Below are 57,518 nucleotides of genomic sequence, written 5' to 3'. Positions count from 1 at the left end.
GCCTGTGATGCTGGGCGCCTTGATCTCGTTGGCCGCCAGCGCTGCGGCCCAGGCCGATGCGACGCTGGACAAGATCGAGCAGCGCCATGCAGTGGCGGTGGGTGTACTGCTGTCGGGCGGTCCTTTTGGCGGGATTGATCCGGCGACGCAGAAACCACGCGGCTTGAATGTCGAACTGGCTCAGGAGCTGGGCCGCCAGTTGGGCGCCGAGGTCCAGCTGGTGCCGGTGTTGCCTGCCAACCGCGTGCAGTTTCTGCAGCAGGGCAAAGTCGACTTGCTGATTGCCAACATGGAGTGGACGGCGGAGCGGGGCGAGATTCTGGGGTTTGTGCCGACGCCGTTCTACCGGGTGGGCGGTACCGCCGCAGTGCTCAAGGACAGCAGGATCAACCGTTGGGAAGACCTCAAGGGGCAGCCGGTGTGCACCTCTCAGGGCAGCAGCTATGTGAAGCCGCTCACTGAGCTGGGCGCGCAGTTGAAGGCCTTCAAGAGCTCGTCCGAATCCTTGTTGGCGCTGCGTGGCAACAACTGCGTCGCCGCGGTACATGACGCCACGCTGATCAATCCATTGATCGCCGACAGTGCCGAGTGGAAGAACTATCGGGCGATCAGCCCGGAACTCAACCCGGCGCCTTCGGTGATCTGGACCCGTCGCGGTGAAAGCGACACCCAGGCCCGGCTCGATCCGATCGTCAAGGCACTGCACCGCAGCGGCTGGCTGATCGAAGCCCAGACCCGCAACCGCATCACGCCGGCGTCACCGGCACTGATCGAGCTGCAGAAGCAGTTTCAGGCCAATGGCGCATGAGCCATTGGCTGGAATCATTCGTCCAGTGGGCTGCCGGGTTCGGCCTGAACTACGGCTTTCTATTGGACGCCTACCAACGTGGCAGCCTGGAGCAGGGCGCGTTGACCACGGTGTGGCTGTGCCTGTTCACCAGCGTCGGCAGCCTGCTGGCCGGTGTGGGGCTGGCGGCAATGCTCACCTCGGGCAAGCCGTGGCTGGCGACGCCGGCACGGGTATTTGTCGAGGTGACCCGCAACACGCCGACGCTGGTGCAGCTGTATTGTGCGTTCCTGGTGTTGAACATGCTGTTGACCCAGGCCGTCGGTGCGGCCAATCCGCTGACCCCCTTTGCCTGGGTCGTGATCGTGATCTCGCTGCACAAGGGCGTGTTCCATGCCGAGGCCTTGCGTGCCGGCATCGAGGCCGTGCCGACGGTGACGCTGGAGGCGGCCGGTTCGCTGGCGTTCAGCAGCCGTCAGTTGCTGTGGCATGTGCAACTGCCGTTGGCCGTTCGTTTCGCCTTGCCGTCGCTGATCAACAACCTGATCGACCTGGTGAAGATGACCGCCGTGGCCTCGGCCATCGCCGTAGGCGACATCACCTACGCGGCGATCATGATCTGGACCCAGAGCGATAACGTGCTGGAGCTGATGATCCTGATCCTGAGCTTTTTCGGCCTGCTGAGTTTTATCGTCAATTGTGTGGGGCGCGCCCTTGAAGCGCGCCTGAGGATGCCCGGCTATGGCCATTGAATCGTCCGTCAGCGTGCCGCCGGCGTGGCCCCGGCGGCATGTCGGCAAGCTGTTGCTGTTACTGGGCACTGTGCTGTGGCTGGGCTATGTCGCCCCGCACAGCCCGGTACTGAAGGCACTGTGGCAGTGGTCGCCGGCCCTGGCCGCAGGGTTTGGCCAGAACATTCTGATCAGCCTGGTGGCTATTGGCTTGGGCTCGGTGCTGGGGCTGCTGGTAGGTGCCCTGGCGTTGTCGCCGCTGTGGCTGCTGCGTTTTCCCGCGAAGATCTGGGTACAGATTTTTCGCAACGCGCCGTGGCTGGTACTGATCTATTTCACCACCTACGTGTTCCCGTTCGAGGTCCGCATCGCCGGTGCCTATATCGCGTTCCCGGACTGGGTCAAGGTGACCATCGGCCTGGCCTTGCCGGCGAGCGCCAACGTGGCGGAAATCTTCCGTGGCGCCATCGGCTCGGTCCCCAGCACGCAATGGGAGGCCGCTCGGTCAATGGCCTTTACCCGTGGGCAGATTTTCCGCTCGATCATTCTGCCGCAGTGCTTCAAGCGCATGTTGCCGCCGTGGATGAACCTGTATGCGGTGATCACCATGGGCACTGCACTGGCGTCCCTGGTGGGTGTGCACGACGTGATCGACACCGCGCAGATCGCCAGCAACACGGTGAACATGACCGGCTTCACCGTGCTGATCTACCTGAGCCTGCTGGTGCTGTTCTTCGCCTATTGCTACCCCATTTCCCGACTCACCCAACACCTGGAGCGACGTTATGCCTTCTACTGAAACCGTCGCCGAGCCTTTGGTCAGCCTGCGAGATCTGCACCTCTCGTTCGCCAGCAATCCGGTGCTCAAGGGCATCGACCTCGACGTGCACCGTGGCCAGGCCGTGTCGATCATCGGCCCGTCGGGCTCTGGCAAGTCGACCATCCTGCGTTGCATCACCGGCCTGTTGCAGCCACAGCGCGGGCGCATTCGGGTGGGCACGACCGAGGTTCACACCCTGGCCCGGGAAGCCCAGCGCATCGAGTTGCGCAAGCGTGTGGGGTTTGTGTTCCAGCAGTACAACCTGTTCCCGCATCTGTCAGTGCTGGAGAACCTGGTGATTGCCCCGCGCAAGGTGTTGGGCCGCAGCCGCGCCGATGCCGAAAAGGAGGCGCGGGCGTTGCTGGCCAAGGTGCGCATGGAGCACAAGGTCGATGCCTACCCGGGGCAGTTGTCCGGCGGCCAGCAGCAACGGGTGGCGATCGCCCGGGCGCTGGCGATGCGCCCGGAACTGATCCTGTTCGATGAGGTGACCTCGGCGCTGGACCCGGAAACCGTCGGCGAAGTGCTGACGGTGATTCGCGAGCTTACCGAGGAAGGCATGACGTGCGTGCTGGTCACCCACGAGATGCGCTTCGCCGAAGAGATCAGCGACATCGTCTACTTCACCGAAAACGGCGTGATCGTGGAGCACGGCAGCGCCGAACAGATTTTCAAGCGCCCGACCAGCGAGCGTACCCGGCAATTCCTGCGCCATGCCCTGGGTGATGCGGGGCGTCGTCCCGCCGTTGCCAACGATCCGTATGTGCTGACCAACCTGGGGCGTTACAGCCTGTCCGTCTGATACCGAGGAGCCTGTCCATGAGTACCGAAAACCGTGCCGCCGTCATCGAGGACTTCCTGAAGAAAGTCCGTGTCATCAACCAGCGCGGCGTCGACCGCGCCGCGCTGGCGCAAATCGTTGCCCTGCTCGAAACCCTGGCCGAGCGCCGCGACCTGTTCAATTTCGACGTCTTCCCGGCACCGGTGCCGGGGCAGGGCAGCACCGCGTTTCGCTACCGCCTGAACGACGACGGCGATACGCCCACGCTGTACCTGAATTCACTGTTGCCGGGCAAAAGCACCATCGCGCACAACCACGAAACCTGGGCCATCATCAGCGCCGTTGAAGGTCAGGAAATCAACTATGTCTATCGCCGTGACGACGAAGGTCGCGAGCCTGGTTTCACCACCTTGCACCTGCAAAAGGAAGTGATCGTGCAACCCGGCACGTCGATCTCGTTCCTGGGTGAAGACCTGCACGGCATTCGCGTTGAGGGCGAGCAGGCGACGCTGCATTTCCATCTGTATGGCCTGCCGCTGGAGTCCCTCAACGGTCGCTACGGCGTCGAGGCCGACGGGCGCATTCTCAATTACAACGCCTCGCAAATGGCGCCATCGATCAAGGCTTACGCGTGATCGATCGTTGCTGCTAGCGGCGAATGAGCGCTTTGTGGCGCTTCAATGACTTTTTTTCCAGACGGGACTTCCATGAGCCAGACCGTAACCCCGGGGCAATTGCAGCAGTGGCTGTTCGACGGGCAGGAAATAGCCCTGTTCGATGTGCGCGAGCACGGCCAGTATGGCGAGGGCCATCTGTTTTTCGGGGTCAATTTGCCCTACAGCCGACTGGAGCTGGAGGTTCGGCGTCTGGCGCCCAACCCTCAGGTGCGGCTGGTGATCTATGACCAGCAGGGCGGTGATGTCGCCGCACGTTCCGCCCAGCGCCTGCAGGCATTGGGGTATGGCCAGGTGCACGTGCTCGAGGGCGGCGCCCAGGGTTGGCAGGCGGCCGGCTATCAGCTGTTTGCCGGTGTGCATGTGCCGTCCAAGGCCTTTGGTGAGTTGGTGGAGGAGGCCAGCCACACACCGCATCTCACCGCGCGACAACTGGCCGAATGGCAGGCGCGTGGCGAGCCGCTGGTGCTGCTGGACGGCCGGCCATTCGATGAATACCGCAAGATGACCCTACCCGGCTCGGTGTGCTGCCCGAACGGTGAACTGGGTTATCGGATTCATGATCTGGTGCCGGATGAAACTACGCCGATCGTGGTCAATTGTGCCGGCCGCACCCGCAGCATCATCGGCGCGCAAACGCTGATCAACCTGGGGTTGAAGAACCCGATCTACGCGTTGGAGAACGGCACCCAGGGCTGGTACCTGGAAGACTTTGAGCTGGAGCACGGCAGCAGCCGTCGCTATGCCGATGCCGTTTCAGAGGCGCCGTTGGCCGCACAGCGACTGGCCGCCGCGCGGTTGGCGCAGCGCGCCGGGGTAAGAACCGTTGCGGCCGAGCAGGTGGCTCAGTGGTCCGAAGAGGCCGGGCGCAGTCTGTTCCTGTGTGACGTGCGCACCGCCGAGGAGTTTGCCGCCGGCACGCTGGCCGGGGCGCAGCACACGCCGGGCGGGCAGTTGATTCAGTCCACCGACCTGTACGTGGGGGTGCGTCGGGCGCGGCTGGTGCTGATCGACAGCGACGGGGTACGCGCGCCGATTGTCGCCAGTTGGCTGCGCCAGCTGGGGCATGAAGCCTATGTGCTTGAAGGGGGCGTGAGCAGCGCTTTGGCGTTGCCTGTTGCCGAGGTCAACCTTGGTCAGGCATTGCCCCTGATCACGCCGTTGGCACTGGCCGATGCACTGAAGGATGATGCGGTTGCGCTGATCGATTTACGCCCCAGCATGGCCTTTCGCAAAGGCAGCATTGCTGGCTCGCGTTGGTCGATCCGCTCGCTGCTGGCCACCCACGTAGCTGGCGAGCGCCGGCCTCTGGTGTTGCTGGCCGATGATCCGTGGTTGGCCGAACTCGCGGCGCAGCAATTGCCCGAAACCCAGCGCGCGCACCTGCGCCTGCTGGACGGCGGCCTCGATGCCTGGTCTGCGGCCGGCCATGCCGTGGAGCAAAGCCCCCGTACGCCTGCCGATGATCAATGCATCGACTTTCTGTTCTTCACCCATGATCGCCACGCCGGCAACAAGGACGCCGCGCGACAGTACCTGGCCTGGGAAATCGGTTTGCTGGCGCAGATGAGCGACGACGAAATCGCCAGCCTCAACCCCCTGCAACCCGAGTCTGCCCAGGGCGCGCGAGTGCGTACCCGGCTGGCCCACGCCGGGCGCACCGAGCCAGGCAGTGGGGGGCGCTCGGTCAACGTGCCTGTCACCCGCTTGAGCACCGTGTTGTTCGACAACCTGGCACAGATGCGCGACGCCCGTGCGCGCCGTGACAGCGAGCGGGTGTTGAGTTACGGCGCCCGTGGCAACCCTACGGCCTTCGCCCTCGAAGACCTGGTCACCGAGCTTGAGGGGGGGCATCGCACACGCTTGTTCAGCACAGGGCTGGCGGCGGTCGCGCAGACGTTTCTGGCCTACCTGCGCCCCGGCGATCACGTGCTGATCACCGATGCCGTGTACGCCCCTGTACGACGCCTGGCTGAGGCATTTCTTCAGCCATTCGGTATCCAGGTCAGCTACTTCGCCCCCGACGGCAGCGACCTGCCGGCGCAACTGCAAGCCAACACGAAAATGGTCTACACCGAGGTGCCGGGTTCCTTGCTGTACGAGCTCAGCGACTTGCCGGCCATTGCCGCCCTGTGCAGGCCGCGGGGGATCCTGCTGGCCGTCGACAACACCTGGGGCTCGGGTTACCTGTACCGCCCGCTGACCCTGGGCGCGGACATCTCGATCATGGCACTGACCAAATACCTGTGCGGCCACAGCGATGTGGTCATGGGCAGCGTGTGTACCCGTGAGCACGCCTGGCCGCCACTGGCGGCCATGAGCGATACCTTGGGTGCCACGGTCAGCCCCGACGACGCCTACCTGGTGCTGCGCGGCGCACGGACCCTGGCGGCTCGCCTCGATGTTCACGAACGTCAGGCGCTGGAAGTCGCCCACTGGCTCCAGGCGCAACCCCAGGTGAAGCGGGTTTTCCACCCGGCATTGTCCGACCACACCGGCCACAGCCTGTGGCAGCGCGACTTCAAGGGCAGTAACGGTTTGCTCTCGTTCGAATTGCGCGACGCCGATGCGGGTTACCTCGAGCGCTTCATCGACGCGCTCCAGTTGTTTGGCTTGGGCGCTTCGTGGGGCGGTTATGAAAGCCTGGTCACTGTCGCTGACCTCAAGGGGCGTGACAGTGAAGCGGATCATTTGTTGAACCCTGTGCTGCGTCTGCACATTGGTCTGGAAGATGTCGAGGCGTTGATCGAGGACCTGGCGCGAGGGTTCGCCGTTGCCACTGTCAGTTCAGGTGGTATCAGTTGACGGCGCCATGCGATGGGTCGGCTGCTGGCGCAGCCGACCAACGATGGATCTCACCCGTCAAAACTTAAATGTGTACCGGAAAATCAAACGGTTTTCGTTGGCGCTATCGGCGTACGTCGAGCGATTGGTCGAGTTGCGCCACTGCGCTGACACATTTTTGAACGGCCCACTCTGGACGGTGTAAGTGATATCGGTCACACGCTCCCATTCCTTGCCGTCCTCTCCTGCGAGTCGTAAGCGGGCGGCCTGAGCTGAACCCAGCAACGTCGGGTCTACCTGCTGTCCTTTCGCATATTTCAAACCAAGGGTGAGTCCAGGCAACCCCGCGGCGGCAAAATCAAAATCGTAACGTGCAATCCACACCCGTTCCTGAGGCGCCGTAAAGGTGCTGACCAACGACTCGCCGAACAGATAGGTGTCAGCGCCATTGATCATGGCGAACGTCGTATCCCCCCAGGCTTGCTGGAAGCCGGCACCCAGGGTGTGGCCGTTCTGGCGAAAGGCAAGCATCGTGCTGAGTGTTCGGTTGTCCACTTTGCCGATACCCTGATCACCTGTATCGCCGGCAGAAAAGTAGCGAACGTCAGACAGCACGGTGCCGCCGCCCAGCGCGTGTTCAAACTTCAGGCCAAAGAAATTCGAGCGGTAAAGGTCTGCCAGCTCGGCCACATGGTAGCTGAGTGAGAGTTGGGGCGTCGGTTTGTAATCAAGCGCCAGGTAGGAGAAATGATCGGACTTTACCGGCGTGTAGCCGAACGCCGACAAGCGTTCGAAATCTGTGGAGTTGCGTTGTTTTACCGCGTTGATACGGATCGCACTGAAGGTCAGCGCTTCCAACTCCTTGGATACCAGCATCCCACCCCGGAACACTTGTGGCAGCAGCCGGCTGTTATTGCTCGACAGCAGCGGGAGTACCGGGTTGAGCCCGCCGACGCGCAGCTCACTGCGGCTCAGGCGCGCTTTTGCGGTGGGTATGAATTTGCCGTACTCATCTTCTACATTACGCTGCGAGTCATAGGCCAGCAGACCTGAACCCGTACGGTCAGGGCTGGAGTCGAGTTTCACACCCAGCAGACCGAGTGCGTCGACGCCAAGACCCAACGGGCCCTCGGTGAATCCAGACTGCAGATTCAGGATGAAGCCCTGAGCCCACTCGTCGCGTTTGGATTGGCTGGCCCCTTCGTTGCGAAAGTCCCGGTTGTAGTAAAAGTTGCGTAACTCCAGGGCGGCCTGTGTATCACCGATAAAATCTGCAAAGGCGTTTGGCGCCCCACAGGAAAACAGCAGAATCGTCACCGACGCCTTAGGTTTGCGTGTCATCTCGAATGCACCTTTTTTTGTTGTTTTTGGTGTTTGCGGCGCGCACGACGCCTCAGAGGGCGACGCGTGCGCGTTGCGCATGCAGACAGTCTTGAGGTTCAGTAGAAAGGGTGAGGTATCAGCCGGTTGAGGCCAGACGTACGATTGCCTCTTGGCTCCCGGCTTGTTGGCGCAGGATGAACTTCTGGATTTTCCCCGTGGCGGTTTTCGGCAGCTCCATGAAGATCACGCGGCTCGGGCACTTGTAGCGGGCCAGGCGCGCCTGGCAATACGCGATCAGTTCAGCTTCGGTGGGGGGCTGAGCCTGGCTTCTGAGCTCGATGAAGGCGCAGGGCACTTCCCCCCATTTGTTGTCTGGCTGCGCCACCACGGCGGCGTGCAATACCGATGCGTGGCCATGAAGAATGTCTTCGATCTCCACGGATGAAATGTTTTCACCGCCGGAGATGATCACGTCTTTTGTGCGGTCGGTAATCTGCACGTAACCGTCGGGATGAACCACGGCGACATCACCGGTATGGAACCAGCCACCTTCAAACGCTTTTTGCGTTGCGCACGGGTTTTTCAGATAACCCATCATGACGGTATTGCCGCGCAACAACAGTTCACCGGTGGTCTGGCCATCATGCGGGACGGGTTCGAGTGTCTGTGCATCGGCAACCAGCAAGCCTTCGAAAGCTGCCGCCCGCGCGCCCTGTCTTACGCGCATCCTGGCCTTGTCGGGGGCACTGAGGTCATCCCAGGCGTCCTGCCAGGCACAACTGACAGGCGTACCCGCGACTTCGGTGATGCCGTACACGTGATCCACCTGAAAACCCATAGAAACCACCGCATCCAGGACGGTGGCCGGGGGAGGGGAACCGGCCGTCAGTACACGCACCGGGTGGGGGAGGTCGAGCGGGGTTGGGGTATTGGCAAGCATGGCCATCACCGTCGGTGCTGCACAGAAGTGATCGGCTTTATGGGCGGCAATGGCCTCGAAGACCGCGTCCGCCGTCACCTTGCGCAGGCAGATATGGGTGCCTGCCGCAGCGGTGATCGCCCAGGTGAAGCACCAGCCGTTGGCGTGGAACATGGGCAGTGTCCATAAATACCGTGGCGCCTGGGCAAGTGGCCAATTGGTCATCTGCAGCAAACTCATCAGGTAGGTGCCCCGATGGCTGACCACGACGCCCTTGGGGTCGCCGGTGGTACCGGAGGTATAGTTCAGCGCAATCGGCTGCCACTCTGTGCTGGGCCATACGCCCTGGAAGCTCGGGTCGCCTTCGGCGAGCAGGGTTTCATAGTCGGTAACGTCACTATCGCTGCTTGTCGGGGCCAGGTGATCGCGGATCATCACGATTGCCGGGGGGCGTTCGAGTTTCTCCAGTGCGGCGCAGGCCACGGTCATGAGCTCGCAATCAACCAGCAGCAAGGTGCACTCACTGTGACGCAGAATGAATGCAATTCCCTCGGCATCCAGGCGATGGTTGATGGTGTTGAGGATGGCGCCGGACAAGGGTATGGCGAAGTGGGCCTCGATCATGGCCGGGGTGTTCGGCGACAGGATCGAAACAGTCTCGCCCTGTTGCACGCCCCTGCCGGCCAGCGCTGATGCCAGTCGGTAACAGCGCTCGCGTGTCTGTGCCCAGGTGCGCTGCAGTTCTCCGTGGATAATCGCCACCCGCTCAGGATGCACCAGCGCTGCGCGGTCCAGAAATCCCAAGGGTGTCAACGGCACGTGGTTTGCCGGGTTTTGATCAAGTCCACTTGCGTATGCGCCACTGATCATGGGCAGGTCTCCTTATTATTATGATGAAAAACGGTGAAAGCGCTGACAGGCTCCCGGCCTGTGATCAGGGTGTTTTCAATGGCCTTCGGGTCGGCGTAACCAAGGCTCATGCCACACACCAGCATCTGATCGGTGGGGATGTTCAACATCGTTGAGATGACGCGGTGGTATTTGAGAAAGGCGGCCTGCGGGCAGGTATGCAGACCCCGCCCACGTGCCGCCAGCATGATGCTTTGCAGAAACATGCCGTAGTCCAGCAGGCTGCCCTGCTCCAGGACGTTGTCCACGGTGAACAGCAGGCCCACCGGTGCATCGAAGAAACGATAATTGCGTCCATGCTGCTGGTGCATGTGCTGCTTTTCACCCTTGGCGATGCCGAGCAATCCGTAGAGGTCCCAACCCACTTTGCGTCGGCGATCGATGTAAGGGGTGACCCATTCGTTCGGGTAGTAGGTGTAGGGATCCTGCAGGTCGCTGCTGAGCTGAGGGTCGTTATCTATCGCGCTGATGGCCATCGACAGACGCTCTTTCGCCTCACCGGTTACAACGTGCACCTGCCAGGGCTGCATGTTCACACCCGAGGCACTGAAGCGTGCGACATTCAGAATCGCTTCGATTTCCTCGTGCGCTACGGCGGTCGGCAAAAAGGCCCTGACGCTGCGCCGTGACATGATTGCCCAGTCGACAGCGTTCTGGGTTTCTTGCGCAGACAGCGGCGGTGGTGACAAGCGATTCAAGATACGCCTCCTTTTAGCGGGTTTGGTTCAGGGTGAGCCGTCAGCGGGACAAGGCCGGTAATTTGCAGTCTTGATGGGAGTCAGCCCGTGACTGATTGACGAACGTGACCGCCAGTGCGCCGATCAGGCCTGCCAGCGCGATCACCATGAAATTCTGCTCCAGCGGCAAAGCCAGTGAAACGAGCCAGCCGATCAACACCGGCGCGATGATTGCGCCGATCCGACCCACTCCGGAGGCGAAGCCCACACCGGTGGAGCGGATGGGCGTGGGGTAGAAGTCCCCGGCATAGGCGTAGGCGATCAACTGGGTGCCCAGCGTCGAGGCGCCGACGATGAACACCACGACAAACAACAACTCGGTTGAGCGTGTGAAGGCCATCGCGGTGAGTGCCAATGCCCCCACGATGTAGAACGCAATCAGCACATATTTGATATTGAACTTGTCGCTCAACCATCCCCCGCCGATCGCACCTGCAATCGCGCCCACGTTGAACACGATGACAAAGTTCAGTGCCGATCCGAGGCTATGACCTGACATCGCCATCAACTTGGTCAACCAGGAATTAAGCGCATAGACCATGAAAAGCCCCGTCATGAAGGCCAACCAGATCATCACCGTGCTGAACCCGCGACCTTCGCTGAAGAGACCCTTGATCGGGCTGTCGAGTGCGGCCTTGGTCTCGGTTGGGTTGCCTACCAATACCGCGTCATCGCTCAGTCGGAGATTGGGGCTGATCCTCTGAACGATAGTGCGTAGTTCAGCCTGGCGGCCTTGTTTGAGCAAATACGCCATGGACTCCGGCATGGTTTTCAATATCAGAGGGATCAGCAGCACAGGCAGCCCTGCGACAAAGAACACCGACTGCCAGCCATGGCTCTCGATCAGGTGTTTGCCGGTCAACGCAACGAGAATGCCGCCCACGGAGTAGCCCGCGAACACCAGAGTGACTAACCGCGTACGCAACTTGGCCGGCGAAAACTCGCCCATCTGCGCGGTGACTATCGGCAGTACGCCGCCGATGCCGAGGCCGGCGATAAAGCGCGAAATGCTGAAGCTGACGGGGTCACTGGTAAGCCCGGCGGCAGCGGTAAACAGGCTGAACAGCGCAACGCAGATGGCGATCATTTTCGGACGGCCGATGCGGTCAGCCAGTGTCCCGAGGAAAATCGCCCCGAGCATTGTTCCCAGCAGGGCCGACCCCGCCATCACGCCGGCACTGGTTGCGTCGATGCCCATGTCCTGCATGATGGCGGGCAGGGCTGCGCCGACCACGGCAAGGTCATAACCATCAATGATCAGGATAAGTACGCACCAGAACAGAATCAGCCGGTGAAACCGGTTGAATGTGGATTCGCCCGCGAGCGTGTATACGTTCACTGATTGCATGACGTGTCTCCTTCAATCTTATTGTTGTTGGTGAAGTGCACTTCGCGACATTCTAGGAAGGCGATCAGGTGCCGCCCATGTCGGGTGGCACCAATTTGTGTGAGCTGTTTGGGCATGCGTGCAACGCAGTGCGCTGAACGGCGTTGGGGCGGGGGCGCAGCAGCGGGGTGGCTTACTCCTCCTGGCGTCCGCGTCGATAGGCGCCGGGGCTGACGCCGGTCCATTTCTTGAAGGCCCGATGAAACGCACTGGTTTCCTGAAAGCCGGTGGCGGCCGCAACCTGTGTCACCGTCATGTCGCCACGCGCCAGCAGGTCAATCGCCATGTCGCGGCGCAGGTCGTCCCTGAGGTTCTGATAATGCGTGCCCTCTGCTTGTAGGCGGCGTTGCAGCGTCGAGTTTGACATGTGAAATACCACCGCCAGGTCATCGCGCTCGGGCCATTTTTCCGGGCTGGAGCCACGCAAGTAGCGTCTTATCTGCGCGCTGAGGCTGTCGTCGTTACGGTATTTCACCAGAAGGCTGCCGGGGGATTCCTTGAGAAAGGTCGCCAACGTGGCCGGCGACTGCGCAATTTTCATGTCGAGGAATCTTTTGTCGAAACTGAGCTGGGTCGCGGGTGCGTCGTATTCGATGTCCTCACAGAAGCGCATGCGGTAGTCGCTCTGATCCTCAGGCCGGGGTGCCCGGAAACTGAGCTTGTGCAGGGGAATGCGCTGGTTGACCAGCCAGCATGACAGCCCGTGTACGAGGATGAACCAGGTGCCATAGGCAAACAGGCGGCGCAGGATACCCTGGTCGTGTACCACGATGAACGCCTGATCGCCCTCGACCTGCAATTGGCCATGAATGTCGTCCAGAACCAGCCGCAGGAACGACAGCATTCTCTGCAGTGCCTGGCCCAAGGTGCTGCAGTCCATGAGTGCATGGCACATCAGCTTGAAGCTGCCGCGGCGCATGGGATGGGTGTCGATGCCAAAAAATTCGTCGTCCAGCAGGTCGGCTGTCTCCACCCACAGGCGGGCAAAAGAGGCCGCTGAGACCCGCGCTTTTGGGGCGTTGAGCAACTGAGGGTCAATGTCGGCATTGGCCAATGCAATCGTCAGGTCCAGGCCCCGCTCTCTGGCGCTGTGCAACGCCTCATGCACCAGGGCGATGGAGGTGGTGCCTTTGTCCTGAGTGGGCGTCATGGAGGTTCCGGGCAGGTGTGGTTGGGCCTAATGTAGGGCTAATGCGCATCTGCCGCCAGCGCCGGAAATGGGTGATCGGCAGGCATCCTACGCCTTGGGTGACGTACTGATCGCCTGCCTTGTCTCGCGCACGTCGCGTGCCGGCGATGCACCGAATTGCCGCACGTACTCGCGGCTGAACTGCGATGCGCTTTCGTAGCCCACTGCGAACGCCACGTCAGAGGCGCGATGCTCGCCGGCAAGCAAAAGCTGGCGGGCTTCCTGCAATCGAAGCTGCTTCTGATACTGGAGGGGGCTGAGGCCGGTCATCGACAGGAAATGCCGATGCAGGCTTGCCCGGCTCATGCCGGTTGCCTTGCACAATGCATCGATGCGAAGTCGGACATTGTAATTGTCCCGGATCCAGGCCACCGCCTGCCGGATGCTGCCCAGTGCGCCGTCGGGTTGGGCAATCTGGCGCAGCAACCGCCCCTGAGGCCCCTGAAGCAGACGATAGAGCAATTCCCGTTCGACCATGGGGCCCAGAACAGGGATATCGGCAGGTGTATCGAGCAATGACAACAAGCGCAGCAACGTGTCGCGCAGCGAAGCGCTCATCGGGTTGATCGTGATACCAATGCCTTTGGGTTCGCTCTCGCGAACCGGCGCCATGGTCGCCGCCAGTTCTGCCAGTATGGCCGGGGCCAGCACAAGGGAGACCGCAACGTAGGGCTGGCCCCCTTCAGCATCAATGATCTGCCCGATCAGCGGCAGGTCCAGGGCGCTGATGAGGTAGTGCTCACTGTCGTAGCTCAGAAGATGGTCGTTGATCGCCACGCGCTTCGACCCTTGCAGGATAAAGCAGATCATCGAGCGATACAGGCATGGCGCCGTCTCTGTAGAGCCTTGCCCGACACACAGGTCCACACGCGGGATCGGTGTACGGGTCAGGCCCGCTGGCGCATGGCGCAGGGCAATATCCAGATGCGGTGCAAGATCGTTGTTCATGAGCCGATTATGCCTGCGCCCCGGTACCGCGCAATGCGATTGATACAATCAGGCAATCAATTGAGCTTATCGGGCGTGGGTTGCAACGCTGTCATTGCCTATCTTGAGCGGGTCAAGCAAGCGCCACAAGGCGCGCCAAACCCAGCAGGCAGAGACCGTCCATGACCCACCAGATCGCACTCATCACCGGCGCCAGCCGCGGCCTAGGCCGCAGTATGGCGCTTCACCTCGCCAAGCGCGGCGTCCACATCATCGGCACCTATCGCAGTGACGTGGCACAAGCCCGATCGCTGATGCGGGACATTGAAGCGCAGGGCGCCAAGGTCGCCATGTTGCCACTCGATATCACCGATACGGCCAGCTATCAGGCTTTTTCGAGCACCGTGGCGGATATCCTCAAGGCCGACTTCGGCTGCGAGCGTTTCGATTTCCTGGTCAACAATGCCGGCAATGGCCTGTTTTCGAACTTCATTGACGCGACCGAGGACCAGTTCGGCTCACTGATCGCCACGCACCTTCGTGGTCCGGTTTTTCTCACCCAGCAGTTGCTGCCGCTCATGCAGGATGGCGGTCGTATCCTGAACGTTTCGTCTGGCTTCGTGCGCTTCACCTTGCCGGGGTACAGCATTTACGCGGCGGTCAAGGCCGCAGTCGAGGTGCTCACCCGTTACATGGCTGTAGAGTTGGGGCCGCGCCGAATTCGGGTGAATGCGATTGCCCCAGGCGCCATCGCAACCGATTTTGGCGGTGGTGTGGTGCGCGACAATACGCAGGTGAACGCCTATGTGGCGCAGGGCATTGCACTGGGGCGCGTCGGCCTGCCGGATGATATAGGCCGTGCGGTGGCTGCCATCCTGTCCGATGACATGGCCTGGGCTAACGGGACGACGTTTGACATCTCGGGCGGGCAGTTGCTGTAGCTTCAGCTGCTGGCTTGATAGCCTATCGCAAGAGTGAGCAAAAACTGTCGTCATGGATGTGGGTCCGTTGGCTCTTTTATTTTCAAGGGCGTTCAGGTTCAAACGTGCGCCCGAAAAATTAGTCCTCTGCTGTGTGATCCGCGTCGTCGCCAAGGCACTCGATGCAGGTATCCAGAAGGTCGTGCAATGCGGCGATGCGCTCGATGCCCAACAGCTCGTTGAGTGCCGTTTGCGCGATCTTCCAGGCGCGCTGAGCTTCAGCTCGCTTCGCGCGCCCAAGCTCAGTCGCGTCGACAAGTCGGCTGCGCGAATCATCGCCTGCACCGACCTTCAGCAAGCCTTGGGCCGCCAAAGGCTGAAGGTTCCTGGTCAATGTCGACGCATCCATCTGCATGCGCTTTGCCAGATCACCTGGACGAATTGGCCCCAGTTTGACGACATGCGACAGCAGCGCGTACTGCGTGTTTTTCAACCCGGTCTCTGCGACATAGTGGTCGTAGTGACGCGTCACCATGCGTGTGAGCTGGCGAAGCTTGAGGTTGGTGCATCCTTGTGGCTTGATCGGTTTCTTCATGGGGTATAGTGTATCTGCAACTATTGCATATACAAGTATTTGAGGGGCCACTGATGGATGTCGATCAGGTTGTTGCGCAATGGATCGAGGAGGAGCAGACCGTCCGAGCTCGCCTTCAGGCAGCTGATGCGATGCCCAGAGGGCAGGCTTTCAGCCTCACGGGGATGGAAGTCTTCGAGGCGATCTTTGCCGGGGAGTTGCCCCCTCCACCTATCGGAGACACCCTGGACTTTTTGCCGATGTACATGGAACCCGGCGTCGCTGTCTTTCAAGGTCGGCCCGGGCGCAGGCATTACAACCCTATGGGCACCGTACACGGTGGCTGGTTCGCAACGCTACTGGACTCGGCGGTGGGCTGCGCCGTGCATACAACGCTGGCGGTAGGCAAAGGCTATACCACGCTTGAACTGAAGCTCAATGTGGTGCGTGCCTTGACCGATGCGGTGCCGTTGGTGCGTGCCGAGGGCAAGGTGATTCATGTCGGGAGCCAGGTCGCCACGGCCGAGGGGCGGATCGTCGGCCCTGATGGAAGGCTGTACGCGCACGCCACCACGACATGCCTGATCTTCGACCACCCCACGGCCACTTCGAAGAGCGCCGATGGCCGAGACTGACATCGTTGTCTGTACCACGGCCGCACGCCGGTCGGTACCTGCTGCGGCGCCCTGAAAGGCACCTGATGTGATTAACGGAGGAACCATGAAATACCTATCATTCGGCAAGACGGGCTTGCAGGTTTCGCAGGTAGCGCTGGGTACGGGTAACTTCGGTACCGGCTGGGGCCATGGCGCCGATCAGGCTACCAGCAAGGCGATTTTCAACGCATACGCCGAAGCGGGCGGCAACTTTATCGATGGCGCAGACATTTACCAGTTTGGGCAGTCAGAAGAACTGCTCGGCACCCTGCTGGAGGGGCGGCGCGAGCATTTCGTACTCGCGACCAAATACACCAGGGGGGCACAGCCAGACGCCAACCGGCTTGTCACCGGCAACAGTCGCAAGGCGATGGTGGCCTCGGTGGAGGCAAGCTTGAAACGTCTGCGCACTGATCGCATAGACCTTTATTGGGCACATTGGCCGGATAATGTCACACCCGCCGAAGAAATCGTTCGAGGGTTCGAGGATCTCGCGCGCGCGGGCAAGATTCTTTACGCAGGCCTCTCCAACTTCCCTGCTTGGCGGCTATCGCGGGCAGTCACCCTCGCCGAACTCACCCATGCGGTGCCGATCGCCGCAGCACAGTTCGAGCACAGCCTGGTTCGGCGTGAGCCTGAGGTTGATTTGTTTCCAGCCTCTCATGCGCTGGGGCTCGGGATCGTCACCTGGTCCCCACTGGGCGGGGGCATGCTGACTGGCAAGTATCGCAAAGGTGAGAAGGGGCGTGCTGAGGCGTTTGGCGGCAAGGTGTTTCAGCCGGAGAACAGCGAGCACCGTACTAAGGTGCTCGACACCGTGATCGCGGTCGCTGACGAACTTGGCGTCAACCCAGGACAGGTCGCCATCGCCTGGGCGGGTACACATGGCTCGGTTCCCATCATAGGCCCCCGGTCCGTTACCCAGCTCACCGACAACCTCGGTGCACTGTCGGTCGAACTTTCGGCGCAGCAGGTGAGTCGCCTTGACGCCGTTAGCAGTCCGCTTGCTTTGACGACGCCAAGGACGCCCATTCCCTGGGCTATGGGCAATACAAGTCAGGCCGTTGCCTGATGCGAATGTGCCTCCACCACCGCCGAGCCGGCTACAAAATCTTCTTTGCGTAGCGCCGTCAGGGCAATCAACGACATCACGCCGGTGCCAATGTAGAAATACCACGGTGAGGTGATGTCGCCGGTTTGCTGGATCAACCACGTTGAAATAAACGGCGCGCTGCCGCCGAATACGGCCACCGGAACGTTGTAGGCCACCGCGATGCCGGTCGAGCGGATACGCGTTGGCAACAGTTCGCTCATGGTTGCGTAGGTGGAGGAGGCGTACAGCCCGAAGGTAATCGCCACCGCCATCAACGGAAGGAAAAACGTCGCAGGCGTCGCGTTCGGCGCGGACTTGAAGAACCAGTACATTGCCAGCGTCGCCAACCCACCTACGACCATCAGGAACGGTTTACGCCCGTATTTGTCGGTGAATGCGCCACCCAGCGGCATCACGAGGGCCGCCGACAGGCTGGCGATGAACACGTAAAACAATGTGGTGCCGCTGTCGAATTTCAGGATGCGCGACATGTAGGTCGAGGCGAACGTCAGCACCAGGTAGAAGATCGAACTGTGCAAGGTGATGATGAAAAACACCAAGGCAATTGCCCGCTTCCATTGCCAGACTTCACGCAAGGGCGCCTTCGAGGTTTCCCCGGCCTTTTGCAGCGCCAGAAATTCCGGGCTGTCTTCCAGCTTGAGGCGGATGTACATCGAAATCAGGCCCATGGGGCCTGCGATCAGAAACGGAATGCGCCAGCCTCCGGCCTGCATCGTTTCGGCGCCCAGCACCCAGGTCATGCCGTTGGCCACAGCGCCGCCCAACACCAGCCCCAGCACGGCCGTCACCATCAGCCAGCAGGTGGAGAACCCACGTCGACCAGGGCCGGCGTACTCGGAAATGAAGCTGGTGATGGTGCCGATCTCGCCTCCGGCCGAGAAACCCTGTACGCAGCGGATCAGCACCAGCAGGATAGGGGCTGCGATGCCGATGGACGCGTAAGTGGGCAGCAAACCCAGCAAACAGGTCGAGCCAGACATCATGACCAGCACGGTAATCAGGGTTTTGCGACGGCCGATCTTGTCGGCCAGCGGGCCGAAAAACAGGCCGCCCAACGGCCGAATGAAGAAGCTCAACGCGAACGCGGCAAAGCTGCTGAGCAAACTGGTGGCGGGGTCGTCCGACACGAAAAACGCCTGGCCGATGTACACCGCCAGAAAACCATATACGCCGTAGTCATACCATTCGATGAGGTGCCCGGACGTCGCACCGATAAACGCGCGGCGGCGCTGCCGGGCGGGATTGTGTTGTTGAGTAGCCATCGTCGTATTCCTGTCTTGTTTTTATTGATGGAAATTTCTATTGATGGAAAACAGGCGCCTCACTGGGATGTGGCAACGCTCGCGGCCTCCTTGAGCCATTGGCGCAGGTCGGTTTTGAGGATTTTTCCGTAGCTGTTTTTGGGCAGCTCGGTGCGAAACAGGTATTTCTTCGGCTTCTTGAACGACGCCATGCGTTCGGTAAACCAGTGGTTGAGCTGACCTTCGTTCAGGCTGCTCTGGCCCCGTGCGACCACGAACGCCACCACCGACTCGCCCCATTGCGCGTCCGGCTCGCCCACCACGCACACTTCGAATACGTCCGGATGCGACGCCAGCACCTCTTCCACCTCACGCGGATACACGTTGCTGCCGCCGGTGATGATCACGTCCTTGGAACGGTCGGTCAGGGTCAGATAACCCTGCGCGTCGAGGTAGCCGATGTCGCCGGTGAACAGCCAGCCATCCACCAGGACCTCACGCGTCGAGGCTTCGTTGCGCCAGTAACCGTGCATCACCGTTGCCCCGCGCACCGCGATTTCTCCGGGCTGCCCGGTGCCAAGGGGGGCGTGCGTAGCGCTGACAATGCGAATCTCGATGCACGATTGCGCCCGTCCCACTGACGATGCCAGGCGTGCCCAATCCTTATGGTCGCGATCAGCGATCAGTTCCCGCGCCAGAGCGCTGACCGTCATAGGGGTTTCACCCTGGCCATAGATCTGCACCAGCCGAGGGCCAAAGGTGTCCACCGCATCGTGCAAGTCCGCCAGATACATCGGCGCGCCACCATAGACGATGGTTTTCAGGCCTTCACCGGCATAGCCTTGTTGGCGCGCCTGCTCGACCATGCGCTTGACCATGGTAGGCGCGGCGAACAGCGTCACATTGCCAAGTGAGGTGGCCAGTTCAAACAACTCGCCCGCTTTGAACCCGCGAGACACAGGCACCACATGCCGTGCGCCGCAACGCACATGGATGAAGTTGTACAGCCCGGCGCCGTGGGACATGGGGGCGGCGTACACCACCGAATCACCTGCGCTCACCGGGTCGACATCGATCGGGTAACACAGCGACATCGCCATCAAGTTACCGTGGGATAACATCACGCCCTTCGAGCGCCCGGTGGTCCCCGAGGTGTAGAACAACCAGGCCAGATCATCGGCATGCCGTGGGGCCGGAGTGTTGGCGGGCAGTAACTCAAGCGAGGATTCGATCATGTCGTTCAACCCCACACACTCCTGGCACCCTTCAGGCAACTGTGCCGGGTCGAACAGCGTGCCGTCGTCGGTGAAGATCAGCCGCGCTTGCGCGTTGTCGGCGATCCAACCGGCTTCGTTGCGATGCAGTTTGCAGTTGATCGGCACCGCGACCGCGCCGACCCACCAGGTGGCGTAAAGCAGTTCCAGGTACTGACAGCAGTTTTTCATGAAGAGGGCGACGCGGTCGCCGGGCTGGACACCGTGTTGCTCGCTCAGCACGATGGCTCGCTGCTGCACGTTTCTGGAGAACTGCTGGTAATCGGCCACTTGTCGATCACCTTCGAACAATGCGGGCCGCAACGGCCAGCGATGGGCGGCGTCATTCAACCAATTGGCAATGTTCATGTCTATGCTCTGCGCGCCTGAAGCACCGAGGCGTAGTTGGCCACCGCCATTCCGCCCATGTTGAACAGCAGCCCGAATTCGGCGTCGGGTACAGCGATACCGATGGCCTGTCCGGTCAGTTGCCGGAAGGCCATGGCGTGCATCGACACGCCCGTGGCGCCGACGGGGTGACCCTTGGCCTTGAGCCCGCCGGACAGGTTGACCGGAAGTCGCCCGCCGGCCTGCACGATGCCGTCATCCAGTGCGCGATGGCCTTCGCCACGTGGCGCCAGCCCCATGGCCTCGTAGATCAACAATTCGGCAATGGTGAAACAGTCGTGGACCTCGGCGAAATTGATGTCGGTCAACGTCACATCCGCGTTGCGCAACGCGCTCTGAATGGCTCGCTGTGGGCCTTCGAAGGCCAACAGATCGCGCTGTGCGATGGGCAGGAAATCGTTGACCTGGGACGTCGCGCGAATCAGCACTTCGCGACGAAACTGCTTGGCGCGCTTGGCCGAGGCCAGCACGATGGCTGCGGCACCATCGCTGATCAGCGAGCAGTCGGTCAGGCGCAGCGGCTCGGCGATGTACGGGTTGCTTTCGGACACGGTGTTGCAGTGCTCGACACTCATGGCCTTATGCATCTGTGCCAAGGGATTGCCCAAGGCGTTGGCATGGTTCTTTGCGGCAATCTTCGCCATCGACTCCAGCGGGCTGTGGTAGCGCTGTTGATAGTGCTGCGCCGCCAGGCCAAACAACTGAGGAAAGCTCAAGACGGCTTGCGCAGGATCATTCTGATAGCCCGCGCCGGCCAGGGCCTTGGTCACCTGCGCGGTACTGTTGGCGGTCATCTTTTCTGCGCCAACCACCAGCACCAAGTCTGCCGAGCCCGAGAGAATCGCGTTGATTGCGGCCTGAATGGCCGCTGAGCCTGAAGCGCAGGCGTTTTCGCACCGGGTGGCGGGCTTGAAGCGAAGCGCTGGGTCCGCTTGCAGTACCAATGAGGCCGCAAAGCCGTCAGGGACCATGCCCGAATTGAAGTGCCCGAGAAAGATGGCGTCGATCTCAGATGCATCGATGGCCGCGTCGGTGAGCGCTTCGCGGGTGACTTGCACGATCAGCTCTTCGAGGGTCAGATCATTCAGCCGACCGAAACGGCTGTGGCCGGCGGCGACGATGGAAACGGTGTCGTTAGCCATTGTTATTTTTCCTTTGCGATTGCAGGCGTTCCCTACAATGGCCCACAGCAAAGTCTGATCGCTACTTCGTGCAACTACGTATAGGAGCGAGTAGCCGAACTGACCGATACTGGGCTCATACCCATAAAAAGCAGCAGGACTGCACGATGAACGATCCACTGGAAGACCTTGAACGGCTGGCGTTTCAAGTGTCGCCGGCTCCCCAGGTGATCACTGGCAACCGCAGCATGCTTGATCTCAACGTGGCCTTTGTTGAATTGTTCGGGTTCCAGCGCGACGAGCTGATCGGCGAGTTGATCCTCAAGCTGTATCCCTCTCAAGCCGACTATAAAGCCATAGGCGAACGCAGCCTGAGCTGGCTGCAGCACAGCAAGAACGGCTGCTATTGCGATGAGCGCTTCATGCAGCATCGCAGTGGTGAAGTGTTCTGGGCCAGGGCCAATGGCTACACGCTGACGCCGGATGATCCGTTCCAGTTGATGGTCTGGCATTTCGAGCGTATGGACCGCGTGTTTCATGCGACGGTCAAGTTGACGTCACGAGAACGGGAAGTCTCCGCGCACATTGTCAACGGCCTGACCTGCAAGGAAATCGGCCGCAAGTTGAACATTTCCCACCGCACTGTCGAAGTTCATCGGGCCCGGCTGATGAAAAAGCTGCAGGCCAAGAACAGCGCGGAGTTGGTGTCAAAGATCATTGTGTTGAATTGATGACGATGGATGTTCCGATCAAGGTGCTGCACGGTGGCGGCAAGTCGAAATTGTCCCGGCATTCATCGCGATCCACCGATTCGACAGCGCGAGCAGCGTGGTCAGCTGAGCCGTGCTTCGGTAATCAGCATGCAGGGCGCGGAACGGATTCAGGTCTATCACCACATCCATGGCACTTGCTTCGGCTGAATCGACCTTCAAGTCCCCGAGTAATAATGTGGGTTCGAATGCTTTCGAGAGCCTTTAGCGTCGTCGTATGTTCATCTCGAAATGCATGAGCAAGCCCGACCCACTTGGCGCTCCACTTTTGCCTGACGGCGAAAGCAAAGCAAAGCGCCAGCGTGGGCTCAGGCAGCGGGTGCGGGCAAACACAGCCAAGCAGGGCGCGCAGGAAACAATCGCCGAAGCCATGTAGCTCCCTGGGGGCCAGCAAAAAACGCCAGCAGATCCGTGGTGGGATTCTCGTAATAGCCGCGGCCACCGAGGGCGAAAATGCTCGGCACGTAGGCCGGTTGTTGAGGGTGCCGAGCTTTGCTCAACACGGTGTGGGCCTGCACCAGATCCATGGCTTTTTCCCCCTGTTCGGCCTGACGAAGCAGCCGCAGGGAAGCTTCGATTGATCGGAATTTCAGCAATTCTGCCTGGCAGCAAATTGATGTCACTATGACTTTACTCTCCAGCAAGCAACGCTGAACTGGTTGCGCGGTACAAAAAACACGCACGCAGCGACACAGAATGTCGCAGCCTTGATTCAGGATGGCCTGCGTCCCATCCAGCTCAAGGAACCTACCCATGAAGGAACTGACCTGCTTCGCCATCGGCCTGGTCGTTGGCGTGTTGCTGATGAAAAAAAGCCAGACAGTCGACGACCTCAAGCGCGAGCTGGAACGCGAGCGCGGGCGCAGCACTGCATAACCCGGCGCCGCACAGTGGGATGTATGGCTTTTTGCTACTGGCGGTAAATTCCGGATAGTGCTAAAAAGCCATCAATGGACGATTCGCCGGGTATATGACGCCCGCGAACTATCATCAAGGTTGATTGAGCACGGTTGCATGTCAGATCCCAAAGACAGGCTGTTCAGGCACTTGGCCTTGCTGCGGCTGATCCCCCGCGAGCCGAAAAGCATCACGACGAGCGAATTGTTCGAGCGCCTCAAGCGTGAGCGTTTCGACTTCGACCCCCGCACGCTGCAACGTGACCTGACAGGGCGTTTGGCGCTGGACTTCCCGTTGCTTTGCGATGAAAGCCGCAAGCCCTACCGCTGGAGCTTCCCCAGCAACACCCCGTATTTCGACTACCCGGCGCTGGACACGCCCACAGCGCTGGCGTTCGTCTTGGCCCAGAACCATCTGGGCAAATTGATTCCGCCCAGTGTGATGAAGCTGTTGATGCCGCACTTCGACCTGGCGCACCGCCAGCTCAAGGCGTTGCAGCATAACCACCTTGCGCAGTGGACCGATTGCGTGCGCGTGGTGCCCAACGGCAAGGCACTGCAGCCTGCCGAAGTGGACCCCGCCATCTGGTCGCACGTCGCCGACGCGCTGCTCGACAGGCGCCAACTGCACGTGCAGTACCTCAGTCGCAGCAAGGGCCAGGTGAAGACGCTGTGCCTGCACCCGGTGGGTATCGTCGCGCGTCACTCCATCAGCTACCTGATTGCCGTGGTCGACGGTTACAGCGACGCACGTCAGTTCGCGCTGCATCGCATCCGGCAGGTCACGTGCCTGGACGCTGCGGCTCAATCGGCACATGGCTTCGATATCGACGATTACGTCCAAGGTGGCGGGTTCAACAGCCCAGGGCCGGTCGCGCGCGTCGCGTTGATCGCCGACATTTCCCCGCAGATCGCCTGGCTGTTGAGCGAAACGCCGCTGGCTCCCGACCAACGCCTGGAGCCGCTGCAGGGCACCGAGTGGCAGCGCGTGAGCGCCACCGTACCTGACGACCAGGAGACGCTGTGGTGGTTGTATGGGCTGGGCGAAAACGTTCGCCTGCAGGCGCCGCACTGCTGGGCCCAGTCCATCCGCACCCGGCTTGCGCAGGCGCAGGCGCTGTATGCGCAGCCGTTGGCCGAACCTTCTTCTATTGTCAACCACACCCTCGGCTGCCAGGAAATCCAACCATGAAACTTGATGTGCCCAAGCCGTCCACTGCGCATGAATCGAACAACCTTGACGAGATCCAGCGCGACATCATTCAGAGCGTGACGGCGCTTTCCACCAGCGAAACCGTCAGCCGCTTCGGCAGTGCCAACGCCGAGTACATCAAAGGCTTCACCGGCGTCGATAACGAAACCGGGCAGCGCTTTGCCAAGGGCCTGGCCGACATCGCAAAGCACAAAGTCAACGCTGACCCGCTGTACGCCAAGCAGAACATCAAGCAACAAGCCGGCTACTCGGCGGAGGTGGCCACCACCAGTCGTGACAACGCCGATGCCATCATCAGCGGCTCGAAAGTGCGTACCTCGCGCAGTGACGACCTAGCCCAGTACGGCAGGAACCATAACGTGGTGGACCGTGTGCAGATCCTCGATGGGCAGATCATCGAAGGCACGCAGTCGCAGATGAAGTTCGTGGGCAACCGTGACCAGTTGCTCGACGACATCGCCAGCGAGAACAGCAAGTTCGCCCGCTACCGCGGGGGCAAGCTCGAGCTGCCGTCTGAGCAGTTCGAAGGTGCAGCGGCCCATTGCCATGAAAAGGCCCTGGCGCTGCGCGAGCAGGCCGCCAAGGTCGACGCGGCAGGCAAGCCCGAGGTGGCGGCCAAGCTGCGCCGTGACGCCGACAACTACGAGCAGTTGGCCGACAACGTCAAGGACAGCGGGCTGACCACCAAGGAGGCCATTTTCTACCGTGAGCACCCCGAGCTGGCCACGGCCATGGACATCGCCCGCACCAGCCACCGCGCGGGTGTTGAAGGTGCCAAGTATGGTGCGATGGTCGGCGCCAGTATTTCTGCCCTGCACAATATGTTCGCCGTGGCCCAGGGCAAGCAGGACGTCGCCGATGCCGCATTGGCACTGGCCACCGACACCGCCAAGGCCGGCGCGCTCGGCTATGGCACTGCGTTTGTGGGTTCGGCGCTCAAGGGCGGCATGCAGCAGTCGGGCAACGTGACCCTGCGCAACCTGGCCAACACCAACGCACCGGCCATGGCGGTGAGCGTCTGCCTGTCGCTGGGCAGCTCGATCACACGCTATGTCACGGGCGAAATCAGCGAAGCGCAGTTGCTTGCCGAAGTCGGCGAAAAAAGGCTCGGGCATGCTTGCCAGCAGCATGATGGCGACCGTCGGCCAGATTGCCATTCCCATCCCCTTCGTCGGCGCCGCCGTGGGCGGCATGATCGGCTACACCCTGTCTTCGCTGTTTTACCAGGCTGCCCTGGACGCTGCCCGCGGTGTGGAACTTTCCCGTGCCCAGTTGGAGCGCACCCGTGCGATCCAGGGCGCTGCCCGCGAGCGCATTGCTGCAGAGCAGGCGGCGCTGGATGACTTCACCCGCAGCGAAATCCCACAACTGCAGAAAGAAACACAGCAGCTGTTCTCCATGGTCAACGCAATCGGCAGCGTCAGTGCTGACGATGTCGCCGCGGCAATCAACACGTATGCCACGCTGCTGGGCAAAAAGCTGCAGTTCCAGACCCAGGACGAGTTTGACAGCTTCATGGACAGCGACAGCGCGCTGGTCCTGTAAACCGATTGCTTACCTGAACAATTCCTCCAAGGAACAAGGACACCCCGTTGATGCTGATCAAGCTCCTGTCCACACCGGACAAAAAACACCTGATCGACCTGGCAAAGCTGCTGGCGCTTTCCGACAAACCGCTGCTGTGGGATGGCAAGACCTCCGCCGAGCTCACCTCCGACACCGATCTCAAAGAACTGACGATCGAGGAGGGCGAGCACGAGCGCGAGCTGATCGCAGACCTGGAACAGGCTGCCGGCATTTCATCTTCGGTATCGCCGGCGCTGCGCATGTTCCTGGCCACCGGTGACATCGGTACACGCCTTGTCGAGGTGACCAAGACGTTCCCGATCACCCAGGTAGAGCGCCCGGAATCCCGTGCTCAGGCGGCCAAGACCGTGCTCAAGGAATTGCTCAAGGACAAGAAGGCCGAGCAACCCTCCGTGCCGAAAGTGATGCTGTTCGAACTGCTGCTGGTGGCCCTGCGTGACGGCAATATTTCCAGCATCGAATGGGCGCTGCTCAAAGAGTTTCAACAACACCACAAGCTTGAAGACTTCATTTTCGACGACCTCCTGGAACGCGCAGAAGTACTGAACAAGGAAGTCAACAAAACCCTCTCCATCGTGCTTGAGTAAGGACCACATCATGCCACTTCCCCTGCTTATCGGTGCCGCCGCCATTGCCGGTATCTACGGTGCAGTCAAAGGCGTCAGCGGCGCCATCGACCACAGCAATGCCAGTGACCTCAACGAAGACGCTCGCACCCTTGTCAACACGGCCAACGAGGAAATTGAAGAGCAGCGCAAGACCACCAACAGCACTCTGGAAGACTACGGCCAGCGCAAGCTGCGCGCATTCAACGGGGTGGTCGCCGATTTCATCACCACCTTCGAGCGCATCAAGAACGTCGAACTGTCGCAAAGCCCTGAGCTGGACAAGCTCAATGCGGGTGACTTCACCAGCAAGACCCTGACCGGCCTGCGCCAGGACTACAAAGCGCTGCAGGACGCCGGGCTGGGCCTGGGCGCAGGCCTGAGCGGTGGCGCGGCGCTGGCCTTCGGTGCCTATAACGGCACCATGCTGCTGGCCACCGCCAGCACCGGCACGGCGATTTCTTCGCTGGGTGGCGTGGCTGCGACCAACGCCACGCTGGCCTGGCTGGGCGGCGGCTCGCTGGCTGCCGGCGGCTACGGCATGGCAGGCGGCATGATGGTGCTCGGTGGCATCGTTGCCGGCCCTGCGCTGGCCATCTTCGGCCATGTGCTGGGCAACAAGGGCGAAGAGGCGCTGAACACGGCGCGCAGCAACATGGAGCAGGCCCGCACCATCCGCGACGAAGCCAAGCTGCTGACCGACAAGCTGCACGCCATCGACCAGGTCACCACGCTGGCCAACAAAACCTTCTCCAACGTCAGTTCGCAACTGCGCCGCGCAGTGAGCGAGCTGAAAACCGTCATCGAGCAGCAGGGTGTCGACTACCGTGCCTACGCGGACCACAGCAAGAGCGTGGTATTCGGTTCGGTCAAGTTCGCGCAACTGCTCAAGGCCATGATCGATACCCCGATCCTGGATACCGATGGCAACCTGGTGCTGGCCACCGAAAAACGCATCAAGGACGTCAGCCAGGTCGCCAACGGCAAGAAAGCCGGCCTGGATGCGCCTGTCGCTTGATTGCGCTCAGGCGCTGATCCGCGCCTGAAGTAGCCATGCCCACGCCTGGCGTGGGCACTTTTTTTGCCAACCCGGTCGCTTCAAGGCGCTGCAAGGTCTGCATGTCCACGATGGTTTCACAGCGTTCCCTGTTCCCCTGCAACCAATGCGGCTTGTGCTGCCAGCGTGTTGACCAGTCTGTCGAAACCCGCGGCCTGGATCGTGGCGATGGCACGTGCAAGCATTACGATGCCGTGCAGAAGGGGTGCAGCATTTACGAAGAGCGCCCTGACATCTGCCGAGTGGATCGTCTATACGCGCAGCGTTTTGCCCAGCATTACAGCTGGGACGAGTTCGTGACCCTCAACGTGGCGGTGTGCACTGCGCTGAAGCATGAAGCCAGCCTTTGTGAGTAATCACTCATCCGCATTTGCCTGACAGGCGCGGTCGTTGGGCGTTAAGTATCCAATACCACCCTAAGTCGCACTTTTCGTCGGCCCGTACCGAAAAAGAAGAAGCATTGCCGTTGCACTGGCAAGCCCACAGGCGAGCATCGCGACATGGACCCCATGCTCCATCGCCGGCACGTAAAGCGCCGAGATTGCAGGTGAGCTGCTCGATTCAACGCCAGCGACAGCAATGGTCGTTTTGCGCAGGTTTCCACCCCCAGGAACAGCACAGGCCCGAGCAGCGAAAGCGCAAGCGCAGCCCGTGCTGCCACCCCGTTCAAACCCTGCTCGCCAACTGCAATCAGCCCGTAGGTCAGCGTGGCAAGGCAGAACAGGGTGCCTCTGGAGGATCTGTCCTTTAAACTGGTTTTATTTGCCCAAATGTGTGAACGAGCCGATGAAAGTTAAAGCACCCGCCAACGCGTTGCCGGCCAAGATGGCTGCCCGTCCCAGGACAAAGCCTGCCGAGGTACGCCTTGACGAGTTGATGGCCGCGGCCGAGACGCTGTTCCTTGCACAAGGGGTCGAGGCTACGACGATCAACGAAATCGTCGAAGCCGCGCAGGTTGCCAAGGGCACCTTCTACCATTACTTCGCCTCCAAGAACGAAATGCTCGAAGCGCTTGGCAGGCGCTACACCGAGCAGTTCATGCTCAGCCTGGAAAAGGCAATGGCGCAGTGCGCGCCGGATGACTGGGCTGAGCGGCTGCGCGTGTGGATTCACGCCAATGTCGAAACCTATGTGGCAACTTTTCGCACGCACGATATCGTCTACACCAATCACCACCATCACGATCGAGCCAATCAGGCGAAAAACGCCATCCTCGATCAACTGCTGGAGATCATCGACGGCGGCAAGGCGGCCGGTGTATGGGCGCCGGAACACCCCAGGGTCGTGGCATTGCTGATCTACTCAGGTGTGCATGGCGCGACCGATGACATCATCGCCACCCAGGCGAAGGATTGCGCCCCCTTTGCACAAGCGGTAGCGCAGGCTTGCCTGCGCATGTTGTCGCCCGCCGTCACCGCCCGTTGATCTCACCGCGCCCGATGGCGTGAGTAGCCTGGCTGGGGCGTTTTCAGCCCCAGGTGCTCGCGCAACGTGGCGCCGCTGTAGTGTTGCCTGAGCAGCTTGCGCCGTTGCAACTCGGGAACCACCTGCTCAACGAACGCGGTGGCCCCGCCAGGCAGGTGGGAGAACATGACGTTGAAGCCATCCGCTGCGCGATTGTCCAGCCACAGTTGCATCTGGTCTGCGACCATTGCTGCGGTACCGACCATTTCCAGGCCCTGGTAGCCGCACACACGCCGAGCCAGTGCAAGAATGCTCAACTGCTCTCGCCGTGCCAGTTCGACCAGCCTGTCCCGGCCACTCTTGCTGGCGTTGCTCGCAGGCATCGGCGGTAGCGGGCCGTTCCTGTCGTAGGGGGTTATGTCGTGCCCCAACGCAATCGACAAGGTTGCCAGGCTGCTCTGGTCGTCGACCAGGTCGTCCAGCAGCTGTCTTTTCTCCTGCGCCTGCGCGAGGCTGTCCCCGAGCACCACAAAAACCGCAGGGATGATCTTCAAGTCCGCCGTACGCTTGGCTGCAGCCGCCCTGGATTGCATGTTCGCATAGAAGTGTTGCGCCGAGGGCAGGTCGGTCTGGTAGGTGAAGACCACTTCTGCCGTTTGAGCGGCGATCGCTCGCCCTGCCTCGGATGCGCCGGCCTGCACGATGACCGGTCGTGCCTGGATGGGCCGGGCAACGTTGAGCGGGCCACGGACCGAGAAGCTGGCGCCCTGATGGTCGAGTACGTGCAGCTTTTGCGGGTCGAAATAGAGACCGCTTTGTGCATCCCGGCAAAAGGCATCCTCATCCCAGCTTTCCCATAGCCCATCCATCACGTCGCAGAATTCCCGTGCCCGCAGGTACCGGTCGGCATGGGCCATGTGTGGGTCCTTGCCGAAATTGGCGGCCTCGTTAGGGTTGCTTGAGGTCACCAGGTTCCAGCCGCATCGCCCCGCGCTGATCAGGTCAAGCGAAGCCAGCCGGCGCGCCAGCATGTACGGCTCGTTGTAGGTGGTGCTGGCCGTTGCTATCAAGCCGATATACCGGGTTACCGCCGCCAGCGCGGGAAGCAGGGTCAGGGGGTCGAGCGTGGCAACGCTGTGGCTGCGCATCAGTGATTCGACAGGTGCGTCGCGCAGGGCCAGCGAGTCGGGCAGGAACAGGCCGTCGAAGCAACCTTGCTCCAGGGTTTGCGCGAACCCTTTCATGTGCTCGAAGCTCGACTGAAAGCCTGGCTGTGCACCCGGATAGCGCCAGGCGCCGGCATGCACGCTTGGCATCGCAAGCAGGATGAGTTGGCGTTGCGATTCAGTCATCAGGTAGCCCTCTGTTCAGCGATTGTCGTGTCGAGCGGTCCACCACCAGAAAGGGCTGCCCCTGCGAGCAGCGCTCCAGCCGCGCCTGCACGCCATACACTGTCTTGAGCAGGGCAGGGGTCAATATCTCCAGCGGTGGGCCGCTTGCATGCACCTTTGCCTGGTGGATCACCACCACATGGTCGGTAAAGCGCAACGCGTGGTTGATGTCATGGATGGCCATCACCACGCACATGGATCGCTCCAGCGCCAGCCGGCGCAGCAGGTCAAGCACCTCGAACTGGTTTTGCAGGTCCAGGGCGCTGGTGGGCTCGTCCAGCAACAGCACGCGAGGCTGGCGTATCAGCGCCTGGGCAATGGACACCAGCTGGCGTTGCCCTCCACTGAGCGCCGCCAGCTCCCGGTCTGCCAGCGCATTGATTTCCAGGGTCTGCAGCATGTGGGTCACAGCGTCCATCTCCTGGCCCTCGACCGACCAGCCACTGCCTTGCTTGCTGGCCAGCAGTACTGCCTCGAACACCCGCAGCGAGGAGCCTGCCGAAATGTCCTGTGGCACGTGGGCCGGCCGGTTGCGGTGATGCACAGGCCAGGCCTCGACAGCTTTTGCGGCTATCTCCACCGTCCCGCCGCCCTGCAGTTCGCCGGCCATTCGGCGCAGCAACGTGGACTTGCCGGCGGCGTTGGACCCCAGCAGCGCCGTGACGCTGCCCGTACGCAACGGGCCGAAGTTGACACCCTGCAGCACCTTGCGTGTACCGAACGCGGCCGATACATCGCGAACATTCAGTAAATCCGTCACCGTTGTCGGGCCCGTAGAATCAGCGTGAAGAACAGCGGTACGCCGACCAAGGAGGTGACGATACCAATCGGAAGGGTTTGCCCCGCCACCAGGGATTTGCTCAGGACCGAGGCCGCAGACAACATCAATGCCCCGCAAAGGGCGCTGGCCGGCAGCAGGAAGCGTTGGTCTTCGCCCACCAGCATGCGCGCGATATGCGGGCCTACCAGGCCCACGAAGCCGATGGTGCCGACGAACGAAACACACACCGAGGCCAGCAGGCTGGCGAGCAGGATGCCGCGCAGCCGCAGGCGGGCCACGGGAACACCCAGGCTGGTGGCGCGGGCTTCACCCAGGCGCAGGGCGGTCAATGCCCAGGCCTGGCGAGCGAACGCCACGGCCACGGCTAGCAGCACCACACTCATGATGCCCAGCTTGAGCCAGTTGCTTCGCGAAAGGCTGCCCATGGTCCAGAACACCACGGCCGACAGGGCCTGATCGGGTGCCACGTACTGCAGGGCTTCCAGCAGCGCTGTGAACGTGAACACCAGGGTCGTGCCCAGCAGCACGATCATTTCGGTGGTGATACCGCGCTTGCGGCTCAAATGGTGGATGAACAGCGCGGTAGCCATCGAGAGCAGAAACGCATTGACCGGGACCGCGAAGGCAACCGCCGATGCCGGCAGCACGCTGACGCCCAGGATCAAGCCAAGCGCCGCGCCGAAACTGGCTGCCGCCGACAGGCCCAGGGTAAACGGGCTCGCCAGGGGGTTGCCGAGCACGGTCTGCATCTGCACGCCTGCCAGCGCCAGGCTGGCGCCGACCACCAGGGCCGTCAGTGCTACCGGTAGCCGGATTTCCCACACGATCACGCGAATCGCCAAGGCTGCATCGTTGTCCCACAAGGCGTGCATCACCTGCAACGCACTGAAGCGTGCCTGGCCTATCGAAAGGTCGAGCAGGAAACACATCACCGTCAGTACAGCGATACCGACCAGCAGGGTCAGGCGTCGCCTGGCCAGGCGCTGATACACAAGGCGGCCCTCGGCGAGTGCCGCGGTGGGTGAGCGGGTTATCGATTCAGTCATGCACAGGCTCCATCCAGGCTGAGCCAATAGCCAGGTTGATAGGGAACGGGAAGGAAACGCGCATGCAACTCGCGAAAGGTTGCATCCGGGTCGAGTGAGGCGAACAGCTCCGGGTGCAGCCACTTGGCGATCCGCTGCAAGGCGATGAAGTAATAGGGGTTGTCGTAGAACGGGTGCCAGATCGCATGCACCTGCCGCGTCGTGACCGCCCGCAGTGCTCGATAGGCGGGCCGACGCATCAGGCGGCCCAGGCGGGCCTGCCCCTCGGCAGGGGCTGCACCGGGCCCCAGGTTGACCCAGTCGCCGGCGGGCGAGTACAGGGACCAGTTGGCACCCGTGACAATCACCACGTCCGGGTCCGACGCAATCACTTGTTCGGGGTGCAAGGTGCCAAACGTGCCATGCAGAAAAGAGCTGCCCAGGTTGTCGCCACCTGCGGCGGCCACCAGCTCTCCGAAGTTGCCGTCCCCGTAGGTCAGGCAGCAATCGTCGTACAGGCCTGCCGCGCGTTCGATCATCACGCTCGGCCTGGAGCGCACCGACGCCAATGGCTGCGTTACCCGTTCGATCTGCTGCTGTCGGAAGGCCAGGAACGCCGCTGCGCGGTCCGGCCGCCCGAGCAGCGCCCCGAATATTTCGATACTGCGAGTAGTGTTGCCGAACATCCGGGTTCGGAAGTCGACAAATACAACGGGAATCCCCACCTGGGCCAGTCGCGCCATCAGTCCAGAAGACTCGGCTGCGGGCTTGGAGCTCAGGTTCATCACCAGCACGTCAGGCTCCAGCGAGATGGCCAGCTCGCTGCCGATCGAGTCCAGCGTGGTACTGGGAAAGGAGGGGATGCGGGCAATTTCGGGAAACCTGCGCAGGTACGCCCGGTAGCCATCCAGGTCGGCGGCGCGAAAGTTGTCGCCCCAGCCCACGACATTGCTGAAAGGATCATTCGGGCGCAGCAATGCCACCACGTAGGCCAGGGGCCCATCACCCAGCAGGATACGGCGAACCGGGGTGTCGACGCGCACGCTGCGCCCGGCGATGTCCTCGATGACCTGGGCGGATCGGCTGGCCGCCGCCGGGCCGCAGGTGGCAAATACAACACCGGCGCCCAGGAGGCCACGCAGCACCTCGCGCCGGGAACTGAGACCGTTGTGCACGCCGCTCACCACCGGTAGTTCAGGGAGGCAGTGACGGTGCGATCCTGCCCGATGAAGCAGTACATCTGCGAACTGCAACTGGCCACGTATTGTGTGTTGGCAAGGTTGCTCACATTGAGCGCCACCGTCGAACCTTTCCATTCGCCAAGCAGGCGCCCCAGGTCGTAGTTCAGTGCCATGTCCACCAGCGTGGCGTCAGGCACCTTGAACGTGTTGGAGGGGTCGCCATAGGTTTCACCCAGGTAGCGAACCCCGCCGCCCAGCTGGAGACCGGCGAGCGGGCCACTGTCAATCAGGTAGTCCAGCCACACCGCGGCGCTGTGCTCAGGTGTCTGCACCAGTTGCTTGCCCTGGTAGCGGCTGTCCTTGATCAGCGCATTGTCGAGGTAGGTGTAGCTGGCGATCAGGTGGGTGTTTTCAGCGATTTCGGTTGTGGCCTGAAGGTCCAGGCCACGGGTACGCACCTCGCCCGCCTGGTTGCTGAAGCCAAGGTGGTCGGCGTCACTGGTCTTGACGTTGGTCTGGTTGAGCTGGAAAACCGCTGCACTCAGCAGCGTCTTCGAGTTTTGCGGATGGTACTTGATGCCCAGTTCGGTCTGCCTGGACTCTACGGGAATGAACGTATCACCCTTGTAGTCGCTGCCCAGCAGCGGATCGAAGGAGGTGGAGTAGCTGATATAGGGCGCAAGGCCCCCATCGAACTGATAACTCAGCCCTGCACGGCCGCTCCACTTCTTGTCGTACTGGTGGGTGGTGCGCGATGTTGCGGAATAGCTGTTGGTCTGGTCATCGGTTTTTGACCAGTCGTGCCGCGCGCTGAGTGTCAGGCGCCAGTGGTCGTAGGCAATCTGGTCCTGAAGGTAGATTCCTTCTCGGGTGAGGGCTTGTTTGACGCGCCATGGCGCCGCACGGCTTGCGGTGAAATCGGGGGTAATGTTGGGTCGATAGTGGGAGCCGTAAGGGTCGAACAGCACAGGACCAACGCTGTACAGGTCGTTCTTTACAGTCCCTTTCGAATAGTCGACCCCGACCAGCACGGTATGCGTCGTGGGGCCAAGTTCAATATCGCCGCGCAGGTTGTTGTCCAGGGACAGGGTGTTCACCTTTGCCGATGTCTGCTCATACGTGCCCTTGAGCTGCGGCCTGCCATCCACTGCCTGATACCCGTAGACAATGCCTCGCTGCAGGTCCGAGTCGATGTACATGTAGCGGGCATTGCTGGTGAAGGTCCAGCCGTCGGCAAGCTCATGTTCAAACAGGGAACTCAGCGAATTCTGCCGGCGTGAAGAGCCTTCGAAATTCATGTCGGTGAAGTTCCTGCGACGCTTGATCTGCGGGTAGGGGCTGTTGTTCAACCCCAGTACGGCTGCCGGGAGACTGTTGTAGTTGGGCAGGTCCGGCTCACGGGCATGGGTCGCCATCAGCGTCCATGAGGTGCGCCCGTTCGGCAACCAGGTCAACGAGGGCGCCAGGTACAGCCGCTCGTGGTGCACGTCTTCGACCTGGCCATTGCTGTCCAGCCCGCTTGCGGTAAAACGGTAGAGCAGGGTGTGGTCTTCGTTGACCGGCCCAGTGGTGTCGAAGCCGATATGTTTGCGGTCAAAACTGCCGTATTGGATGTTCAGTTCATGCGAAGCCTCGACTTGAGGTTTGCGGCTGACCTGATTGACGATGCCACCGCCAGTGCCCTGGCCATAGATCGACGCGGAGGGGCCGCGCAGCACTTCCACACGCTCCAGGGTGTAGGGATCGATTTGCGGCAACCAGCTGCCCGCGTTGCTGATGATTCGCAGCCCATCCAGGTAGTAGTCCGCATCCACCCCGCGAATTCGCGTCAGGTCGATGTAGTCGCCAAACCCGCCAAATTTCTCACTCGTAGCACCTGCGGTGTAACGCAACGCCGCACTGGTGCTGGCTGGCTGTTGCAGATCCATCTGCTGGCGGGTCACCACCGAGATCGATTGCGGCGTCTCCAGGATCGGCGTGTCGGTTTTGGTACCCACCCGCGAGGCCTCGGCAACATAACCGTTAACCGCGCCATAGTGCTCCGTTGCAGGGCTATCCCCTGTGACGTTGAGCGCCGGCAGGGTGTAGACGACCTCGGGTTCGTTCGAACTCGCATCGCCTTGCTGGGCACCCGGCTGCGCGTGCTCTGCATGGGCGCCACCCGCGCCGATTGCCAGCACGGTTGTCGCGATCACCGTGTAGCGCTGAACAGTAGCGCGCAGCTTGCACTGTGATGCGCATGAGTTTGAAGCCAGATGGAGGGAGCAGTTCATTGCAGCCTTCGGGTCGGGAGGAAATGAGGGCGCAACTATAGGGTTCGACTGACCGTCGGTCAATATGAATGATTGCTATTCAGTTATCGCTTGTTGGTCGTTTGGATTTTCAATCTGTGGGGTAGAAGGGCCCTCGCGGGCTTTTGAACACCGGCGTGATCATGGGCCAACGGTTGTCGGTGTCACGCCACTGGCCGAGTTCGCCGCCACCGTCGGCGACTGGCTCGACAGCCTGCGCCAGGGCGCCCACGACCTGCTGCTGACAGCCCTCGAGTCGCTGTTGCAGCGCCTGCACCCAATGTAGCGATCCTCTGGAAGTGGATGGATCTCCATGGCCTATGAAAAGCCAGAAATGATCAGCCGAACAGCCTGCCAGGCGACGCCTAAAGACTCTCAGGGTCGCCAAAAAACATTCTGACTAGGCTCTAGGACAGTAGTTTCAGCTTGAAAAAATAGAATGGCGCTGTTCGCCAGAGTGATCAATCCACGTGTCCATCGGAAGTTGAGGCGCAATGCCAGGCGTCTAGATACGCAATCGGCGTTAAAAGTGCGGGGTAAAGTTGAACATCGTGCTTGTGGTCGTGGATCTCGATAGTCCAGTCGGGCCTAGAACCTCGTGCTTCAACTGGCTGTCGAGTCGGCTGGCAGCGTTGGGGGGAGGTTGTGATCTAGAGGGAGCGTCTCACCTTCGTTGTTCCTGGCCAGTCATGTCTGTGTTCCTGGATCGCTGATCAGTCATCAGGCAAGTGCAACTGCACTTCCATGGCGTCATGAAGAAGTCGGACAACCTCGATCAGATCGTCGTTAACCATACGATAGAAGACGATATGGCGTGGGCTTTTGACCGTCCCACGGGGATGCTTGGCCTGCTGGCGTGAATAGGTGAGATGATAGCTGCGAAGGCCCGGTGCAAGCTCATCGCGGTCGTGGCTGCCAATGCGATAAGGCGTGCTGGCAAGCGCTTGCAACGCCGTGAGGATCAGCGCCTGGTAGCGCTGGCGTGCTTGATCGCCGAACTGTGTCTGGTAGCGCCTGAGGATGTCGACTATGTCGGCGCGCGCTGCGTTGGAAATCCGATACTGCGGCATGCTCAGTGTTTATCGCTCGCGAGGGTGGTGGCCTCCAGGCTCAAGTCCTGTAGGTAGTGCTCCAGATTACCTTCGTCCAGCTGAGTAAAGCGCCCGTGTTCAAGATCCATGATGCCGACAGAGGTTGCCTGACGCAGCGCCTCAATTTTGGCAGTGTCTTCGGCAACGCGCTGCTCCAGTAAACGCAAACCTTCTCGCATCACTTCGCTGGCATTCTGATAACGGCCAGACTGCACCAGGTCATGAATAACCTGTTCCTGGTGAGGGGTGAGCACAACGTTTCTAGTTGCCATAATGAGCTCCAGCTTTCGGTAAACAGTTTCTTCCGGCCGTTGGCATATTATGCCATTTTGTTTACGAGCACATTCTTTGGAATTTTAATCTGACGGACTGCGTCATACGGGGCATTCTTTGCGTTGAACCGCGTAAATGCGTGGCCAGCCAGGCAATGACGATAGCCACGCATTATGGGAAGGGAACTGATTAACGTAGCGAGGTGCAGAAGGTCCGGATCGCCTCGCACGCCCGGCGCAATGAAGCGTCATCCAGAGCGTAGGCGATGCGAATGTAAGGGCCAAGACCAAAAGCGCTACCATGCACTACGGCCACATCCGCTTCGTCGAGCAGTGCATGCGCGACATCTTCGTCGGTGTGCAGTACCCGGCCACCCGCTGAGGTACGCCCGATCAATCCGGCACAGGAAGCGAACGCGTAGAACGCCCCGGCTGGACTGACGCATTCAAGACCTGGGGTGTCGTTCAGCAGCGCCACCATCAAATCGCGACGACTCTGGAATGCTACCCGGCTTTCACGGATGAAATCCTTGGGACCTTCCAGCGCGGCGAGTGCGGCCTGTTGCGACACAGCGCTGGCGCCAGAGGTTTGCTGACCTTGCAGCTTTTCCATGGCCTCCAGCAGCCAGCGCGGCCCTGTGGCGAAACCGATTCGCCAGCCGGTCATGGCATAGGCCTTGGACACACCGTTCATGGTCAGGGTGCGAGGTACAAGTCGTGGTTCAACCTGAGCCAGGGTGTAGAACGCTTGATCATCAAAAATCAGATGCTCATAGATGTCATCGGCCAGAATCAGCACGTGAGGGTGAGCCAACAACACCTCAGCCAGGGCGTGCAGTTCTTCCTGGCTGTACACCGCGCCGGTCGGGTTGGATGGCGAATTGAGGATCAACCAGCGGGTCTGCGGTGTGATCGCGGCGGCCAGCGCCGAGGGCGTCAGTTTGAAGCCAGTGTCGGCCTCGCAGGTAACGATTCGGGCTTCACCACCACACAATTGAACCATCTCCGGGTAACTGACCCAGTACGGCGCCGGCACGATGACTTCGTCACCCTCATTGAGGGTCGCGGCCAAGGCGTTGTAGATCACCTGTTTGCCACCGTTGCACACAAGGGTGTCTTGCCAGGCAACGTCCAGACCGTTCTCACGACGGAACTTGGCGGCCACTGCTTCTCGCAGTGAACGTACACCGGCGACCTGGGTGTAGCGGGTGTGGCCGTGTTCAATGGCATGAATGGCCGCTTCACGCACATGCCTGGGCGTATCGAAATCCGGCTCGCCGGCACACAACGAAATAATTTTCGCGCCTTGCGCCCGGCGCTCTGCCACCCGATCCATGATTCGGTAAGTCGCGGACGGCTGCGCATTGGCTAGACGCTGATTCAGACGCTGGATATCGTCGCTCATGCGCGAGTTCTCCACTCAGTCAGGTTCATCAGTTCCAGGGTCGAACGGCCCTCGGTCAACGCCTGCATCATCTGCGCTTCCTTGTCCGCCCGCGCTTCACCTTCTGCCAGGGTCCGTGCGGCATCCGCTTTGGGAATGATGATCACACCATCATCGTCGGCCACCACCCAGTCGCCCTGTGTCACGAAGGCACCATTGAAATTGAACGGCTGCCCCACCGAAGGCGCACTGGCCTTGACTGTGCCTTTGAGCGAAATGCCGCGGGCGAACACCGGGAACTGGCGTCTTTTCAGGGCCGCAATATCGCGTACGCCACCATCGATCACCAGCCCGACCACGCCAGCCGCTTCGGCCGCCACGGTCAGCACTTCGCCCCAATAACCGGCGATGAAGCTGCCCGTGCCCACGACCAGCACGCTGCCACGGGGCACACGTTCCATGGCCAGGTGCAGGGCGAGGTTGTCGCCGGGCGAGCATTCCAGAGGGAAAGCGGGGGCGGAGATAAAGGCGCCGTCCCAGATCGGGCGGATCGCGCTGTCGACCGCGCAAGGCAGATGAGATGCTTCATACAGCGTCGAACTGCCCAGCACTTTTGCCCGTGCGTAAGCATCCCGGGGGAGGGGGAGCATCGTCATCAGACTTTCCTCTGCAGGCTGTGGTAACCCAGTGCGGCCCGGGCTTCTTTAAGGGTTTTGCCCTGAGCGATCAGGGCGCGAATGTCGGCTTCGATCAATTCGATCTGACGGGCACACGCCGCCACTTCAGCGGCACGAGCGCGGGGGACGATCACCGCGCCGTTGGCGTCGGCGACGACGATGTCGCGGGCACATACTCGAGTGGCGCCGATGGACACTGGCTGATTGACCGACTGAACCTGTACGCGGTCTTTGCCGGTGCGCATAAAGCGGCCTTTGCTGAAGATCGGGTAGCCATCGCCCAGTGCTTTGTTTACGTCACGGCAAACACCATCGATGACTGTGGCAGCGATCTGCCGAGTACCGGCGTACTGGGTCATGATGTCGCCCCAGACGGTGCAGTCAGTACGGCCGCCGTTGTCGATGACCACCACGTCGCCGGGCGCGACGTCGTCGATGAAATCGCCCACGGTGCCGGGCGGTACGCTGGCCGTCACGTACTGCACAGTGAAAGCGGGACCGACGATGACTCTGCTGTAGTTGTCCAGTGGCGCCACACCGAGGCATTGGCCGGGCAGGCCGAGTTTGTCCAGCGCATCGGAAACACCCGGGGTGTCCAGGCCTTCAAACAAGGCGACCAGTTCTGTGTCTTCAATGTTCATCAGGCGTGCTCCACGTGGATCGCTTCGAATTGGGTGTCATGCATCACTTCGGCTACCGAGCGACCGCTGCGAACAGCCTCGACCATACCGTCCTGGCGGCGTGCAATACGCTCGCCAAGGTCGAGCACTTTCTCGATATAGGCTGAGGGCACGAACACGGTGCCGCAGGTATCGGCGATGACATAGTCGTTCTCGCTGACGTCGACGTCGGCCACGTTGATGGTGACGGCGGCATCGATCTGAACCACCCGATTGCGGGCACTGATCATGGTCACCCCGCGACCATAAACCGGGTAGCCAATTGACTCGCTGCCGTCGATGTCGCGGCTGAAACCGTCAATTACGGTGCCGCGTACTTTCTTGCTGGCCGCTGCATTGGCGAGGATATCGCCCCAGCAGGAGATGCCTTCGATTCCACCGGCGATCACCAGCACACGATCATCGCTATCGATCTGCTCCACCACGGGGGTAATGAGGTGCACAGTGGGGGCGTTGTCGGCCTTAGGAGCCAGCAGCACGGTGCTGGCGCGGCCGACAATCTTTGGGCAGTTCCACAGGGGGCGCAGCCCAACAGTGGCACCCGGCAGGCCGAGGAAGTCGAGCGCATCGGAGACCGTATTGGTATCCAGCGCCGCCAAGCGATCCAGCAAACTCTTATTGATCATGGGAAAGCCCCAGTGGTGACAGAGGCGCCCAGTGTCAGTGAGATAATTTGATAGGTATATTACTAATCACAGATACATTAAATACGTTAAGCCTATGGGTTAAACATGATCAATTTTCGACTGATTCGTCATCTCTGGTTGTTCCTGGCGGTGGCCGAAGAACAGAATTTCGGGCGCGCGGCCAAGCGTTTGGGTATGTCTCAGCCACCGCTGAGTGAGCAGATTCAGGCGCTGGAGCAGGCGCTCAAGGTCAAGCTGTTCGACCGTTCACGACGCGGTGCGAAGCTGACTCCAGTGGGGGTGGCGATTCTGCCGGCGGTGCGTAAATTCGCCGACCAACTGGAACGTCTGGAACTTGCCGTGGAGGAGGCGGTGGCGGGACAGTCGGGGATGTTGACCATTGGTGCGATTTCCACAGCCATGTTTGATGTCTTGCCGGGGCTGATCGAGCAACTGAAGGGCGACTACCCGCACCTCACTGTCTCAGTGCGGGAGATCGACAGCGTCGAAGCCGTCCCGGCGCTGGAGGCCGGCGACATCGACCTGGCCTTCGCTCGGCTGGACGGTGATCTTGGGGCTTCGATCAACTCACTGCCGCTACTGGAAGATCGCCTGGTGGTGGCACTGCCCAGTGACCACCCCTTGGCTTCGCGTACTCGGATCAGTCTGTCTGGTCTTTCCAATGAACCCCTGGTGATGTTTTCCCGAAAGGTCAGCCCGGTGTATTTCGACAATCTGATCGCGACCTGCCGGGCCAGCGGCTTTTCTCCTCGGGTGCTGCATGAAGTGCGTTCCGTCGCTTCGCAAATTGCCTTTGTCAGCTATGGCCAAGGCATCGCACTGGTGCCGGCATCCTTGAAAAAACTGGCGCCGGACAACGTGGTGTTTCGGGCGCTGAGCCAGAAACTCAATGTCGTGACGACCGCGGTGGCCTGGAATGTAGATCGGCCCAATCCGGTCGTGGAGGATGTCGTGGCTCGGTTCCGGGCCAAGGTGTAAGTTGACCAAGGATTGTGCGCGAGCTTCGGTTGATAGGTTTGACGTATGAAAGACTTCCCGTATTAGGAATTTACAGATAGCTCGATTCCTTTGAAATTACGTGCCTGGCTGCCTGCAACCCAGGCTCGGCCCAACCTTTTCGCTCAAGGAGTCAATAACGTGCCCTCACCCGAAACGTTCACTCACGTGCAACTCCCGGTGACCGTGGATGACGTCCAACTGAACGTGGCTGCCATCCATCGTGCCGGCGTCCTTGCGCCAATCGTGTTCCTGCATGGATTTGGTTCGACCAAGGAGGACTATGCCGACATCGTGCAGCAGCCCGCATTCGCCGGTCATCCTTTCGTTGCTTACGACGCACCGGGTTGTGGTGAAAGCCAGTGCGATGACCTTTCCAGGATTTCCATTCCCTTTCTGCTGCAGGCAGCATTGCGGGTGCTGGAGCATTTCGGCATCGAGCGCTTTCATCTGGTTGGACACTCCATGGGAGGTTTGACCGCATTGATGCTGGCGCATCAGTTTCCGGACCGAGTGCTCAGCTTCGTCGATATTGAGGGCAATATCGCCCCGGAAGACTGCTTTCTCAGCCGGGAGATCGTTGACTATCCGAGCAGCGATGCCGAGGCGTTTTTTGCGGCCTTCATCGAACGTGCCCGGCACGCCCCGGCCTATGCCAGCGCGCTATATTCCGCGAGCTTGCGGCACAAGGTGCGTGCCGGTGCGGTGCGGGGGATTTTTCAGTCGATGGTCGATCTCTCCGATAACGCCGATCTGATGGGCAAGTTCCTCGGGTTGAAATGCCCAAGGATGTTCATGTACGGCGAACAGAACGCTTCATTGTCCTATCTTTCGCATATCCAGGCCGAGGGTGTCCGGCTAGCGCCCATTCCTGATTGCGGGCATTTCCCGATGTATTCCAACCCCATCGCGATGTGGCAACAGATCGCCGATTTCCAGGCGAGCAGCCTTACCGGGTAAGTCCGGTCTTACTGAGGGCTTCCTGATTTTTTCATGGAGGCCCAGTCAGGCCACAACGTTGAACTTCAAGAACAGGTCCAGTCACTTCTGCTGCCTTCGGGCGGCGATGTGTGCAGACGCTTGCGTGCCTGAAATCCGTGTACCTATAACAACAAGAGGTTCGACCCATGCTTGATGTCATTAATGATTTTCTCTCCGGCAAGCTTCTGATCGTGCTCATCGTAGGCCTGGGCGGCTACTTCACGGTGCGCTCGCGCTTTGTGCAGTTTCGCCATTTTTTGCATATGTTCGGCGCTTTCCGCGATAGCGTGCAAAAGAGTGCCGGGCAGATCAGCTCCTTCCAGGCCTTGATGCTTAGCCTGGCGGGGCGCGTAGGTGCGGGCAATATCGCCGGTGTTGGGTTGGCGGTAACGTTGGGCGGGCCGGGCGCGGTGTTCTGGATGTGGGTGACGGCGCTGGTGGGTATGTCCACCAGCTTCTTTGAATGCAGCCTTGGGCAGTTGTACAAACGGTGTGATGCGAACGGGCAGTTTCGTGGCGGGCCGTCGTACTACATCCAGTACGGACTGAAACAACCCTGGCTGGGCAAGGTCATGGCGTTACTGCTATTGGTGACCTTTGGTTTCGCCTTCAACGGACTGCAATCCCATGCCGTGACTCACTCGCTGAATAATGCGTTCGGTTTCTCCACGACCTACTCTGGCATTACGATTGCCATATTGCTTGGCGTGGTGTTCATGGGCGGCATCAAGCGCATCGCCGCGGTCTCGGATCTGCTGGTGCCGGTCAAAACGCTGGCTTACATTGGCGTGACCGTTTATGTGATCGTGCTCCAGTTTGATCATGTTCCCGGAATGCTGATGACCATCTTCAAAAGTGCTTTCGGCCTGGATCAGGCGTTTGCCGGCCTGGTCGGCAGTGCCATTGTCATGGGCGTCAAACGCGGGGTGTTTGCCAACGAGGCGGGTCTGGGGAGTGCTCCCAACGTAGCCGCGGTGGCGAAAGTGGATCACCCGGCGGCTCAAGGGGTGGTTCAAGCCTTCAGTGTTTTTCTCGATACCTTTGTGATCTGTACCTGCACGGCGCTGCTGATTCTGCTGTCAGGATTTTACACGGCTGGTTTTGAAGGCGATGGCCTGGTGCTGACTCAGAACGCGTTGGCGGCAGTGGTCGGAGACTGGGGACGCACCTTCATCAGCGTGGCGTTGGCGCTGTTTGTCTTCACGTCGATCCTCTACAACTACTACCTGGGCGAGAATAACCTGCGCTTTCTGCTGGGCGACAAGCGCGCTGCAGTCATTGTCTATCGTGGTTTGGTACTGCTGCTGATCCTTTGGGGGGCCGTACAAAATCTGGGCACCGTGTTCGCTTTTGCCGATATCACCATGACGCTGCTGGCCTTCGTGAATCTGATCGCCCTGGCGCTGTTGTTCAATGTCGGCATGCGCTTGCTGCGCGACTATGACCAGCAACGCAAAGCCGGCATCAAAACGCCTGTCTTCGATTCAAGTCAGTTCAAGGATCTTGATCTTGATTTGCAGGCATGGCCGAACCGGGAGCACGCGGCCAGCGTCCTCGCCGAAACGGTCACTCAAGTTGCACCTGCATCTGCTACCCAGTGATGCAAAAAAGGCCCATGGATCTCATGGGCCCTTTTCAACTACCTGCTGTAATCGTCAGTGCTTCAAACGCTCGCAGCGTGTGACTTTGCGCAACCCTTCAAACCGGTGCGCTCTTCGATCTCACCGGAACCGCTGATGTACCCATAGCGCGAAAGATTCGGCATCAGCATCGCGGCGATACCTGCTCATACAAACGAATCCTTGATCTTGAGTGTGTGATCTCGAAGCGCGACGCGATCCCCTTCCTTTGGTAGATGCAGACAGCACTTGCTCCGAGTGGTGTGCCAGCCCTGAGAAGGTTGTGGCACTTTACAAAGGATGATGAGGCATGAGGCCATCACGCTACTGGAGGCCTATTCGGATGATCAACTACGAGCTTTTGAGCCAGGGAGCATGCTCGTGAGCACACCATCTTTATCGATCCAGTGATGCTTGAGCGCCATGGCGATGTGGCCAAGAACCAAGACCACCGAGCTCCAAGCGAAGGTGACATGTACCCATTTGGCGATATCGTAGGCATCTGGCTGAGGTGCAGTGAGAGGGGGGAGTTGGAAAAAGCTCAGTACCATGATCGGCTTGTCCGCGACCGAGCTCCAGACCCACCCCGAGATAGGCAATGCCGTAAGGGCGAGAGCGTAAAGCAGCAGATGGCCAGCTGCTGTTCTGGATGACTTGGCCAAAGACTATGAGCACAATGGCAGGCGGGAGGACACAGCGGCAGACTTGAGGAAAGAGGGCCTCTGATTCTTAAGTCCGCATCGGTCTATGTACCATGTGGCTGGCACCCGGGTTCGGAGGGTACAGCTGCACTGGTTGGGCTCAGCCGGGCCGGCTGGTCTACCAGCTGGCCTTCTCGGTAGCATCGAAGATGAACTCGATAAAGAACATTTTGACAGGCCTCTAGGGCGGAATTTCTGGTCTAAAGAAGCGGAAATATACCCCCAGAAATACCCGCGACACCCCCAGCAGGATGCGCGATCGCGAAGGGCGATTACTGACATGGATCTGGGTGGCAGTGGCTGATATTCAGTGCTCCTCCTTATCTTGATGAGTAATCCATATCTGACGATGCCATCACGCTCACGGGTACACCTGCTCATGTTGAAGCAGTACTCCCGAACAGGACACAGGGTAAGGCCTGAACTTAAATAAAGAGAGGCGCTACTCCAGTGTTTGCTTTGCCTTGGCCACGTGATTTTCCTTCATATGGCAAGCGGTGCTGCCACGCTGCGCAACACGCTGATATCGCTGGAGCAACGTTTGAGTGATCTTCATCACATACATTGCCTGACCAGGTTTGCTCTCTACGGTTTTTACTTTGACGAGCTGTGTGATCAGAAAGGTGTTGGGGCAGTTTTCGCCGAACCAGCTTCACACCTCTGATTCAGATGCTTCCACAGTTAGCCGAACCGCATCGCTGAACGCCCCATACAGCTGTCGTGATTCCTCAAGGCAGCGCTCCAGCGGAGCGGTGTCGAGTTTGCTGTCGAGCTTGTCGATGGGGTCGAGCATGCGCTTGTAGGCCTTTTCGCCGGCGATTTCCAGGCTGTCGAGCCGCAGGCCGTTGATGGCGGTTTTCTGCGCGCGAATGGTGTCGATATCGGCCTGGATAGCCTCGTCGTACATCGAGAACACCTCCCGCAGCCGGCCCTCCAGGTGACTGCGCGCGTCGCCGCGCTGGTTGATCCCGCTGAAATACTCCAGCAGCGGAACCCCTTGATACATCACCTCCTCACGCAGGGTGGAGCTGTACGCGCTGATCCCTTCCACCGCAATGCCCACGTCTTCCAGAACCTCGCGGACCTCCTCCATGACCTCCTCGATGTGGTCCATGGCCTTCAGGTCGGCCTTGGTCAGCACCACGTAAACCGGGCGCTGCTCGACACCGATCTCCTGGATGAAATCCAGGTCCGAGTCCGGCACCGTGCCGTTGACGTCCAGGCCGATCAACCAGACGATCGCGTCGGCCTGCCGGGCGAACTGGATGGCGGTGCGCTTGTCGCCATGACTGTGCTCAGCGGCTGTCAGCGGCGGGTTATAGCCAGGGGTGTCGATGAGGCAAATGTGACTGAAATGCTCGGGGTGCATCCGCACACCCACGCACATGAAGGGCATCAGGCTCTTCAGGTCGAAGCTGAAGGAGTTGATGAAGGCATGGGAGATGCTTTTGTAGAACTCCACCTCCAGCGGGATATGCCCGCCGTTCGCCGAATAGCCGCGGATCATCGGCGCTGGTGTCGCCAGCACGTAGCTGGGTATGGCGGTCACCGGCTGCATGCCGACCGGCAGGCACACCTCGGGGTCCTGGATGAAGCTGTTGATGAACTCCGACTTGCCGCTGCTGAAACCGCCGACGATCCCGACGATGGTTCGCTGGTGAACTTCCGGGAAGCCGACGAGCAAGGCCAGTTCCTGCTGGATCGACTGCAGCATCGTGACGGCCTTTGCTTCTGTCGCCAGGGATGATTCGCCGTCCGCGAACGCCATGTATTCGTTGCTCAGCAGCTCCTTGAAGCGCACCAGCCCGGCGTTGTCCCGAGGCCGAGCGGCAAGCAGCCTGGAGATGAGCTGAAAGCGTGTCCAGGTGTCGCCATGGCGTTGATGCAGTGCGTTGAATTCGTCGGCCAGCTGAGCGCGCTTCTGTTGTTCGTCCTCGAGGGTCCGTTGCAGGGCGTCATGTGCTTCCAGGCGGTGTTGCAGGTCCTGGCGGATGTTTTCCAGCGACTGCCGTATGTCCTCAAGCGCCAGTCGGGTGTTGTCGAGCTCGGCGGCGGTAGCGGCCTGTCTTGCGCTCAGGCACTCGTGCTCGGTGCTCAGTGCATCGAGCCGTTCCAGGGCGTCGTGGTGTTCCTGGCTCAGCAGCTCGTGCCGTCTGGTCGCCGCGTAGAGCGCCTCGGCGCCGGTCCGCAGTTCACTCCTGGTCTGCTCGAGAATCAGCTCCACGGCCTGGCGCGCCTGTTCGAGGCTGTTGAACTCCTGGATCAGCTGTGCATGCCGCGCCGACAAAGTGTCGAAACGCAGCTTCGCTGTCTGTTGCGCCTGGACATGCCGGGTATTGGCCTCCTTCAAGGAGCGTTGTGTTTCGTGCAGGGCCTGTCGAGTGTCGTCCAGTTCGGCGCGAGTGCTGGCCTGGCGTTCGGTCAGTTGCGCGTGGTCGGCCTTTAGCGACGCCAGGCGCCCGACCGTGTCCTGATACTCCCGGCTCAGGACATCGTGCCGATCATCCGCCACCTGCAGGGACTCGACCACGGTGTTATGCAATTGCTTGCGATGGCGGATGAACCACTGGCCCAGCTTGTCCAGCTGGGCCATCAGCGCCGGCGAAAAGAGTTCGGTCTTCATGCCGCTTCCAGCTCCCGAGCCATGCGTTGCAGACGGTCCAGGGTCATGAGGGCGTTGTCGACCTGTTGTTCCAACTGCTCCATGCGTTCGCGCATGTCCTGGAAGAAGGCGCTGCTGAAGGACGTCGGGAGCCGGTCGGGCACATCATCCGTGAACTCGCGTATTTGCGTCCGGGCCTGTGCCTTGAGTGTCTCCAGCAGAGCCTTTGCCTCATCCAGGAATGCCCGCGCTTCGTTGTCCTTCAGGAAGCTTCCGGTGCCCTTGAGCTTGTTCAACTGCCGGGTGTCGAGCTCGAAAGCGGGCAATTTCAGCGCCGCAGCCAGGGACTCGGTGGTACGGATGACCAGTGCCGGGTCGAGCTCGTCGCCCAGATGACGCCTTGCGACTGCAGTAGAGGCCTTGATCAGTTCCTGCCGGAACTGTTTAGCGAGCGCTTTGCTCGTACCCTTCAGGCTCCCGCCCAGGCCCTTGGCAAACTCCTCCAGATCCTCGCGGACCTGGAGCCAGAACAGCTTGAACTCGGTGTACTGGTGGGTTTCGGTACCGCCGCCCCACGCCCAGTTGGCGAGTTTTGCCGCGATGCTGTCGCGCACCCTGGTGACGTGTTTGGTCTCTTCCTTCGCCGAATTTCCGACATCCTTGAGCGTCGAGCGATAGGCGGTGTCGAGCTCCTTGGTGAGATCCCGCTTCAGGTTCTGGCAAAACTCCGCTGCGCAGTCGGCCAGGACGGTATCCAGCTCATGGACGCCCACCACCATCAAGCTGTCCAGCTTTCGCCGCTGGGCCTTGAGGCTCTCGATGTCGGCGCTGCGCACTTCCTGGTACTTGGCCTGGGTGAAACCGAGCAGGTCGGCGCGGAAGGCTTCCAAGGCGGAGGCTTTGGCGCGGACGAGCTCCTCGCGACGGTCCTCGATGATCCGCGCTTTCTGCTGGCGGACTTCCTCCAGCACCGCGCGCAACGCCTCGGTGTTGCCAAGCAGGTCGAGATTGCCCCGGCAGCGCTCGGCATGCTCGGGGGTGAAAAAATCGGGGTAGTGGGTCCGCAGGTTGTCCCAGGCCTTGCACTCGCCGCTGTCCCAGCCGTCCTGCTGCTCGAAGCGTACCGACAGGCTGCGGCAAATGCCCGAGGTATACAGGACCCTGCCGGCGCCTCGCTCGATCAGACTATCGAAGGTCGCACCGATCTCCGGGTGCTGGACCTTCAAGCGTTGCAGGGTATCGACCATATGCGTGCCGAGGGTCCGGGTGATCTTGTCCAGGGCGCCCTGCAAGGTTGGCTGGCGGGTGTCGCTGCCATACAGCTGGTTGTCGACCTGGCTGGCGATCAGGACCAGCTCCTGCACGCCTTCCTTCTGGGTGATCCGGCTCATCATCTCGATGTCCTGCTCGCTGAGGAACTGGCCGGCAGGGCTGACGATGAACACCACGTCGCAGTGCTTGAGCAGGGCGGTGGTGCGCTCCTCGCGGGACTGGACCGGGTCGTTCAGGCCCGGCGTGTCGATGATGCGCAGGTTCCGCAGCGAGTCCAGAGGCAGGAAGATGTCCACGCTCTTGGTCAGTGGCATGTACTCGCCATCGGCGCTCACATAATCGAGCAACTGTCTGGCCAGCGCCTGGGCGTCGGCGGCATGCAGGCGGGCTTCGCTGTCGAGAGCCGCGAGGTCGATTTTCAGACCGCGAATGCGCTGCCACTGATCATGGGCCGCGACCAGGGCATGTTCGCCCTGGAGGGCACGTTGCGCGGTTTTCTCGACATCGGCGTTGAACTGCTCGTCATCGACGCTGCGTCCGCTGCGCAGGCGACGCTGCCTCAGGGTTTCGAAGGCCTGGGCCTTCTCCTCGCGCAGGCGCTGTTCGTAGCGCAAGGAGCTTTGCTCGATGTTTTCCCGGTCGGCGGCAGTGTAGAACTGGACCTGCGCGCCGAAGGCATCACCGTAGGTCAGCGTGGTCAGCGCTGCGGTCATCGGTGTCGCTGCCTTGGGCAGGATCGAGTATCCGTCGAAGATCAGCGCATTGAGCAGCGAGGACTTGCCGGCCTTGACCCTCCCCACGACACCGATCTGCAGCAGGCGATCGTCCTCGGCCAATTGGTCGAAGGCCTTCTCCAGGGCTTCGGGGCGGTCGATGGCATGCTTTTGCAGCCACTGGGCGATGTCCTTTTCCAGTTCCGGGTTGTATTTCTCCATCCACTCATGGAGGCGCTGGCTCAGGTCCAGGAGGTGCTGTGCGTTCATTGGCGCGGCTCGTAGAGAGCTTGCTTGGCGAGTTGCTGCAGTTGCTCACGGGCGCTGCTCAACAGGGCGATCTGATGCCCGGCAGCTTCTGCATCCTGGTTGCGGGTGGTGACCAGCTCGTCGATGAGCTTCTGCTTTTCACCGATCTCGTGGCCGAACTCCGCGCCGACCTGGGTCACCAGCACGTCCATCTGCTCGGCGAGCAGTGCCGGCAGCCGGTCCCGCAGCTCGCGCTTGACCGATGGGATGATCTCGTTAGTCACTTTCTGGCGCAGTTGGTCGCGCTGACGTCCTTCGTTGAAGAACGACAGAATCTGCGGAAGGAAGATGATGGCCAGCTCGATCAGCGGATTGACCACCGAGGTGGTGACCGCCAGTACGGTGGCCAGGCCCTGGTAGCTCACCCTGGGCAGCGGGTTGCCTTCCTTCCAGCCGGTTTCCTGCTTTAGCCTTTCCAGTTCGTTGCCATTGCGCGCCGCCAGGGACTTGCTCCAGTGCCCCAGCGTCTCCCCAGTCTTTTGCAGGGACCGGTTGATCCTGCCGGTGAGCTGCTCCAGCCAGTTGGGGTCATTGCTGAACTGGCCCATGCTCTTGCCCAGGTCGCCCACGGTTTGCGCAAAGTCGCTGACCACGGTGCGGCTAAGCAGGTCCATCTGTTCCTTGATGGTGCGGGTCATCGAGCCCCGCACAACTTCGGAGACGATCCGCGAAAACGCCTCCTGATTCCCGGCCAGGCCGGCGTTGACCAGTTCCGACTGGGCGTTGTCGAGCTCACGGCCGACCACATCGAGGCAATTGTCGACGGCCTGGTCCAGCTGGCGGTCGCGCAAGTCTTCCAGAATGCCGTCGCGCTTGCGTTCGATCTGGCGGACTGCATGGGTCAATTCGCTCAGGGCATGTTCGTTTTCGGCCTGGTTCTTCTTCAGTGCGGTCAATGCCAGGTTGATCTGGTTCAGCAGCCCGTGGGTCAGGTCCTTGAGGCGGTCTTCGAAGACCTGGCGGACGATTTCCTCGGGTTGCAGGCCGGCCAGCACTTCGCCCAGGCGCTTGTCGCCGTCGAGGCCGATGCGTAGCAGGGGGCGGGTGTCGGCGAAGTTGAGGCTGATCTGCTCGTCGATCAGCTCGGCGACGTCCTGCACCTCATCGTCGGCGCGCAGGTTGACCTTGTTCAGCAGGAAGGTGAAATCCCGGCCATAGGTCTGCAGGTCGTCCAGTTGCCGCAGCATCGACTGGGTGATGTTGCCGTCCTCGACGCTGGTTACCACGATAAAATGCACGCCACGCGGCAGGTAATAGGCGATCGCCTTGTTGTGGTTGCCCAGGGAGGACCCGAAGCCCGGCATGTCTACCAATACCAGCGAGGGCAGGGCTTTGAGGCGCGGGTTGTCGAGGTACAACTGAAGGTGGGTGAATTCGCCGGCCCGGGCCTTGATCGTGGCAAGGTCTTCGACGGCCAGGCGTTCGCTGGTGCCATTGGCGCGGACCGCCAGCAGATGAGGGGCGCTGGAGTAGCGCAGTTCGGTGGCCAGTTCGGTCTCCGGCGCCAGGCCCACGCCCAGCGCGTTCTCCCCGAGAAACGCATTGAGCAGGCTGCTTTTGCCCGCGCTGTAGGCGCCGATGACGGGCACCAGCAGTTCGGTGTGCTGGATATCGCCCTGCAGCGTCGTCACCTCGTCGACACTGATGGAGGTTTCGGCCATCAGTGGCGGGATGGATTTCAGGTAGGCGAGGTAGGTGCGCTGGGTGTTCAACATGTTCGACACGAATCCTTGCGTATATCAAATACGTTCATGGGCGTAGGGGACCGCAGCGGCTGCAGCCGGTCATGACGTGGGCTTCCCTGCGATCTGATTGCGATTGCGGCATTTTGCTATCGTTAGCAGCCTTGTGCCAGTACGAATACCGATTTTTCACGGATGAAGAGGATAGCGTCATGACCATGACCATGACCATGACCATGACCATGACCATGACCTGGGGGCTGTGTGGCCCGGATCACGCGGGTAGCGAGCGACGCACCCGCACACTCGATATCGGCGCGGCGGTGCGCGAGTACAACGAGCGGGCCGTGCCTGGCATGGGCGCTGTCTGGTACGCCAAGCAATTGCTGCTGGCGACCCTGGGTGTTGCTCTGGCCCAGGCCTTGCGCCGGCACGGAATGACGCACTCGAATATCGCCGTGGCCAATGCCGTCGAAGCCTTGGGCTGCTATTTCGCGCTTACCCACGACAACGGCCAGGGTGATAGCCGGGTGCGCGGTTCGGAGAAATTGCGCGGCAAGGCCGGCTTTGACTTCAAGACCCTGTGCAAGCCCGGCTTCTATGTCAGCCAGCCGATGCGCATGGGCTCCGGCCAGGCCTTGCTGGCCCTTGGGCTGGTGCGTGCCCAGGGCGAACGCTTCAATGCCTTTGCCTGTACGGACTTCGGCCGTGAGTTCATCAATGCCTGCTGCGAGGATGACGGCGCGCTGCTGGAGGCCCTGGTGCAGTGGGCGCTGAAAGGCCGCGCCGTGGGCGACCTGAAACCCGGCGTTCGGCAGCTGCTTTCACCGCTGCACGGGTTGCCCGCAGCCGCTCGTGCGTTGATTTCACGGCGTATCGACAGCGGCGCAGGCGGGGGGGAGCGCCGCGTCGCCATCCGTCGCTGGCTGGCCGCCCGTCACGCCGAGCCGGCGGGGGCGTTCGGCTGGCGCCTGCGACCTGATGCCATCGACCCCGAGCATTGGAACGACCTGCACTACGGCGCGTTGTTCTTCCAGGTCCAGGATGCGGCCTACGATGTGCTCAACGCGCTGGAGCAGCATCTGGCGGTACTGAGCACCCTGCGCTTCAGATTGGGCAGTGCTCTGCCCGAGCGTATCGCCACGCGCCTCGATCACCTGCGGCAACTGGCCCGCCTGTTCCTTGACAATCCGCTGGCGCAACGGACAAACACCGTGGCCGAGGTATTCTGCCGCGAATGCGCGGACTCCGACGATGCGAGCCTGCTGACCCAACTGGTCCGCCGTGACGACCGGGTGTTGCGTCTGCGCGACCGGGAGGTCGTGCCCGGCGCTGCGTTCCTGCACCAGGGCGCGCCAATCGATGGCGATCCGGTGATCGACGAGGTTACCGAGGCGCCAGCTCATGCAGTGCTGCCCGCCTGGATCTCCCTCCGTGTTGAGCGTCTGCGGCGTCTGGACCTGGATCTCCAGGGCATGGCGCAGGCCAGCACTTCAGCGAACCCGAGCGCAGCCATCGAAGAGGTGAATCCATGAGCCAGGTGCCTGCTTCTCTCGTTCGGCACTTCGAGGCGCCGGAGGGTTTCACCGGTCAGTTCGGCTGGCTGTGCGGCTTTTCCGCGGACGAGGGTTTCCTCAACGAGGCCCTTGAACGCTTCACCTACCAGCAGGCCAATCAGCGTGCCTACGCCGGGCAGACGCTTCTGGCGCTGATGCTGGACCCACGTGCGGTCCAAATCGACCCCATCGGGGTGCCGGGCCTGCTGCACCTGCCGTGGGCCAACGGCGAGCTGCCATTCAACCTGATGCATGCCAAGGTGGCGCTGCTGGCGTTTCGCAGCACGGACACCAGCGGTGCCTGGTGCCTGCGCCTGCTGGTGTCCACCGGTAACTGGACGCGGCAGACCCTGGAACAGAGTCTCGACCTGGTCTGGTGTCTAGATTTGCACAGCGATGATCTGTCGTCGCCGTCCGACGCCACTCGGCAGGTGTGCGTGGACATCAGCAGCGCCTGGGGGCTGCTGGACTGGCTTCGTGCCCGTTACGACGGGCGTGCGCTGCAGGTCAATCCGCTGACGAGCGCCGCCGTGGAGCAACTGGACAAGTGTCTGCTCAAGCAGGTCAAGCCCTGTGCAGCCGACTTGCCCCCGCGCTTCTTCGATAACCGCAAGGCTTCCCTGCTCGACCAGTTGCCGGCCAAGGTGCTACATACCTCGGGTCGTGGCAGCGCGCGGAACTACCTGGCCATGGGCTCGGGTTTTTATGAATCGTCCCTGGCCGACGAGCAGTCATCGGTCCCGCTGAGCATCGTCCGGCGCCTGCGCGGTGAAGAGGGCGAGCCCCGTCTGTTGACGGCGAGCAGCTGCGTGGACCTGTTCGTCAACGAGGCGAGCTGTCAGGGCATCGCTAATTCCGTCCCACTATTGACGGCGGCAGGCATCAGCGTAAAACCTGCGGTCCAGCCGGCCTGGTTTGCTGAGCAGCCCCAGCGCACCTTGCACGCCAAGTTCATCTTCAGCGCCAGCGAGGTCGGCCACTCGGGAAAAACCGCCAGCCCCTGGCTTTACCTGGGCTCGGGCAACCTGACCCGACAGGGCTTCACCCTGCAGATGGGGCGCTTGAAAGGCAACCTGGAGGCCGGTGTGGTCTTCGCCCCTGAATCGATGAACTGGTATCCGGCAAAGCCGGGCGTCGCCGACCCGCAAGCGATCGGCTATCGACTGCCGATCCAGTGGGATCAGGAGTGTGCCCCCGAGAACCTGCGCCAGGGCCAGGACCTCGAAGTGGGCGACGAGGTATTCGCAGCGGCCCCTGTGGCCTATCTGGTTTGGCGGGATGCAGAGACGCCGGAGCACGGCTGGTTGAGCGCCGACGCGCTTGCGCAGCCGGCTTGCTCGCTGCTGGACACGTCGGAGCAGGCGTGTGCCTGGGTCGAGGGGCAGGGCTTCGCCTGGTCCGGGCCGCGACCGCGGCAGGTGCGGGTCGCATGGCAGGACGCCGGGGCGACTCGTACTGCCGTGGTGCCGGTGTTCGACGGATTCGGCCGTTTGGCCGCCACCGGCTTGCTGGACATCAGCCTGGAGGATGCTTGGCTGCAGCTCGACGGATTCCCACACACCCCCGGCGAAGACGAATTGCCCAATGCGTTCGATCCCTCCCAGGACCCGCCTGAGCGGCAGGGCAGCCGAGCATCTGCGGGGGAGGCAGCGCGCTACCCGATCCGGCAGATGATGGAACTGATCGAAAGCATCGCCGCAAAACAGACCGCCCTGGAGCCTCAGGACTGGCCGCTGTGGTGTGCCCGCCTGGAGCAGTCCCTCAGCCAGGCTGCCGGCTGCGAGCTGTTGCAGCAGTTCATGGCACTTGAGCTCAATCCTCTTCACGCGCTGCGTCAACCGGCATTCAGGCCAGGTTTCGCGGAAACGGCGGATGGCCCGGAAGGCCAGCGCTACGAGACGGCACTAAGCACCATCGAAGCTCATTGGAAGCTCGGCAGTGCATTTCCCCTGGGAGTTGAGATATGACACGGACGGATTTCAGTTGGACGAAGGTTTCGGCGGCCCTGCGCAGGCGGGTGGCGGAGCAGGAGCAGCTGGCGGGCGAAAAGGGTGAGGCGGCTGCGCACCTGAACAAGGGCCAGCGCGCCAGCGTGCTGGCGCTGGCCGAGCGCATCGGCGAACACGGCGTCGTGCTGGCTGACGAAGTGGGCATGGGCAAGACCCGTATCGCCGTCGAGCTGATTGGCGCGGTCAACGAGACCGGAGGCCGCGCTGCGATCGTCGCGCCGCCGGGGCTGGGCTATCAGTGGCAGGACGAGTTGAAACGCGGCGGTGTCGCCGTGCCCGATATGCTTCGCGGGCTGCTGGGTTATTTCGAAGCCTGGGGGGCCGCCGAGGTCAGCGAGCAGACCCCGTGGTTCGAGGTGCCGACGGTGCTGCTGTCCCATGCCTTCGCCAATTGGCGCCTGGGGGAGGGCACCCGGCGCTGGCGCAGGGAGCTGGTCCCCGAGGTTTTTGCGCAGTGGCGCAAGGCAACCGCAGCCCGGTATCCGAATGGTTATCTGCACTCGGGCGAATACGATGAGTGGATCACCAGTGCCGCAGTCAGTATCGTCAATGCGCTCCGGGAAAATCCCCGGCAACCCGCCAGCATCTGGTTGAGCGACGTCACTGCACAGCACCCTTGGCCTCATCCGGACGTCTATACCGACTACGGCAACGGCAGCCTCTATCGAAGCTGGCTAGAGCAGACCGTCGGGATTGGCCTGGGTGCGTTCGACCTGGTAGTGATCGACGAAGCCCATAAAGGTCGCGGCAGCGACGGCGGCCTCAGCCGCTTGCTCGGCATGCTCTCCAGTGCGGAGCAATGCCGACGCCTGTGCCTGACTGCGACCCCCGTGGAATTGAACGTCCAGCAGTGGCGGCAGACCTTCCAGCGGCTGGGGCTGGACGAAAGCGTGTGCGACCGGCTTCAGCCGGTGATCGACGACTTTGACCAGGCCATCCGTCACCTGCGCATCCACTGGCGCTCAAGCGACACCGCGCGGCATCGTTATGAGGCGGCGGCCAGCGCCTTCCAGACCATGCTCTGCCCCTATCTACTGCGCCGGGACAAGCGCGAAGACGCCGACGTCCTGCGCTTCACCGAGCGCACCCGTGGGGAGAGCCATCGCAATACCCGCGAGCCGGTCAGCGTGGATGTTCAGCGCCTGGCGCTACCCTGGCGTCAGGCCGTGTGCGCGACCGAGGCGCTCTCGGTTGCGTCGCGGCTGGAGGAAAACGCCACGGCCAAGCGCCTGCGCCTGACCCTGGCCAACGGTCACGGGATCGCCGACCTGCTCGGGCAGATCAACGAACCCGTGGAACCGTCCGCATCGACGCCGGACGAACCACTCAATCCGCTCGATGAAAAGCGCCAGCAGCGCGTGCAATGGTGGTTGAAGAGCGCTGCACAGGCGTTCCAGCGACCTCATCACCTGTTCGAGCATCCGGCGATCCTGGCCACGATCAGCGCTATCGAAGCGGTGCATGAGCGCAAGGAGAAGGTCCTGGTGTTCGGTCGCTTCACCGCGCCCATGCGCGCCCTGGTGCGCCTGCTCAACGCCCGGGAAATGCTGCGCAGACTGGACACCGGTGTGTACTGGCCGCAGAGCGTTATCCGCGCCGATGCCACGGATGATCATTGCGAGTGGGCCGCGGTACAGGTTGCCCATTGCCAGTTGCAGCCCCCTCTGGACCTTGCTGCGATCCCCGACCTGCTGGCCCGCCAGTACAACAGCCAGGGCGCGCGCCGCGAGCAATTGCGCCGACGCCTGCTGGAGTGGCTGGATGCGGGGCTGGGCGAACACGAGCAAGTGCCCCGGGCCATGTTCGGATGCCTCAGGGACGCCGAGCTCAACAAGGACCTGGCTGATACAGCCGAGAAGCATCCCGTGGCGCTGTTCACCCGGGCGATCCTCGACCTGACCGGCGATCTGGCCGGATCACCGACCCCCGAGCAAGTCTGCGCGGCCTTCCGCCAGTTGCTGGAGGCTGCCAGCGACCGGTATGCGGACGACAGCGACATCGCCCAGGACGAAGTGGCCTTGCAATGGGAGCCGCTCCTGGCCCGCCTGCAGGATGAATATGCCCACCAAGAGGGTGGCTTCGCCCGCTTGATGTATGGCGGCACCGAGCAGTCCACCCGCCGCCTGTTGCAGATGGCCTTCAATCGCCCCGACAGCTTCCCCCGGGTGCTGGTGGCCCAGTCGGCCGTCGGTCGCGAAGGTCTCAACCTGCACCTGGCCTGCCGCACCGTGATTCTCATGCACCCGGAATGGAACCCCGGCGTGGTCGAGCAGCAGATCGGCCGGGTCGATCGGGTGGGCAGTCACTGGAGTCGCCAACTGGACGAAGCGTTGGAGCGGGATATTTCAGCGGCGGAGCTACCACGCATTGATGTGCATCCGGTGATCTTCCGAGGGACCTACGATGAACATAACTGGCAGGTTTTATTGGACCGTTGGGATGACCTGCGTGCTCAGTTACATGGCGAGGTGATCCCTGCACGAGAGGCTGAGGGAGACTTGGAGTATGAGAAAGTGTTGGCGAATTTGCAGGCTAGCGCGCCTTGCTTTTCTCCGTTACGGCGATAAATACAGACTGTCATCGCGACGATGTGATGGTCAGGATATTGCCCAGATGCTTGTCAGTTTGCGGGCCGCCTCTACACGACAATAATGACGGTTGGGGGCATCCTTTTCAAACCATCCAAAGCATGCCCTCAAATTTGCCCCAAATGTAGCAATTAGCTGGAAGTAAATGGCTATTTGAGGCTAGAAAAAGGCAGAAATGATCAGCTAACAAGCACGTGTGAAGCCCCTAAAGACTTTCAGAGTCGCCAAAAAACAATTTTGACTGAGCTCCCCCGGTGTCAGGACTAGTTGTCGCCTTCGCCCA

50 protein-coding genes (1 of these 50 running past the window's edge) are annotated in these 57,518 nt (G+C 61.2%); 24 read left to right on the top strand and 26 right to left on the bottom strand.

Annotated features, from left to right (window positions below; genetic code table 11):
• The 6 genes from KUO17_RS11855 to metC all read left to right on the top strand — a co-directional run.
• A protein-coding gene (locus tag KUO17_RS11855) for a transporter substrate-binding domain-containing protein (RefSeq protein WP_217975747.1) crosses the window boundary here: on the top strand, window positions 1-808 show its 3' portion. The gene continues 35 nt to the left of window position 1, outside the view; 808 of the gene's 843 nt are visible here — the last part of the coding sequence; its start codon lies beyond the left edge, outside the window; the stop codon is at window positions 806-808.
• Complete coding sequence (locus KUO17_RS11850) at window positions 805-1,539, top strand: amino acid ABC transporter permease (protein WP_217975746.1); 735 nt, start codon at window positions 805-807, stop codon at window positions 1,537-1,539. Before KUO17_RS11855 ends, KUO17_RS11850 begins: the two co-directional genes overlap by 4 nt.
• Window positions 1,529-2,317 carry an amino acid ABC transporter permease gene (locus KUO17_RS11845; RefSeq protein WP_217975745.1) on the top strand — a complete coding sequence of 263 codons (789 nt, stop codon included), beginning with the start codon at window positions 1,529-1,531 and terminating at the stop codon, window positions 2,315-2,317. Before KUO17_RS11850 ends, KUO17_RS11845 begins: the two co-directional genes overlap by 11 nt.
• Window positions 2,304-3,140, top strand: coding sequence for an amino acid ABC transporter ATP-binding protein (locus tag KUO17_RS11840; protein ID WP_217975744.1), 837 nt, complete (start codon window positions 2,304-2,306; stop codon window positions 3,138-3,140). Before KUO17_RS11845 ends, KUO17_RS11840 begins: the two co-directional genes overlap by 14 nt.
• Before the next feature lie 17 nt (window positions 3,141-3,157).
• Complete coding sequence (locus KUO17_RS11835) at window positions 3,158-3,754, top strand: cysteine dioxygenase family protein (protein WP_217975743.1); 597 nt, start codon at window positions 3,158-3,160, stop codon at window positions 3,752-3,754.
• Window positions 3,755-3,826: 72 nt separating this feature from the next.
• Window positions 3,827-6,598 (top strand): cystathionine beta-lyase, encoded by a 2,772-nt coding sequence (gene metC / locus KUO17_RS11830; RefSeq protein WP_217975742.1) that lies wholly within the window; start codon window positions 3,827-3,829, stop codon window positions 6,596-6,598.
• 57 nt (window positions 6,599-6,655) lie between these two features.
• Here the strand turns inward: metC and KUO17_RS11825 are convergent, their stop codons facing one another.
• From KUO17_RS11825 to KUO17_RS11800, 6 genes are all read right to left on the bottom strand, one after another.
• Window positions 6,656-7,918, bottom strand: coding sequence for an OprD family porin (locus tag KUO17_RS11825; RefSeq protein ID WP_217975788.1), 1,263 nt, complete (start codon window positions 7,916-7,918; stop codon window positions 6,656-6,658).
• A gap of 118 nt (window positions 7,919-8,036) precedes the next feature.
• A complete protein-coding gene (locus tag KUO17_RS11820) occupies window positions 8,037-9,689 on the bottom strand; it encodes an AMP-binding protein (protein WP_217975741.1) in 1,653 nt (550 codons plus the stop codon).
• Entirely contained in the window at window positions 9,686-10,426 is a 741-nt protein-coding gene (locus tag KUO17_RS11815) for a nitroreductase (protein ID WP_217975740.1), read from the bottom strand. The genes KUO17_RS11820 and KUO17_RS11815 overlap by 4 nt, the downstream gene beginning before the upstream one ends.
• Before the next feature lie 40 nt (window positions 10,427-10,466).
• On the bottom strand, window positions 10,467-11,813 hold the full coding sequence (locus KUO17_RS11810; protein WP_217975739.1) for an MFS transporter: 1,347 nt from the start codon (window positions 11,811-11,813) through the stop codon (window positions 10,467-10,469).
• Window positions 11,814-11,985: 172 nt separating this feature from the next.
• Window positions 11,986-13,002: an AraC family transcriptional regulator gene (locus KUO17_RS11805; protein WP_217975738.1), complete on the bottom strand. Its 1,017-nt coding sequence runs from the start codon at window positions 13,000-13,002 to the stop codon at window positions 11,986-11,988.
• Window positions 13,003-13,089: 87 nt separating this feature from the next.
• Entirely contained in the window at window positions 13,090-13,989 is a 900-nt protein-coding gene (locus KUO17_RS11800; protein ID WP_217975737.1) for an AraC family transcriptional regulator, read from the bottom strand.
• A gap of 161 nt (window positions 13,990-14,150) precedes the next feature.
• On the opposite strand from KUO17_RS11800, the gene KUO17_RS11795 reads away from it, so the two are divergent.
• Entirely contained in the window at window positions 14,151-14,909 is a 759-nt protein-coding gene (locus KUO17_RS11795) for an SDR family NAD(P)-dependent oxidoreductase (RefSeq protein WP_217975736.1), read from the top strand.
• Window positions 14,910-15,027: 118 nt separating this feature from the next.
• Here KUO17_RS11795 and KUO17_RS11790 read toward each other — a convergent pair whose 3' ends face one another.
• Window positions 15,028-15,483, bottom strand: a complete 456-nt coding sequence (locus KUO17_RS11790; RefSeq protein ID WP_217975735.1) for a MarR family winged helix-turn-helix transcriptional regulator — start codon at window positions 15,481-15,483, stop codon at window positions 15,028-15,030.
• Between the two features lie 53 nt (window positions 15,484-15,536).
• Here KUO17_RS11790 and KUO17_RS11785 point away from each other — a divergent pair, with 53 nt between their 5' ends.
• Window positions 15,537-16,097: a PaaI family thioesterase gene (locus tag KUO17_RS11785; protein WP_217975734.1), complete on the top strand. Its 561-nt coding sequence runs from the start codon at window positions 15,537-15,539 to the stop codon at window positions 16,095-16,097.
• Window positions 16,098-16,182: 85 nt separating this feature from the next.
• Window positions 16,183-17,190 (top strand): aldo/keto reductase, encoded by a 1,008-nt coding sequence (locus KUO17_RS11780; protein ID WP_217975733.1) that lies wholly within the window; start codon window positions 16,183-16,185, stop codon window positions 17,188-17,190.
• Here KUO17_RS11780 and KUO17_RS11775 read toward each other — a convergent pair.
• The 3 genes from KUO17_RS11775 to KUO17_RS11765 are packed head-to-tail and all read right to left on the bottom strand — an operon-like array spanning window position 17,175 to window position 21,276.
• Complete coding sequence (locus KUO17_RS11775) at window positions 17,175-18,494, bottom strand: MFS transporter (RefSeq protein WP_217975732.1); 1,320 nt, start codon at window positions 18,492-18,494, stop codon at window positions 17,175-17,177. The genes KUO17_RS11780 and KUO17_RS11775 overlap by 16 nt on opposite strands.
• Window positions 18,495-18,553: 59 nt before the next feature.
• Window positions 18,554-20,095, bottom strand: coding sequence for a class I adenylate-forming enzyme family protein (locus tag KUO17_RS11770; RefSeq protein WP_217975731.1), 1,542 nt, complete (start codon window positions 20,093-20,095; stop codon window positions 18,554-18,556).
• 2 nt (window positions 20,096-20,097) lie between these two features.
• Window positions 20,098-21,276 (bottom strand): acetyl-CoA acetyltransferase, encoded by a 1,179-nt coding sequence (locus tag KUO17_RS11765; RefSeq protein ID WP_217975730.1) that lies wholly within the window; start codon window positions 21,274-21,276, stop codon window positions 20,098-20,100.
• Between the two features lie 146 nt (window positions 21,277-21,422).
• Between KUO17_RS11765 and KUO17_RS11760 the strand changes: the two genes are divergently transcribed.
• Window positions 21,423-21,986, top strand: coding sequence for a LuxR C-terminal-related transcriptional regulator (locus KUO17_RS11760; protein WP_217975729.1), 564 nt, complete (start codon window positions 21,423-21,425; stop codon window positions 21,984-21,986).
• 347 nt (window positions 21,987-22,333) lie between these two features.
• Here the strand turns inward: KUO17_RS11760 and KUO17_RS11755 are convergent, their stop codons facing one another.
• A complete protein-coding gene (locus tag KUO17_RS11755; RefSeq protein WP_217975728.1) occupies window positions 22,334-22,780 on the bottom strand; it encodes a hypothetical protein in 447 nt (148 codons plus the stop codon).
• Between KUO17_RS11755 and KUO17_RS26645 the strand changes: the two genes are divergently transcribed.
• From KUO17_RS26645 to KUO17_RS11725, 8 genes are all read left to right on the top strand, one after another.
• Window positions 22,779-22,901 (top strand): hypothetical protein, encoded by a 123-nt coding sequence (locus KUO17_RS26645; protein WP_255263541.1) that lies wholly within the window; start codon window positions 22,779-22,781, stop codon window positions 22,899-22,901. The genes KUO17_RS11755 and KUO17_RS26645 overlap by 2 nt on opposite strands.
• 138 nt (window positions 22,902-23,039) lie before the next feature.
• Window positions 23,040-24,113 (top strand): helix-turn-helix transcriptional regulator, encoded by a 1,074-nt coding sequence (locus KUO17_RS11750; RefSeq protein ID WP_217975727.1) that lies wholly within the window; start codon window positions 23,040-23,042, stop codon window positions 24,111-24,113.
• Entirely contained in the window at window positions 24,110-25,477 is a 1,368-nt protein-coding gene (locus tag KUO17_RS11745; RefSeq protein ID WP_255263540.1) for a hypothetical protein, read from the top strand. The genes KUO17_RS11750 and KUO17_RS11745 overlap by 4 nt, the downstream gene beginning before the upstream one ends.
• On the top strand, window positions 25,386-25,679 hold the full coding sequence (locus tag KUO17_RS26640; RefSeq protein WP_255263539.1) for a hypothetical protein: 294 nt from the start codon (window positions 25,386-25,388) through the stop codon (window positions 25,677-25,679). Before KUO17_RS11745 ends, KUO17_RS26640 begins: the two co-directional genes overlap by 92 nt.
• 50 nt (window positions 25,680-25,729) lie before the next feature.
• Window positions 25,730-26,308 carry a hypothetical protein gene (locus KUO17_RS11740; protein WP_217975726.1) on the top strand — a complete coding sequence of 193 codons (579 nt, stop codon included), beginning with the start codon at window positions 25,730-25,732 and terminating at the stop codon, window positions 26,306-26,308.
• A 10-nt stretch (window positions 26,309-26,318) separates the two neighbouring features.
• Window positions 26,319-27,344, top strand: a complete 1,026-nt coding sequence (locus KUO17_RS11735; protein WP_217975725.1) for a hypothetical protein — start codon at window positions 26,319-26,321, stop codon at window positions 27,342-27,344.
• A gap of 35 nt (window positions 27,345-27,379) precedes the next feature.
• Complete coding sequence (locus tag KUO17_RS11730; protein ID WP_341869613.1) at window positions 27,380-27,739, top strand: YkgJ family cysteine cluster protein; 360 nt, start codon at window positions 27,380-27,382, stop codon at window positions 27,737-27,739.
• 430 nt (window positions 27,740-28,169) lie between these two features.
• Entirely contained in the window at window positions 28,170-28,808 is a 639-nt protein-coding gene (locus KUO17_RS11725; RefSeq protein WP_217975786.1) for a TetR/AcrR family transcriptional regulator, read from the top strand.
• 2 nt (window positions 28,809-28,810) lie between these two features.
• Here the strand turns inward: KUO17_RS11725 and KUO17_RS11720 are convergent, their stop codons facing one another.
• From KUO17_RS11720 to KUO17_RS11670, 11 genes are all read right to left on the bottom strand, one after another.
• Complete coding sequence (locus tag KUO17_RS11720) at window positions 28,811-30,139, bottom strand: LLM class flavin-dependent oxidoreductase (RefSeq protein ID WP_217975724.1); 1,329 nt, start codon at window positions 30,137-30,139, stop codon at window positions 28,811-28,813.
• Window positions 30,132-30,938 carry an ABC transporter ATP-binding protein gene (locus KUO17_RS11715; RefSeq protein ID WP_217975723.1) on the bottom strand — a complete coding sequence of 269 codons (807 nt, stop codon included), beginning with the start codon at window positions 30,936-30,938 and terminating at the stop codon, window positions 30,132-30,134. Before KUO17_RS11715 ends, KUO17_RS11720 begins: the two co-directional genes overlap by 8 nt.
• Window positions 30,935-32,005: a FecCD family ABC transporter permease gene (locus tag KUO17_RS11710; RefSeq protein ID WP_217975722.1), complete on the bottom strand. Its 1,071-nt coding sequence runs from the start codon at window positions 32,003-32,005 to the stop codon at window positions 30,935-30,937. The genes KUO17_RS11715 and KUO17_RS11710 overlap by 4 nt, the downstream gene beginning before the upstream one ends.
• Window positions 32,002-33,159, bottom strand: coding sequence for an ABC transporter substrate-binding protein (locus KUO17_RS11705; protein ID WP_341869610.1), 1,158 nt, complete (start codon window positions 33,157-33,159; stop codon window positions 32,002-32,004). Before KUO17_RS11705 ends, KUO17_RS11710 begins: the two co-directional genes overlap by 4 nt.
• A 5-nt stretch (window positions 33,160-33,164) precedes the next feature.
• A complete protein-coding gene (locus tag KUO17_RS11700) occupies window positions 33,165-35,360 on the bottom strand; it encodes a TonB-dependent siderophore receptor (RefSeq protein ID WP_217975721.1) in 2,196 nt (731 codons plus the stop codon).
• Between the two features lie 809 nt (window positions 35,361-36,169).
• On the bottom strand, window positions 36,170-36,526 hold the full coding sequence (locus KUO17_RS11695; RefSeq protein ID WP_217975720.1) for a type II toxin-antitoxin system RelE/ParE family toxin: 357 nt from the start codon (window positions 36,524-36,526) through the stop codon (window positions 36,170-36,172).
• Window positions 36,527-36,528: 2 nt separating this feature from the next.
• Complete coding sequence (locus tag KUO17_RS11690) at window positions 36,529-36,819, bottom strand: type II toxin-antitoxin system ParD family antitoxin (protein WP_217975719.1); 291 nt, start codon at window positions 36,817-36,819, stop codon at window positions 36,529-36,531.
• A 190-nt stretch (window positions 36,820-37,009) separates the two neighbouring features.
• Window positions 37,010-38,224: a pyridoxal phosphate-dependent aminotransferase gene (locus tag KUO17_RS11685; protein ID WP_217975718.1), complete on the bottom strand. Its 1,215-nt coding sequence runs from the start codon at window positions 38,222-38,224 to the stop codon at window positions 37,010-37,012.
• Window positions 38,221-38,859 (bottom strand): RraA family protein, encoded by a 639-nt coding sequence (locus tag KUO17_RS11680; protein WP_217975717.1) that lies wholly within the window; start codon window positions 38,857-38,859, stop codon window positions 38,221-38,223. The genes KUO17_RS11685 and KUO17_RS11680 overlap by 4 nt, the downstream gene beginning before the upstream one ends.
• The gene (locus tag KUO17_RS11675) at window positions 38,859-39,521 is read right to left on the bottom strand and encodes an RraA family protein (RefSeq protein WP_217975716.1); all 663 of its coding nucleotides are present in this window, start codon (window positions 39,519-39,521) and stop codon (window positions 38,859-38,861) included. Before KUO17_RS11675 ends, KUO17_RS11680 begins: the two co-directional genes overlap by 1 nt.
• Window positions 39,521-40,186 (bottom strand): RraA family protein, encoded by a 666-nt coding sequence (locus KUO17_RS11670; RefSeq protein ID WP_217975715.1) that lies wholly within the window; start codon window positions 40,184-40,186, stop codon window positions 39,521-39,523. The genes KUO17_RS11675 and KUO17_RS11670 overlap by 1 nt, the downstream gene beginning before the upstream one ends.
• Before the next feature lie 105 nt (window positions 40,187-40,291).
• Between KUO17_RS11670 and KUO17_RS11665 the strand changes: the two genes are divergently transcribed.
• The 3 genes from KUO17_RS11665 to KUO17_RS11655 all read left to right on the top strand — a co-directional run bounded on the left by KUO17_RS11665 (window position 40,292) and on the right by KUO17_RS11655 (window position 43,785).
• The gene (locus KUO17_RS11665) at window positions 40,292-41,185 is read left to right on the top strand and encodes a LysR family transcriptional regulator (protein WP_217975714.1); all 894 of its coding nucleotides are present in this window, start codon (window positions 40,292-40,294) and stop codon (window positions 41,183-41,185) included.
• Window positions 41,186-41,344: 159 nt separating this feature from the next.
• Window positions 41,345-42,163, top strand: a complete 819-nt coding sequence (locus tag KUO17_RS11660; protein WP_217975713.1) for an alpha/beta fold hydrolase — start codon at window positions 41,345-41,347, stop codon at window positions 42,161-42,163.
• A 167-nt stretch (window positions 42,164-42,330) separates the two neighbouring features.
• On the top strand, window positions 42,331-43,785 hold the full coding sequence (locus KUO17_RS11655) for an alanine/glycine:cation symporter family protein (RefSeq protein WP_217975712.1): 1,455 nt from the start codon (window positions 42,331-42,333) through the stop codon (window positions 43,783-43,785).
• Between the two features lie 365 nt (window positions 43,786-44,150).
• Here KUO17_RS11655 and KUO17_RS11650 read toward each other — a convergent pair whose 3' ends face one another.
• The 4 genes from KUO17_RS11650 to KUO17_RS11635 all read right to left on the bottom strand — a co-directional run bounded on the left by KUO17_RS11650 (window position 44,151) and on the right by KUO17_RS11635 (window position 51,115).
• Window positions 44,151-44,465, bottom strand: coding sequence for a cytochrome b (locus tag KUO17_RS11650; RefSeq protein WP_217975711.1), 315 nt, complete (start codon window positions 44,463-44,465; stop codon window positions 44,151-44,153).
• A gap of 691 nt (window positions 44,466-45,156) precedes the next feature.
• Window positions 45,157-47,127 carry a dynamin family protein gene (locus KUO17_RS11645; RefSeq protein WP_217975710.1) on the bottom strand — a complete coding sequence of 657 codons (1,971 nt, stop codon included), beginning with the start codon at window positions 47,125-47,127 and terminating at the stop codon, window positions 45,157-45,159.
• Window positions 47,124-49,361, bottom strand: a complete 2,238-nt coding sequence (locus KUO17_RS11640; protein ID WP_217975709.1) for a dynamin family protein — start codon at window positions 49,359-49,361, stop codon at window positions 47,124-47,126. The genes KUO17_RS11645 and KUO17_RS11640 overlap by 4 nt, the downstream gene beginning before the upstream one ends.
• Window positions 49,358-51,115 (bottom strand): dynamin family protein, encoded by a 1,758-nt coding sequence (locus tag KUO17_RS11635; protein ID WP_217975708.1) that lies wholly within the window; start codon window positions 51,113-51,115, stop codon window positions 49,358-49,360. Before KUO17_RS11635 ends, KUO17_RS11640 begins: the two co-directional genes overlap by 4 nt.
• A gap of 179 nt (window positions 51,116-51,294) precedes the next feature.
• Here KUO17_RS11635 and KUO17_RS11630 point away from each other — a divergent pair, with 179 nt between their 5' ends.
• Genes KUO17_RS11630 through KUO17_RS11620 form a run of 3 tightly spaced genes read left to right on the top strand, consistent with a single transcriptional unit; the run spans window position 51,295 to window position 57,214 of the window.
• Entirely contained in the window at window positions 51,295-52,617 is a 1,323-nt protein-coding gene (locus KUO17_RS11630; RefSeq protein ID WP_217975707.1) for a hypothetical protein, read from the top strand.
• The gene (locus KUO17_RS11625; protein ID WP_217975706.1) at window positions 52,614-54,605 is read left to right on the top strand and encodes a phospholipase D-like domain-containing protein; all 1,992 of its coding nucleotides are present in this window, start codon (window positions 52,614-52,616) and stop codon (window positions 54,603-54,605) included. Before KUO17_RS11630 ends, KUO17_RS11625 begins: the two co-directional genes overlap by 4 nt.
• A complete protein-coding gene (locus tag KUO17_RS11620; protein WP_217975705.1) occupies window positions 54,602-57,214 on the top strand; it encodes a helicase-related protein in 2,613 nt (870 codons plus the stop codon). Before KUO17_RS11625 ends, KUO17_RS11620 begins: the two co-directional genes overlap by 4 nt.
• The last annotated feature ends 304 nt before the right edge of the window (window positions 57,215-57,518 follow it).

It is taken from the genome of Pseudomonas aegrilactucae (genome assembly GCF_019168305.1).
In the GTDB taxonomy this organism is placed as follows: Bacteria; Pseudomonadota; Gammaproteobacteria; order Pseudomonadales; family Pseudomonadaceae; genus Aquipseudomonas; species Aquipseudomonas aegrilactucae.
The sequence above is the reverse complement of the archived record's forward strand: the minus strand, read 5'-3'. Positions and strand labels throughout refer to the sequence as shown.

Coding starts and splice junctions, on each gene's coding strand:
- metC (WP_217975742.1), top strand. CDS start 3,827: ATGAGCCAGACCGTAACCCCGGGGCAATTGCAGCAGTGGCTGTTCGAC.
- KUO17_RS11685 (WP_217975718.1), bottom strand. CDS start 38,224: ATGAGCGACGATATCCAGCGTCTGAATCAGCGTCTAGCCAATGCGCAG.
- KUO17_RS11630 (WP_217975707.1), top strand. CDS start 51,295: ATGACCATGACCATGACCATGACCATGACCATGACCATGACCTGGGGG.
- KUO17_RS11680 (WP_217975717.1), bottom strand. CDS start 38,859: ATGACGATGCTCCCCCTCCCCCGGGATGCTTACGCACGGGCAAAAGTG.
- KUO17_RS11835 (WP_217975743.1), top strand. CDS start 3,158: ATGAGTACCGAAAACCGTGCCGCCGTCATCGAGGACTTCCTGAAGAAA.
- KUO17_RS11745 (WP_255263540.1), top strand. CDS start 24,110: ATGAAACTTGATGTGCCCAAGCCGTCCACTGCGCATGAATCGAACAAC.
- KUO17_RS11645 (WP_217975710.1), bottom strand. CDS start 47,127: ATGAAGACCGAACTCTTTTCGCCGGCGCTGATGGCCCAGCTGGACAAG.
- KUO17_RS11725 (WP_217975786.1), top strand. CDS start 28,170: ATGAAAGTTAAAGCACCCGCCAACGCGTTGCCGGCCAAGATGGCTGCC.
- KUO17_RS11825 (WP_217975788.1), bottom strand. CDS start 7,918: ATGACACGCAAACCTAAGGCGTCGGTGACGATTCTGCTGTTTTCCTGT.
- KUO17_RS11795 (WP_217975736.1), top strand. CDS start 14,151: ATGACCCACCAGATCGCACTCATCACCGGCGCCAGCCGCGGCCTAGGC.
- KUO17_RS11675 (WP_217975716.1), bottom strand. CDS start 39,521: ATGAACATTGAAGACACAGAACTGGTCGCCTTGTTTGAAGGCCTGGAC.
- KUO17_RS11820 (WP_217975741.1), bottom strand. CDS start 9,689: ATGATCAGTGGCGCATACGCAAGTGGACTTGATCAAAACCCGGCAAAC.
- KUO17_RS11770 (WP_217975731.1), bottom strand. CDS start 20,095: ATGAACATTGCCAATTGGTTGAATGACGCCGCCCATCGCTGGCCGTTG.
- KUO17_RS11625 (WP_217975706.1), top strand. CDS start 52,614: ATGAGCCAGGTGCCTGCTTCTCTCGTTCGGCACTTCGAGGCGCCGGAG.
- KUO17_RS11765 (WP_217975730.1), bottom strand. CDS start 21,276: ATGGCTAACGACACCGTTTCCATCGTCGCCGCCGGCCACAGCCGTTTC.
- KUO17_RS11740 (WP_217975726.1), top strand. CDS start 25,730: ATGCTGATCAAGCTCCTGTCCACACCGGACAAAAAACACCTGATCGAC.
- KUO17_RS11755 (WP_217975728.1), bottom strand. CDS start 22,780: ATGGGTAGGTTCCTTGAGCTGGATGGGACGCAGGCCATCCTGAATCAA.
- KUO17_RS11790 (WP_217975735.1), bottom strand. CDS start 15,483: ATGAAGAAACCGATCAAGCCACAAGGATGCACCAACCTCAAGCTTCGC.
- KUO17_RS11785 (WP_217975734.1), top strand. CDS start 15,537: ATGGATGTCGATCAGGTTGTTGCGCAATGGATCGAGGAGGAGCAGACC.
- KUO17_RS26645 (WP_255263541.1), top strand. CDS start 22,779: ATGAAGGAACTGACCTGCTTCGCCATCGGCCTGGTCGTTGGCGTGTTG.
- KUO17_RS11760 (WP_217975729.1), top strand. CDS start 21,423: ATGAACGATCCACTGGAAGACCTTGAACGGCTGGCGTTTCAAGTGTCG.
- KUO17_RS11750 (WP_217975727.1), top strand. CDS start 23,040: ATGTCAGATCCCAAAGACAGGCTGTTCAGGCACTTGGCCTTGCTGCGG.
- KUO17_RS11695 (WP_217975720.1), bottom strand. CDS start 36,526: ATGCCGCAGTATCGGATTTCCAACGCAGCGCGCGCCGACATAGTCGAC.
- KUO17_RS11805 (WP_217975738.1), bottom strand. CDS start 13,002: ATGACGCCCACTCAGGACAAAGGCACCACCTCCATCGCCCTGGTGCAT.
- KUO17_RS11640 (WP_217975709.1), bottom strand. CDS start 49,361: ATGAACGCACAGCACCTCCTGGACCTGAGCCAGCGCCTCCATGAGTGG.
- KUO17_RS11710 (WP_217975722.1), bottom strand. CDS start 32,005: ATGACTGAATCGATAACCCGCTCACCCACCGCGGCACTCGCCGAGGGC.
- KUO17_RS11845 (WP_217975745.1), top strand. CDS start 1,529: ATGGCCATTGAATCGTCCGTCAGCGTGCCGCCGGCGTGGCCCCGGCGG.
- KUO17_RS11635 (WP_217975708.1), bottom strand. CDS start 51,115: ATGTTGAACACCCAGCGCACCTACCTCGCCTACCTGAAATCCATCCCG.
- KUO17_RS11670 (WP_217975715.1), bottom strand. CDS start 40,186: ATGATCAATAAGAGTTTGCTGGATCGCTTGGCGGCGCTGGATACCAAT.
- KUO17_RS11720 (WP_217975724.1), bottom strand. CDS start 30,139: ATGACTGAATCGCAACGCCAACTCATCCTGCTTGCGATGCCAAGCGTG.
- KUO17_RS11775 (WP_217975732.1), bottom strand. CDS start 18,494: ATGGCTACTCAACAACACAATCCCGCCCGGCAGCGCCGCCGCGCGTTT.
- KUO17_RS11655 (WP_217975712.1), top strand. CDS start 42,331: ATGCTTGATGTCATTAATGATTTTCTCTCCGGCAAGCTTCTGATCGTG.
- KUO17_RS11665 (WP_217975714.1), top strand. CDS start 40,292: ATGATCAATTTTCGACTGATTCGTCATCTCTGGTTGTTCCTGGCGGTG.
- KUO17_RS11810 (WP_217975739.1), bottom strand. CDS start 11,813: ATGCAATCAGTGAACGTATACACGCTCGCGGGCGAATCCACATTCAAC.
- KUO17_RS11850 (WP_217975746.1), top strand. CDS start 805: ATGAGCCATTGGCTGGAATCATTCGTCCAGTGGGCTGCCGGGTTCGGC.
- KUO17_RS11840 (WP_217975744.1), top strand. CDS start 2,304: ATGCCTTCTACTGAAACCGTCGCCGAGCCTTTGGTCAGCCTGCGAGAT.
- KUO17_RS11620 (WP_217975705.1), top strand. CDS start 54,602: ATGACACGGACGGATTTCAGTTGGACGAAGGTTTCGGCGGCCCTGCGC.
- KUO17_RS11780 (WP_217975733.1), top strand. CDS start 16,183: ATGAAATACCTATCATTCGGCAAGACGGGCTTGCAGGTTTCGCAGGTA.
- KUO17_RS11730 (WP_341869613.1), top strand. CDS start 27,380: ATGCCCACGCCTGGCGTGGGCACTTTTTTTGCCAACCCGGTCGCTTCA.
- KUO17_RS11690 (WP_217975719.1), bottom strand. CDS start 36,819: ATGGCAACTAGAAACGTTGTGCTCACCCCTCACCAGGAACAGGTTATT.
- KUO17_RS11735 (WP_217975725.1), top strand. CDS start 26,319: ATGCCACTTCCCCTGCTTATCGGTGCCGCCGCCATTGCCGGTATCTAC.
- KUO17_RS11800 (WP_217975737.1), bottom strand. CDS start 13,989: ATGAACAACGATCTTGCACCGCATCTGGATATTGCCCTGCGCCATGCG.